We start from the raw sequence: 57,671 nt of genomic DNA, 5'->3' as shown, positions 1-57,671 counted from the left end.
TAAGATCATGCGAAAGCTCGATTAACTGCTTAGTCGTCCGACCAAGGCGATCCAATTTCCAGATGACTAATGTATCCCCGGAACGCAAGTACTCCAAGCAGCGTGCTAACTCAGGTCGATCACTTTTCTTCCCGGAGACCTTTTCCTCGAAAATACGTTTACATCCGGATGCCTTTAAAGAATCGATTTGTAAATCCATGGTCTGATCGGCAGTCGAAACACGTGCATACCCAACTTTAGTCATTTCCCACTCCCCTTTTGTCTATTAAACCTTCGATTAGTGTATTTAATACACCTTGAATAATAGACGATTTAATAGACTAAAACAATGATCATTTTGGGGCATTTTAAGCTAAGGTATAAAAAGTCTAAAAAACGATCGTTATATAGACAGTCGGCGCAGTGCATATCATTACAAAATACGAACAAACCCAACACCATAATTAATTGGTATTGGGCTTGTTCATAGAAGTTCAGGATGACATAATGATGTTATGGCGCTTTTATTCAGTGAAGATAAAGTTTTAGACTGAATCTCAAGTCAAGAAACATCTACAAGATCATTTAGACAAGAGGAAAATCTGTCATATATTTCGCCAATAATTAGGCATGAATTCTCAATTATTGTATTCCATTGAACATCAGTAAGATTAACATGGTTATGTCTGTACTTAAGATGCGCTATTCGACACCTCAATTCATAATATTTTTTTGCAGCATTCTCCTTAACTTGCTCAACTTCCATTTGTTCGTCCAAAACTCCGAGCGTTCCAATAATACTTTCAACAGCTGGAAAATTAGTTTCAATTAATTGAAATAATTTATTAATAATCGTGCTTTCAGCATATCTAAACCCAATTTGATTTAATCCTTGTTCGATTTTCGGAGTATCTACCCCTAGGCCATTCTTAAGGAGATCGATGTAATATACCGTAAATACTTTCTCTAAACATCTATAAAACTCTAAAAAACTATGCTCCCAATGATTTGATGTTAGAGCTCTTAATAAAACTTCAACAATGAATACACTGTTTATGTTTTCAATAAGTTTCTTCACTTCCATTAAACATGAGTCACTAAGTCCCAATACAATATCACTTTTTAAATTATTTATTTTTCCATCGATAACGAGACATGCATATATACGAATGAGATGATCTTTGTTTTCTATATCGTATATATCTGGATCGACTTCCCAAATCTCATATTCTTCGATGAAATATTTGATCTGTTCAAATGAATATCTACCATCATTGAGCCCGAATATTTGATCTATAAGTTGAAAATCCACACCCTCTAATCGCTTTATCTTTAAATATCTCTCCGAGACAACAGCTAATGATAACCCTTCAACTATTTCCTCATCAATAGAAGTAATCTTTCTACCAATTCCTTTTGCAAAACTTGTGTCCGGAACGTTATGTCCTGCAATCAATACAAATGAATTATTATGGTAATTAATACCGACAATTGTAGTGCTTTGCAAATAGATAACATTAGTAATTTTGCACCTTATAAAAGCATCGATATTTTCTCTTGGATACTTTGGATGCGGAGAAAGTCGTCTTTCTCTATTTATTACTCGCACTCTTTCCTCTTCCCCGATTTGCTCATAAAGTAAGTCAAATATATTTCGAATTGATTCAATAGCATTTCTATTCATACTAAAATGCTCTCCAATATGGCTCTAAGCTTACATACTCGTCCTTTTCAGCGAGTATTTCAGTCATACAATTTGTAAATCCCTTCCTCTCAACATCTCCAACTTTTGACTTCGGAAGAGTCATCAAATATTCATCCAAATAATCAAATGCAAAAAATCTTTTGAGGGCCTCGGGGTCTCCAGATAAAGAATCTATTTTTTGTATTAACCTCAGACAATTTTCTTCGAATAATACAATTGCTTTATCCCTCTCAGGTTTTTCCTTATCGCGCATAATTTTACCTATTATTAATTGAGTAGCTGCTACGATAAACCCAACTCTCGCAGGATGACTTGAGAAGAAACCTTTGCCGTCAAAAAACCTGCCTTTCACTTCAGTCAATTCTAAAAATTCACCAAATGTTAAATCTAGTTTGCACAGATTTGCAAATACTCTTATAAAGACATCAAATCCATCTTCTTTTTCTAAACTCTCAACCATATCTATTTTATGAAAATCCTCCGCAAGCTGCGTCTGTACATCTACTTTCTCTGTCCTAAGGTTAAAGGAAAGATAAAGTTCAACTATTTGGTTCTTATGGTACTCGCCAGCTGCAGTTCTCTTTCCATTGCTGTTAACATCAAATAGATTTACATTTCCATTTAACTCAGGGTATTCCTCAAACAGTTTCGCTTCCAACGTGTTTACGAGTGGGCTGTAAACAACTTCAATTTGTCTCCTTACATTCCAAGGTACTTGTCCCGTATTTAGAATCAACATTCTATATAATAATTTAACAACATTTGGCGACACCCATATCTCAACTCTGATCTCTCTGTCCTCATTGCCTTTAATATGATTCAAATATACATTACTTCTCTGCATTCCATCGACAATTGATACATTACTATACTCTTTTTCAGCGATAAACTCTAATAATTTGTCCGCTAACCCTTCTTTCTCTAATCCCCTAAGTTCTTCGTATTTATCCGTTTCAGTCATTAAACCCAGTACAACTGGAGGGAAAATTGCGCCCGCTATAAAATCTTTATTCATCCTATCTCGAATTCTAACAGCAGATGAGGAACGCGAAATAACCCCTCTTTGCCCTTCAATATTACCATTATTTTCAAAGGCCTTCTTAACAATCTGTGCATAGTCTTTTAATTTAATCTTAGTAATTATTGATATGCAGTTAGTTCTTCCATCATATTCTCGATCAAGCACTGTAATAGCCAAAATAAACAATCTCCATTCTCTGTAAATTAAGATAGCAATTCATTAACTTTTCCAAACAACTGCTGAAAACGTTCTATTGTTTTAGAATCAACTTTACTTGAGACTGGTGGTTTTACTGCTAAATGATTTGCAACAAGATAATGGTTAAACCCCCCACTTGGTCTTAACATAATCGATTTGGTTTTCAAGTACCTATTTAACCTGTCGACTATTCTCTCACCCTCTGGTAAATCAGCTTCGATAATCTCAACTCCATTTAATTCTTTACAGTACGCAGAATTAAACAAGGTGAGATACAATTTTGGTGACAACATGTCTTCTACGTCGCTACTTTGCAAAGACGAACTTTTAGACTTCTCATCTCTAAAACTTGCATAATTTAAGATATACTTGCTTCCAATTATTTTTCCCTTTACTAAAGACTCGAGCCGGACATCCGGCTTACTACTATAATCATGTAGAACAGTAATATCTAAATCATTTGCACCCAATAAAGCAATAAAAGTTACTAATTTATCCAATCCACCTGCAGGAATGATAGTTATCTCAGATGACAAGTAAGTTTTGTTCTTTGACTCGAGGAATGTAGAAAAATATTTCAAATATACAAGATCAGCTGGTCCCTCTACTAGTAAATTTTTCTTGGAAATAAATAAGTTCTGAGCAATAGTATAGCCCAAGGCGGCTTGAAGAGGAAATAATGTTTTTGGATCAGAAGACGAAATATTACTTGTTACTTTTGTTCCATCTTTTTGCTTGTCTTCTACCATGCGAACTTGATGTAATCGATCATTAGGAACCATGAATGGTGAATGTGTAGTATATATGATTTGATGATTCTTCGTTAAAGCATCTATATAATAAAGGAAATCAGCCTGAGCAAGTGCATGCAAACTTAACCCTGGTTCATCAAGAAGTAAAATAAGATCCTTCTTTGTTTTCATTTGTTCCTTAATACTATCAAACCAAACTATAAAACTAAAAAACCAAATGAACCCCTTACTTCTTTGATTAAAAGGAACTGTTACACGATGCCTACGATTCTTAATTCTAATGTATAAGTTATTTCCGCTGTTGTAAGGTGCTTGATCATTTGGATCTTGACGAATATCAAATTCAACGTCAAGTTCTTGATTTTGCCTCCAATATTCAAATACCTTATCGGTAATAGAGTTTGATATTGATTCTAGTTTAGCCTTAATATTTTCATACCCTGCAGAGTTATTAAGATCAGATAATTCAACACCCGCCATCTTTAACAAACTAAGAGCCGTCTTATCTTCATCCTTAAGAATATTTAGATCATTCTTACTCGCTTCAACCTTTCTTTGCAATTCAGGAAGATTAATCTTCCCCGATAACACTCTGTAGTCGTCAAAGTAGAGAAATTGAGGAATTTGAGGCTCTAAATGTTTTGTCCAAATGTATTGGTTAAGTAAGCTATTCCATTTATCATTTTCAGTAAACCTTTCCTTTAAAGTGTCAAAAAACTCCTGTTCTTCACTGTTTAGATCAAGATCTTGAAGACTATTTAGTAGGAAACGTACTGTTTCAGATTTACTAACAGATTCCCTTGTCTCTGTTGTTAATTTTGATTTTTTCACTAATTCACTCACGTATAGTTTTTCAGGTATGAACATGGAAACAGTATAGTTTTCATTATACTTATACTTTATTGTAAAAGAGAGGTCATTGATTAACTTGAAACCCAAATCTGAATTAATATCTTGAATTTCGGCGTCATTTAGCGTATAAGTCAATTCAGAGACTACAGCAGGGTTCACCGTATGTTCCTTCTCGTATGCATTCAAGCTTTTACGAGGATAATCCTCAGTAATATTGAACTTTACGGTTGACTCAACAGAAGCAGATTTGTGAAGAGCTTGTAAAAATGCGGTCTTTCCAGACTCGTTTTGTCCTACAAGTATAGTGACTTTGGGATCAATAGTTACTTCTCCACTGTCATCTATAGATTTAAATACATGAACTTGGGCATTGGATAGTAACATTTTACATTCCCCTTTGGGTATAAAATTAGGCGCAGCTAAATAAAACCAATTTTAGCTACGCCTGTTGTCTGTTAGTATTTAAATTCTTCTGTCTCTGCCTGAGCAATCAGTTCAGCTTGCTGGATTATGAGATCAATCGCCATTTTTTCTAGGTCTGGTGGATATCCATACTTTTTCAAAAGCCGTTTGACAGTAATCCGCATTTGGGCTCGAACATTCTCCCGTAGCGTCCAATCCACCTTTATATTGTTCTTAATAGCCTGAGTTAGTTCGTGAGCAATTTGTTTTAGAACCAGATCACCCATCAATTCCTTTGCAGCTTCGTTAGAGGCAAGTGCATCATAGAAGGCTACTTCTTCCTTGATAAGTCCAAGATCTTCGCCGCGCTTAACAGCAGCGTTCATCTCTTTCGCCATCTGGATAAGTTCTTCAATGACCTGCGTCGTTTCTATTGTACGGTTATTGTACTTGCGAACAGCTTCTTCGAGCATCTCAGAGAATTTCTTGGATTGCACAATACTGGTACGTGAAACAGCCTTCACCTTACCCTGAAGCAACCTTTTCAGTAACTCCACCGCAAGATTCTTCTGTTTCAGTCCACGCACATGCTCCAGAAATTCATTTGAAAGGATCGCGATGTTCGGTTTTTGCAACCCGACCGCTTCGAGAATATCAATAACTTCGTCGGACATAATCGATCTGGAGATCAGTTGATTTAACTCAGCGTCCAGTTCATTGGTCGTTTTCTTCTTGTTTTCCGTTGTAATTAATTTGACGATCCCCGATTTAACAGCCTTTAAGAAGCTAATTTCCAAGTTAACTTGTTCTGCAGCTTCTGTAGTTGCGCATAGAGCATACGCTTTCGCCAACTCCGTTGTCCAATTCACAAAATTACGTTTTCCTTGATCTCCGAGTCCAAGTATATAGTCCACAGTTTCAACGATCGCTTTCATCCGCTCAGAAGCTTTCTCTGAAGCAAATCTAGTAAAGTCGTGTCCGTGTAGCAGTTCTCGAATCAGCTGAAGTTTTTCTAGCATAAAGTCGACTGCTAGATCCGTATCGATTCCCGCAGTCTTACGATCATTTTCCGTGTATCGTTGGAGTGCCGCTTTCAACATGTCCGCAATTCCAATATAGTCCACGATTAGTCCGCCTGGCTTGTCACGAAACACCCGATTCACTCGGGCAATCGCCTGCATGAGATTGTGTCCCTTCATGGGTTTATCAATGTACATCGTGTTCATACTCGGCACGTCAAACCCCGTCAACCACATGTCACGAACAATTACGATCTCAAGCGGATCAATCATGTCTTTCATCCGTTTAGCCAAATGCTCCCTGCGGCGCTTCGTCCCAATATAAGGCTGCCATTCCGCTGGATCGCTGGAACTTCCTGTCATGACGATTTTGATTTTACCCTCGTTGTCGTCATCACTGTGCCAATCAGGGCGAAGCTCGATAATTTCTTTATACAAATCAATAGCAATACGACGCGACATAACAACAATCATGGCTTTACCAGACATAGCACCTTGACGTTGCTCGTAGTGATTTACCATATCCTTTGCAACTTGTTTGATCCGTTTCTCCGAACCAGCCAATGCTTCGAGCCGCGCCCATCTTGACTTCAGCTTTTCTTGCTGCGTATACTCTTGATACTCTGTAATTTCTTCGTATTCATTATCGATTATAGGTCGCTCCGTGTCCGACAACTCCAACCGCGCAATGCGGCTTTCATAGTATATCTTTACGGTTGTTCCATCCTCCACAGCTCGAGTCATGTCATAAACATCGATATAATCACCGAAGACAGCAGGCGTATTCTTATCGGTTAATTCAACCGGAGTTCCTGTATATCCGATGTAGGATGCATTCGGTAAAGCATCACGCATATATTTCGCATAACCATACTTAATGTTTGCCTCATCGTCCGATGCAACCATCTCTGCCTGAAAGCCATATTGACTGCGATGTGCTTCGTCCGCGATGACGATTACATTCCGACGATCAGTTAGTACAGGATACTTGGAGTCGCCTTCTTCCGGTGAGAACTTATGAACCGTCGTGAAAATAATCCCGCCCGACTCCACCGCCAACAACTGTTGTAAGTGTGTACGATTCTCGGCATGTTGAGGGGTTTGGCGGAGCAAGTCTTTCGACTTACTGAACGTAGCGTATAGTTGATCATCCAGATCGTTACGGTCTGTCACGACAACAATCGTTGGATTATCAAGCGTCAGCACCAGCTTTCCCGCATAGAAGACCATGGACAGGCTTTTACCGGAGCCTTGTGTATGCCATATGACACCGATCTTCCGATCACCTTCCTCCATCGTCGCTCTTTCCGTACAGGCTATCGCCTTGTTGGTGGCGTGATACTGGTGATAACCGGCTAAAATTTTGAAGAGATTCTCTCCGTCTGTCTGAAACAACACAAAATGCTTGATGATATCTAGTAGCCTGCTTTTCTCGAACATCCCTTTGATCAACACTTCAAGCTGAGGAAGGGAGGAGGAGGCCACATCTTCACCATCGATCGTCCGCCACATCATGAACCGTTCTTCATCTGCCGTCAAGGTTCCAACACGGGCATTAACACCATCACTGATGACCAAAAAGGAATTGTAGTTGAACAGGGAGGAGATCGCCTTTTTGTAAGTCTGGAACTGATTATACGCTTCACTAATTCCCACTTCTTCGTTGGAGGCACTCTTTAACTCCAAGACCGCAATAGGAAGGCCGTTGACAAAGACCACAACATCAGGTCGCTTATCGACTTGATTCTCGATAACAGTGAATTGATTTACGACCAAAAAGTCATTGTTTTCAATTTGGTTGGGGTGGGTATCGAATAGCCAAACCTTTTCAGTTGGATACTCACCGGTAGCCTTTTGATATTGTACATCAATACCATCGGTAATCATTTTCTGAAATGCCTTGTTGTTAATCATGAGACTGGGACTGCGCGGCATTTCGATAATGCGGATTGCTTCCTCGATGGCTTCCCGCGGTGTTTGCTTGTTGATGCGAATCAAAGCCTTCCGAAGGCGATCTTTAAGGATGACATCTTGATAATACTGCCTTTCGGGATATTCACCCTCTGGCGAGATTTCCGGGCCATAAGCTTTATCATAGTTCAGTTCTTCGAACCATTCCAACGTTGCCTGTTCTAGGTCGTTTTCCGTATAAGATCTGGTATTTAGAGCCATGAATTCACCGCCTTTATTTAGGATTGTTCAAGCGGTACTCGGATTCCACTAGACATGAGTTTAGTGATTAGGGAATCACGTATCTGAGCTAATTTAATATTTTCATCCGTATTGACTTCTATCAGATACCTAACGGGTCTTGTCAGATTTTCAAAAAGCTGTAATACCTCCTTTGGGGGTATAATTATTCTTAGCTTCATGATACCTTTTACATTTAAACTATCTAGTATGGTCCCACTATCGACTTTTTGATTAATCTCTTGCTTCATAACATCACTTAATAGATATTCAAGTAAGAAAGTAGGAGGGATTTGTTCCGGACGAACTGCAGTCATATTTCTTCCAATTGCGAACGTTTCACCAGCTGGTATTTGTGCAACGGCACCTACACGTCCTACGTTTGTTATGACGCAGTCACCCTCCTTTACTTCAATTCTACTAGTCCATAATTTATAGTCTTCCTCGCTAATCAAGTATTTCTTAGTTGTATCCAAGCAACCATTATCTTTTATGTTCCATACCTGAAGAAGTGTTCTACCTTTGGTTATGTCTTTTGGTTTTTTAGTATGTAGGCAATCAACAATTTGTGTCACCTCCGACAAAATTTGAACTCTCCAACCACTAGGAATCAATCCCAAATCACTGTCTTCAAACTCACCACCGCTAACCTTATACGGTTCTCCGTATTCATTAGGAAACTCAAAATCCACAAACCACCGTCTAAAGAGGGCTTGGGTCATTTCTTCAAGGTTTTTGTTGATGGCGTTGTTGAGTTCAATTTTTTTATCCAACAATCGAAGCATTTCTCCGACTGCCTGTTGATGCATTGAACTATGAATTAGATATTTAAAAGATTTTATATCATTTTGTGTAATACTCGCTTGGTTTGCACTTCCTTGAGCAGTACCGATAATATATTCTTTAAAAAAAACGGATTTAAGAAGATAGAATAAGTAGTTCTGATCTATGCCATTCTTAGCCCTTACTCTAACAGCGTTTTGATTCAACAATGAGTTATTCAGAACACTCGGTACTCTTACAACCTTTCCCACAACCGATGATGGGTTAGTTGGCCATGAACCTACAGTCGTAATAATAATATCGTTTTCTAATAATTCATATCGCTTATATTGATCAGCCTTTGATTCATCAATACATACACAACTTTCATTTTCAATCGAGTCCAAAGTTAAGTTTGACACTTTAATTATTTTTCTTCCACTCTTTTGAAAATCAGCTGATTTGAATGCATAGCCTTTTTGAAAATCAGCTATATGATCTAAAATAATTTCATTATTTTGATTAAAACTCAAATCCGATTCCCCCAAGCTTCTTACGAATTTCATCTTCTAGATGCCGTGACTTAGCAAATTGTTCAGCCAACTCTGCTGTCAGCCTAACCATTTTATCTTCAAACGGTTCACTGTCTTCTGCGGCATCTTCAAATCCAACATAACGACCTGGTGTCAAGATATATTCATGTTCTTGTACCTCTGTAAGCTTTACCGCTTTACAAAAGCCTTTTACATCCTCATACGTTTGGGCTTCATTTTGACACCGCCATGCATGATACGTATCCGAGATTTTTTTGATATCTTCGGAACTTAACTCGCGATGTGACCTGTCCACCATATGCCCCATTTTGCGGGCATCAATAAATAATATTTCTCCTCGACGATCACGTAGCCCTTTAGGTGTTTTGTTCTTGGCCATAAACCAAAGGCAAACTGGAATTTGCGTTGAATAGAACAACTGCCCCGGCAACGTGACAATGCAATCCACCAAATCGGCATTGACTATCTTGCTGCGAATCTCGAATTCAGCCGTTGTACTCGTGGACATCGACCCATTGGCCAATACGAAGCCTGCCACACCACTCGGAGCAAGCTTGTTCACCATGTGCTGGATCCATGCATAGTTGGCATTCCCGGCAGGAGGAATTCCATACTCCCAACGAGTATCGTCTGTAATTCTAGCGCCGCCCCAATCACTGATATTGAATGGGGGATTAGCCAGAATATAATCCGCCTTTAGGTTCTTGTGAAGATCATTATGAAACGTATCTGCATGGTGCTCACCCAGATTGCTGTCCAGACCACGGATCGCCAAGTTCATTTTGCACAGCTTCCATGTCGTCGGATTAGATTCTTGGCCGTATACCGCGATATCGCCAAGCCTACCTTGATGCTCTTCTACAAACTTCTCACTCTGAACGAACATCCCGCCCGAGCCGCAGCAAGGGTCATAGACCCGGCCTTTGAAAGGTTCGATCATCTCTACTAGCAACCGGACAACACTGTTCGGGGTGTAGAACTCGCCGCCGTTCTTGCCCTCCGCGCTGGCAAACTTACTTAGGAAGTATTCATACACCCGGCCGAGCACGTCTTTGGAACGACTATCTGCATCACCAACTTTAAAAGAGAACAAGTCAATGACTTCGCCGAGTCTCGTTTTATCCAGAGCCGGTCTGGCGTAGTCCTTCGGCAGTACACCTTTGAGCGACGGGTTTTCTTTCTCGATATCGATCATCGCTTGATCAATTATTTGACCGATTTCCGGTTTCTTTGCGTTTTTCTTAATGTTGCTCCAACGTGCATCCTTCGGTACCCAAAAGATATTCGCCGCAACGTATTCGTCCCGATCTTCAGGATCTGCATAAGGTTCATCTTGTAGCGCCTTGTGTTTTTCTTCAAAAGCATCCGATACGTATTTAAGAAAGAGCAACCCCAACGCCACGTGCTTATATTCCGCGGCGTCCATGCTGCCGCGCAGCTTATCTGCCATGCTCCATAATTTTTCTTCAAACCCCAGGTTTGCTGTTGCCATTCTCCTCAATTTCCTCCTCAGTATAGTTCATTGTAAAGTTTGTTCCTCACTTGTTCCCAGCGAGCCGTTGCATCACGTACAGCTGCTTTAAAGCGTTCCTTCTCCTCGACATATCGCTTAATCCGATCCATCTGTTCCTCTATAGAGAGGAGAGGTAATTCGATTTCCGCCACATCCGACGGGTTCAAATTCATAACCGTTGTGCCACGTTGAAAACTTTGTATAAGTGTCATTCCAACCGGGCTTTCCAGAAATATTTTTGCAAATCCGCTTAGGATCGATGACTTAAACCGAATGACGATGATGTTTGCAGAAGCAATGACCGTGCCCTCTGATTCCGGAAAAATGGCGAGCTTATTCACCGTACCGCGGCAGGCCATGACCAGATCACCTGGAAGTATCTCGTAGCGCTTGACTTTCCGTTCTTCCTCATCAATTGTTTCCAACTGTTTCAAGCTTATATCGCCGTCTTCCAAGTTGGAGATATTAAGCACCTTTATGTTCCCTGCTCTTAAATCCTGCTTGAGGATGGATTTCCCTCTGAAAATATCCGCAATATCCTGCAGCTTCACTTTAGGAACATGAGCTTGCTGGAAGGCACACAGCGTTTCCTGATCTTCATTCAGCAGCATATCAATTCGCCAATTATCGAGTTTACCGAAAGCGTCCGAATGGATCGTGATTTCTCCTTCTATTGCCAGTGACATCTTTTGCAGCTGTAACCGACCAAGAAGCACTTCTTCCGTTGGTGAATTTCCGAATTCTATCTGGTATGTCTTGACCGAAGTGTATGGCCGGAACAACCCATCCGGCAGCATATGTACGGATTGGACAGGGTACAACTCGTTCGTCTGTTCACGCCATTTCGCGATCCCCCCCGATTGAAACATCATTCGTGCGGGGAAAGTGACGCTAATTCTTCCTCCCTCTTGCAATAGTGGAAGAAGGTGATTGACCGCCACACCTTCTGAGTCTCTAATGGTTGTATCATCGTCTTCGACCATTTTCAAACCAAAGTTTGGAATGGTTAAGATGGCGTTGAATTTCTCAGTCAGAGGCAAAGGATGATAAATAGACCCTTGAATGACTTGCACGTTAGGATACGGTTCAAAATAGGTCTTCAGCAGTTTGGCGATAATGTAACTCTCTGTCAACAACGTGATCGTAAAAGATTGCTTGTATAATCGCGTTTCCACGAGTCCGCGTAGATATTTCTCCGTTTCCGTAATGAGAAGAGATCGGTAATTGTTGCGACTGCACATAGCTTCGAATCGTTCCATAATACCGGAATGAACGATGAAAACACCTGTAACACGATCTTGCTGAAGTGTCTGCAAGGCGTAATCCAATAAGTCAATGTCCTTGCCCGCTTGATACAACCTATAAAATAATTCCCGATCTCCGGGAAAGTGTCCTAACTCTCGCTTACCGATATGATCCTTCATCCAACGGAACAGCACTTCCGGCTCCAGGACCGTTGCATGCGCTGCTCCTTGCTGCTCCAACATCTTTCTCGTCTGTACAACCCTGACCGCTTCCCGAAGCAATTGATCCCGGGAGCTAATGTCATGGAGCAAGCAAATATTCCAGAACGTTTCAATCAATGTATCACCCTCTAGCCCTAGGAACTTACACCTAAATAATACCACACGAAATTCCAGTATTACAATACTAAAAATAAGAACTGCTTGTTTTCGGTTCTCTACTTTGTTATTTTTCCGACAAGTCGATACAGCCATTCCTTTACTGAACAGGAGTATTCCCTGCTTTGCTCGAGGCTGAACAAAACTGGCTTGGGCAGTTGATGAAAGATATTGAGGATGAGGTCATAACTGAACGGAAGGACGACCATTTAGTCTTGATTGTAAATTACAATCAACCAACCAAAGTCATATGGTTTTACAAAGAAAAGTTCTGCATAGCTTGGTCAATCATGTCATCTGTAATCCCAATATAACGCATGGTCACAGATTGGGATGAATGGCCAAAAATTTGTTGAAGCAGAGCCAAATCCTTATACTTCTGATAAAAGTGATAACCAAACGTCTTTCTCATGCTATGTGTCCCAATCGAATCCTGAATGCCGGCATCCCGCGCAGCAGCATTATAATATTCCAGGCTTGCACGCGGCTAATCGGTTTGTCACCATTCCGTGAAGGAAACAAATAATCCGAATCCCCCAGAGTACGGCAATACTTTTGGATTTCATTTCTAAGCGCATCCGTCATCAAAATGCGCCGGGTGTTACCAATGTCATTAAGTTAAGCCCAGAGACACCACCGGGAATAAAATGGAATCCGAAACGGCATGGGAAAAAGCCCTGTGCCGTTTGTTTTTTTGTGCAAGCAAGGAAAAAGCGTACAGCAAACAAAGCGGATGGAATATCCGCTTAAAAAATGTTCATGGGAACCGAATTATGCTACTCTGTAGACGAAGCTACCGTTATATTCAGAGATGCGTGAGGAAGTTTCCCCCCCATTATTCAGGTAGTGCTTTCTCATTTTATTAAAGACGAATAAGTGGCTTATAAATTGGAGACGATCGGTTCTGTGGCGTGTGTGAAAAGGGTGTTTCGCCCGTCAAAAGGAGGCCTAGATGAACGAAACAGCATTAGAGCTTCAGTTATTTGAGAACTTAAAGCCTGAGTTAACATCGTTCTGTTACAGAATGCTAGGATCCATCGATGACGCAGACGATGCTGTTCAGGAAACCTTTATTCGTGTTTGGCAAAGTTGGCATTCATTCAGGCAGGATTCCTCATTCAAAACATGGGTTTATCGTATTGCATCAAACTTATGCCTGGACAAGCTAAGACAAGCCAAACGCCGCACGCGTCCCGTTGACCTATCCGACCCAGCGGTACTCATCGTCGAACTCCGCGAAAAGTTTCCTGACTCAGCTTGGATTTGGCCTGCCCCTGATTTCTCGGGGAGTCCGGAAGATATTTTCATTCGCAAAGATACCCTTGAACTCTGTTTTATTACACTCTTACAGATCTTACCCCCCCGTCAACGTGCGGTTCTTATTTTGAAGGATGTATTCGAATGGTCCTCCAAACAGATCGCAGAAACTTTAGGAATATCGCCGGCAGCGGTTAACAGCGCCCTGCAAAGAGCCAGAGAAACGATGGACCGAGCGAAACTTCATTCTAACGAGTTTAGCATGATGGATGTCGAACCTGATCGTGAGCTGCTATCACGGTATGTGGAAGCCTTCGAACAATTTGATATCAATGCGCTGGTAGCGTTGTTTCATGAGGAAGGCCGTCTGTCAATGCCGCCTTTCGCAATGTGGGTACGCGGCAAAGACGATTTGTTCAAGTTTTTTGCGCTTACACGCTGGCATTGTGAGGGATCCCGGTTTTTGCCGATTACGGCGAATGGGGGTTATCCTGCTTTCGCACAGTATGTGCCAAGCGGTGAAGACTCCTACTTGGTACCCTGGGGTATTCACATTATTGAAATAAAGGACAAGCAAATATACCACGTCCAAAATTTCATTAATACAAAATTATTTTCCCGATTTGGGCTTCCTGCACAAATACACCGATGAATATCGTAATCTAATTTCGTCTAAATAAATGAGAAACAAAATTACGATTATCAAAGATAGAAAGGACGATAGTTCATGCGTAAAATCATTCTATTCATTCACAGTACTTTTAATGGAGTTGTCACTGGCGACCCAAGCGAGGACAAAACCAACTGGGGGGTCTGGAGAAATAGCGCTGGCATTGAGGAAGGTTCTCAGTATCTATTAAATATTTTCGAGACAGCTGATACCATTTTGCTTGGCCGCGGAACCTACGAAGACCTCTCTAGAAAGTGGCCGACTATTCGAGGGTCCAAACGGGACGATGGAGGTTCAAGCCTGGGTGATAAGATAAACAACGCCCACAAACTAGTTGTAACAAGCGCCCGCCCGCTCGACAAGCTAAAATGGGGAGAATTTGAAGCTCCAAAACAATTGACCGGCAGTAATATAGAAGAGCAAATTAAGGACCTAAAAAATGGTGACGGTGGCGACATTGTTATTTTCGGTAGTCCAACGCTCGTGCGATCACTTGCAAACGCAAATCTTATTGACGAATATCAGATAGTCATGCACCCGGTTGTGGTCAACGTAGGTGAGCATTTGTTTGACAATCTTAAGGAGCAGAAGGAATTCCATCTCGTGGACGTCAAAACACTTAAGGTTGGTTCCCTCTTGGTAACCTACAGACCCGCTAAAGCTTAGCTCAACCGGGCAGATCATTACTGTCAACACAAACAGCTACCCAGTTGATAAAGTGCAATGGACCGTCTGTTAACACAGTACGCCGACAGGCAGCTCACCTTGACTACCTACGAAGGAACCTTTGATCAAAAACACGAACATACGCCCAGTGAGTGATCGCGCATGCTATGAAAAAGATTGATGTTATGTTGTTGCAAGCTTTAGCCTTTAGGCATAGTCGTATCCAAAATGGCCAGGAAGCACATATAGTTAACCCTTCAACGTGTTCAACTAATGATTCGGGGATGGTTTTGGCACTATATAGGTCGAAGACGTCCTGCCAAGTTTTAATGGTTCGCATGTAATCCCTCCTAAAAAAAAATGACCCCCTCGAAAAGCGGGTGTTACCGGTCTTTTTCTCCCTCACCTTGAGATGCGTGGCCGACTTCACATCCCACACCCGCAGCGGCAAAATGTCGCCGATCCTAAGGCCTGAATTAATCCCCATAAAAAATAAAAAATAGTCCCGGTAAGACCGATGTATTAGCAGTTCTTTAATCAAACGGATCTTCTCCAGATCACGGATTGGCTGAACGGTATTTGCTCCTTGTGATGGTCTCAGCGGTAACCCTCCTCTCACCCGAAATGTTAAGCTAAATTAAACAAAAGAATCAAAATGTTAAGTACAAGTTTTTATTGGATTCGAAAATAAATAAAAAATGCTTACTGGAAGCCATCTTTACGGCTACTCGTAAGCATTTCTCCAATTTAACAGATTGGTCATTTTGTTAATTTCATTCTTCAACCGGTGTTTCCGATCTATACTAGCTGTAATTCACCTGAACACAAAAAAAGGTCCCGAAGATATTTTCCCACGGAACTTTTTTACCGATGCTTTGTCGCGCTTCCCTTAACATACGAAATCCGCGTTTTGTTGTTCGGACCCCTTAGTTTCGCCCGCTCATAGATGGTCATCTCCGTCAGAAGATCCGATCCTCTATTGGATTCAGGTGAACGGAATCGCGGTGAAACGTCGTTCCGTATAAATGGCCCTGGGAGATACCCCCAGGGCCGGGTTAAAGAATGGAGATTTAGTCAATGATTATTGCAAACCACGCAGTGCAAGTCAGATTTGTTTTCAAACCGAAGTATGTCTCCACTCCAAGATGACTTCCGACGCTTTGGAGGCTCCTCCTGCCTCGCGAAAGGATGCGCCAATCGCCTCGGCCTGCAGTTTATAGGAATGGTCGGCGAGCAGGATTTCGGCCGTTTCGCGCAGAAGAGCCGGCGAAAGCTCGCCGAGATCGAGTGTAATCCCTGCCCGCAGCTCAGATACCCTCCGGGCTACCATAGGCTGATCAGCTGATACCGGAATGACAGCTAGCGGAGTGCCATAGTAAAGCCCTTCGCTCGTACTGTTCATTCCTCCGTGAGTAAAGAACACGTCGGCATGCTGAAGTACATCCAACTGCGGCACGTAGTTTTTCACGATAAAATTATCCGGAATGGATGAAAACTCGCTCAAATTGGTATTTTTTCCGATGGACATCACGATTGCCGCATCGAGGTCTTTAAGCGCATCAAAACACATTTCATAGAAATGCTTCTGCTGATTGAATACCGTACCCATCGAGATATAAACGACTTTGCGCCCTTTTAAATCCTCTAAGGGAAACTCGGGAGCGCCTTTACGAGGTGCAATGGATGGACCGACGAAGTGATATGAACCGTCGAAGGACTCTGAATTCGGTTGGAAGTGTGTCGAGGTGTAGACGACGGTCATGTCGACAGGGTGGCAGAAGAAACCGCTCGGCTTCTTTAGGAAACTGAGGTCCAAGTTATGCTCTGATTTGATAAGCTGTACCCATTCATCCATCATGCGGGTTACTTCATCGAGCTTATCCGGCGGAACCATTTTTTTCATCGGGCTTTCGAAATCAGCATGAAGGGCGAAAGATGTGCATGAAGCGATCTTCGGCAGTCCTAACTTTTCCGCTACCATCCAACCCGCCAGGCACATATGGTCATTGATCACATAATCGTACTTTTCGTTTTGAACTTGAGGCAGGATCGTCAGATACAGCTCATGAGATTTCCTCAGCATGATGTCCATGAACTTGAAGAGATCCGAACCGGGTCTTTCCGATCCTGCACCGTTCTTGAGAAGCTCCTTCTCAAGAAAATCCTCATACGTTCTGACGTCAGCTCCGACTCCTTCCAATCGCTCCCTGAACTTTTCCACACAATAATAAGTAACTTCTTCTCCTCTGCTCGTCAGCTCCTTCACAAGGCCTACAGTCGGGTTTACATGTCCCTCTGCGGGAAAGTTAATGAACAGTACTTTTCCCATGGTTAATCACTCCTTTCCACTCCATGGTAATATAAGGAAGATGATGGAGTCAAAACAAGGCTACTCACATTGAGGGATATAGTGGCTTGGTTGTGACAAAACTGTTACATAGGTCGGGCATAGTTTGAAGATTGTGATAACACACTCCATCCCGAAGCAATTCCACTAAGATCCCTTCATAAATCATGTTCCACGTTCCCAATCTTGCCAGCACTGACTTTGTTGAAGTTTAACTCCCCTATCTTAACTTAATTTTCTTTTTCTTATTTGTCGGCTGTTATTTCTGGCCTTATACTGCTTGATTGCATCCGTATAACAGTATTTAAAATAGCCTACCGGGTTTTTCATCTCGATTTTCATAACAACTCCAGCAGGGGGCATAATCTCACACGCACGGGAAAAGAACAGATCACAAGCAATACTAACGACTTCCGGATCGAGCTGCTGCGGGAACTGGTTGATTAGCATCGTATAGATTTCTTCAATTTGACTTTGACTTACAGACAGATTGTTGTAGATGTAACAGGTTCCCGGCGCATGTTTTAATAATGCTTCAAAGATGAGATCCAGTTTTTCTTCTTCAGAATGATTCACCGGAAGGGGATTTTCAATAGCAACAGCGATTTCCGCCGAAGCGCTCAAATAATCAAATACTTTTTTAGAACTGATACTGTTAGAACTAATACTGTTAGTACCCTGTTTTTCCGTGCTCGGAATCTCCGTGCTCGAAAATTTAGGGTATGGTTTTTCCGTACCCGAAAATTTAGGGTACGGCTCAGAATCAACTATCTTGCGTTCTGGCACTGCTTCTATGTAATAAATGTTATTGTCGAACTTATTGCCTTCCGCTCTAGTCTTTTCAATGGATATATAGCCGGCCTCAACCAATTCCTTGCGATACTTATAAAAAGTATCCTCTGATTTGATCGCTAGTTCCTCTCTCATAAGAGACACACCGGGGAATGCAGTTCTTTTTCCGTCTTTGCCCGACCCAGCAAAGGAACATAGATAAGCGTATATTGCTTTCGCTGTAGGGTTGATGTTTTTGTCTCTCATGACTCGTTGAGCAAGGAGGCCATAACCCTCCTCATAAATTGTTCCTCTAAATTGAATCACTGTATCATGCATAAAAAACTCCTCCTATAACTAGGAAGAAGTCTGCCCTTGCCCATTCAGCTCTGACCATGATAAAATGAGATACACAAAGTACCTATAGCTGAATAGGGCAGACTGCCCCCATATGTTTTTAACGAAAGAACGCTATGTCCGGCCAAAGACAATGGAGCGTTCTTTTCGTTTTGTTAAGGTTTATTTTTAGCATAGGCCATTAAATATTAATCTACTAGATGAATATTTAATGGCCCTTATTTAACAGTTGGTACACCTCCGTTAAAGAAATACCAATCGTCAATCTTAGAAACACCAAAGATAAAATTGATCTGGCCATCAGCACTTATAACTTGAATAAGTACTTGTCCGCCATCCATTTTTTCTGTGAATGTAAAATCCTTTAGATCGCGATTCTCAAATAGTTGACTGAAAGTGTTAATGTAATGTTGTGGGTCAAGCGCATCAATGTCGTTTGCAACTACGCTCTCAATCAGGGATGCATCTTTTGAGATCAATCCTTGAACTACTCTCTTTGCGACTTCTGTCTTTGAAGTTATTTTCTCCTTCCCTTCGATAAGAGAAGCCGTTAAAACATCAATTGGCGCTTCGGTTTCTTCTGCCGACACGGGTGTGCCCTCTCCTTTGTTCCCGCAGCCGCTCACAACCAAGGCTAGCACAAGGCAACAAGTCACAAGCCACGTTTTCACACTCATCCTCCACCTCTCATCGCTTTTAATTGCACAGTATGATTGGTTTCGTCATACAACAGTTCATATCCTGCATTTTCCAAGACGACACGAATCGGTATCCAGCCTTTCTGCATTTCCTCGGTAACAGCTGGCTCCAACGGCAGGCTCACTCCGTCGATCCGAATGCTCGGCAGCTCTCCACTGGCGTAAACCTGCACCTCTTTACCCTGCTGACTAGCAGCTTGAATGGCGATTTCAACCTTACTGCTGGAGGCATCTGGATTCATACTCAACGATTTCAAGACACCGGGGAAGGCTTGGAAAGCCGATGGCTCCATATAAAACGTACCGCCTTGAATTTTGCCGTGAATCTGCTGCTCCGGATCGGTGTTCCCTCCCTCGATTTCAAAGATGCTGCATGTGGGGCAAACCGGGGTCGTGATGGGCGTCAGATCAAGCACCATTTCCCCAAGCTGCTCCAGCTGCGGAGCAGGAGCAACAGCCGGTATGGGTTGTATAACATGCTGTTCTGCTCCCTTATTGTTTAACAGCATATACGCAATCGGAATGCTCATGATGGCTATGATGCCGCCTGCAATCGCGAGTATCTTCATCCCGGATCGGCGGTCCTTGGCTTGTTTCTCTTCGCGGAATATCGAATCATCGTTCAGATAATGCCACCGTGAAGCATTCCCATAGTTGTAGAAAAGTTTCATTTGCCTTTGAATCGCCTCGGATACTTCAGCCCTTGCCTCTTCTTCTCGATCCACTTCAGGCGTAAGAATGTCCCACACACCCAGATTGACCAGCGTTGATATCACCGGGTCACCCGGTTTCCTGCCAGACGCCAGCACGATGATTCGGGCATTGCTCCGGAGACGGAAGATTCGGACACCGCGAATGAGGGCTTCTTTTGTTGTGCAGGTGACATCAACAATGAAGTAGCGAAGGGAAATTTGACTGGCCCCCTTACAAAACTCCAAGAATTCGTCAGTTCTGAACTCGCCTACTCGCTCAAAAAGAATAGGTTCTTCATCTGTCGCTGCTTGGATGGCCTGTGCATAGGCCGGGCTTGCAATAATGCCTAACATGCGTCTCACCTTCCCCCAATTGAATAATAATTAACGGTATTTACAATTGATGATATAGAAATTGAAGTGTGGCCAGCAGCTGCATAACGCTATCCCCGGAGTTCGTTTAATTTGTCATCTAGGTATACCCATAAGAAACCACCAGCGATAAAAATGGAAAGTCCTAACAATAAGATGAAAAAGGTTTTAACATATCCGGCCAGAAGAGTAGTGATGAGAGCGCCGACAAAGAATAAACAAGATTGGTTTACCTTTTTGGTTATAAAACTGTCAATACCACTCGGCATAGACTTTAACCTCACCCAGAAAAACAGTCGAATGGTTGTAACCAGTAACAACAAGACCAAATAGATGGTTTGGTGGTGGACACTAAAAACCAAACCGCCAATGAGCGTAATAAAAAGAATGCAAAATGGGATAAATTCATAATCGGGCTCAAGCAAGAGTTTATTGTAACGACGTTGAGAAATACCAAGGATTTCTGCCAGTTTTTTTGGTGAAAGATAAACATTTGGATGCTGCTTTATGGTCTCAAATCGCAAACGATCAAAATCCTTCCGTCTTTTTTTCTGTCTTGGGAAAAAGAATTTGGAGCCAAACACTCCTGCAGAATAAAACCATAATAGGAATGCAAAAGCGACCAACAGAATCAACAAGATGTTCACCGCACATCATCCCTCCCCTAATAAAACATCATCGGATTAACGGGTTCACCATTAATCCGGACTTCGAAATGCAAATGCGGCCCTGTACTCCGTCCAGTGCTTCCGACTTCCCCAATCTTTTCACCAGCCGGCACGTACATGCCAGCCGTAACGTCAAAGGCGCTGAGGTGATAGTACCGGGTTTCCTCGCTCCCGTGCTGAATAATGATGGTATTACCAGCAGTGCCCCAGTCCTCTTCCGCCAAGGTCACAACGCCGGATTTAGCAGCAAGCACATCATGCCCTTTTGGAGCGCCGATATCGATCCCGTCATGGAAACTATGTTCGCCAGTCACAGGATGGACACGCAAACCAAAAGTCGACGTCAATCTATAAATGCCAGGAACGGGCCACAAGAACTCTCCGGGCGGGATGGGCCCTATCGGACCGGTTTGCCCGTCATCCATAACAGAAGCCCAATCCAGCACGGTATACCGCAAAACATCCTCCTGCTGCGTTTCGGTTAACAATCCCTTCTCAATCAAAAGACCAATGACCTCATGCAAGGATCGTTCATAATACACCGTTTGCTCATAGGAGCAATCGTACTCCTCTTCTCGGGTGATAGGTTTCCCTTTCTTGTCGGTCTCGGTTACGGTTTTTGTACACGTTTTCTCGACCCATTTTTTCTCTTCCCGTACAAAGTATTTTGCGCTTCGGTAGGCGCCGCTAGCGCTTGATTTGCTGAAATCCTGACCTAACAAAACCGCGTCGATGGCCATCACTTCTTGCCAAGAGACGGAAATCCCAAAGTCCGTCTGTACGCGCCCGGCCGCACTCTTGTAATATGTCATGTGTCCCTGCTCTGCATCTGCCAGCGGAATGTGCAAGAAGATGAGCAAGGGAGCTGTAAACAGCAATAGAAATGCCGCGAGAAGAAAGATAATGGCATAAATCAGCACCTTGGCCAGCTTATCTTTTGGAATAAGAGCAACAATCCATGTCGGCATGACTACCTGCCTCCGGCCTTACCGAACAATTCCAATTCAAAATGTGAAACGTCAATTTTGAGATGCAGCCTGCGGTTCCCGGCCACAAAGAGGGCTTCCCCTCGCTTTCCTTCCGTTAGCGTCTGGATTTCCTTTTCACTGAGGCTCATGAGCTTGGAAAGCGCCTCGATGTCTTTGTCACCCTGTCCCATGATGAGCTTGTAAACCGGATTGTCGATGAGCGCCTGCCCGTACCGCTGGACAGCCGGGTCCATAAAATCGACCATGTTGTGCGTGATAACCATTAGTCCACCCTCGTACTTCCGGATGCGTTTGCTTGTATTCCGGAGGAATTGGAGCGCTTGTGGGGTTTCTGGATCGACGAGTAGATATGCTTCATCAACAGCCAGTAGCACCTTTTGCGTCCGATCCTCTGCGATTTTGCTCCATGCCCAGCTTAGTACGTTAAAGAATTGCGCCCTCCGTACGGTATCGTCTGCCTCAAGCAACTGGTGAATGTCAAGAACCACAAAATCCGAGTCGGCTTCAATAGTGGTATGGCCCGACCAAAGCGCCTGATCCGCTCCGATAGCCGCTGAACGAAGACGTGAGGCAAGTAGCTTCCATTCCGGTGCTGCCTGGTCTTGCTCGGACTGCTGAACCAGATAGAAATACAAATCCGGAATGGTTGGCCATCCATTTTGTGCGACTGCAGCTGGATCGGTTTCCCACGTGATTCCTTTGTCTCTATAGACATCCTCCATCGCCTGTTCTAAATAGCCTTCTTCCAGACGGGTCATGTCTTTAAAGTACAGCCGGAAAAAGGAACGGAGAGTTTGGAAGTGTAAGGCCAGTGGCCCCCGCGTTCGGATATGGCCGTAAAGAGGCTCCTCTTCCTCTTCTTCATCCATCGGCACAACACGAACTTGCAAGGGATTAATGCGGCCCTTTACGCCGCCGCCGCAGTCGATCCAGTCCCCGTTTAAGTTTTGGCATAACTCTTTGTACTCGCTCTCTGGATCGAGGATGATGATTTTGGTCCCTTGAGTAAATTCAGACAGCAAAATCTTTTTGACGGCAGTTGATTTACCTACGCCGGGCCTGCCCATGACCGTCATGTTCGTGTTCGTTCGGCTGGAATCCCGCATCCAAAAATCACATACGACGATCCCGCCGGCTTTATCAGTGCCTAGAAGAGTACCTTTCCCATCGTTAAGCCCAGAGTAAACAAAGGGGTAGGAGGCTGCAATTGTCTCTACCGGCATATTCCGTGCACCAAGCGCCTCAATCTGGCTCTCCAGTATGCCCCATGGTCCAGCGGACCGAAGCCCCTGTTCTTGTTGGAAAATCGGGGTTCGTCCACGCATGCCCGATACAGCAAGGGCGGATTCGATCTGCTTTGTTCGTTGGTTGAGTACGTCGACATCATCCGCGCTGATGAGCAGCACAACCGTCAGAATAAAAACCTTTTGCTGCTCGTTGTCGATCTTTTTGAGTAAATGTTTCGCATCCTCATACTGCTGCTCGGTCCGCTGCATTAGTACGGGGTTCCCTCCGTTATTGAGTTTGCTGTGAAGTTCATTCATGGTTCGTTTTATCTGTTCAATCAGGTCGTACGGATCGGTGGGAGCCGAGTGGATCGAAACGACAACACCAGGCATCGTTGCGATCCGCGATAACCAGGCATCACCCACACGCTGCGGATAATCGGTAATAACCATCACACGTTGCAGCAGCTCTCCATTCTGGATTGTTTTATTGTTAAACTGGAGGACATCCGGACTGATGAGATCAAGCAGACCCGAGAAGGCTGGCGCGACAATGGCGGGCAGCTTCTTCGGCCTTGCATCCGGAATGGCCGGGTTTGCGGCCTGTGGCAAAGCGATGGTTTTCTCCACCTTTACACCTCCTGTGGTCTGTAGGTTGTCGGAAGACTGAAATTGGTGAGCGGTGCCCGTTCATGGGCGGCATGACTTGAATGAAAGAACACAAATTCCAAATCACGCAGTTCCTCATCGGAACAAACATAACTGAGCAGATCGGAGCTGCTGAGATTGGTGGCCAGCTCCTGCGCCCGCCGGTACAGAATTTGTTCGTCCAGCTTGGGCTTCTTTAGGTTGCTTTGTGGCTGCACGAGCAGCATATAAAACTCCCGAATCAGCGCCTCTCCGCTTGTGGCCATCGCGGCGGCATGCTTCATATACCCCGTTAACAATCGTATCTTGATGCGGTTAGTCTCTTCGTTCTTCATCTCCCCAAGGCGATTAATATACGTGTCCAAATCGATGGGCCGGGCGATAGAAACGATCTGATAGCGGTAATCAATGCCGTTAAGTACTTCTTCGAGCAGCTTGATCTTCCGCACCCGTTCGGTTTCCGTGAGTAAAAAAATGTTGACGGGCGCTACCTTCACGGCAGCCACGAGCTGGCCGTCTCTGCGGTGAATAAAACCGTTGCTGATATCTTTAATCGGGAACCAGCCTTGCGTGGAGGGCGAGCCCTTTGCCGCAGCCGATGATCCGCCCCGTGATGTATTTTTACTAAAGGGCCATTTAAGCATCTACTTTCGCCCCTCCCCGTATTGAAAGTGGTATCGTTTGGGTCTTGTCTGAAAATCTTTAAAGTCCTTCATTAATGTTAAGAGGTTCTTTCCCGTTCGCGGATCTGGTTTTCCGACTAAAAAACCGAGAGCTGCACCAATTGGTATGGCCAGAAAAGCAGCTAAGTGATGACTCGCTATAAAGATGATCCCGGATATCAAGAGGCCCGTTACGGTACCAAGCAGCAGGAAGATAAGTTCTTTCCAGCCGAAACTAGGGAAAAATTCAAATCGGCTTTTGACATTTTTCGGTACGATAAAATTGGCCATGGCCTACTTACCTCCCCCGAATAAAAGCTCTACTCATTACCATGCGCGTGACCGATCGCGTAGCTCCTGTTGCAGCCCGCCCGACTCCGGAAGAGTACATATACTGTTTCAAGACGGTTGGTGACGTATAAGCGACCCATATGGCCGCACAAAACATAAGCAAGTTACCCATGACAAACCCATCTGTTTTAAACATCAACGCGTAGAAGCTTACTTTGAGCATAAATAACTGGATACCGTGCGATAAGGATACGCTCACCAGTTCTCTCCACCACGACTGAAACAATTGACTATCCGGATTAGTGAGGCCAAGGGCCATGAAGGAACCACTTACCGCAATCATCGCCAGTTGCGCCGCACGAACAACGGTCTGGAGAACGACCATGATTAAAAAAACAAAAGCAACTATAATTAATAGACAATAGAACAATTCATATTTGCCGATTTCTACAAGTGACTCAAAGATCGTTTGAATTTCTCGTGAACCGTTTTCCACGTTCAAACCGGGCAAATACGCTATGTCTTGTGATAGGGCGGTTCCAAACTCCATAATCCATGTGACGATCCACGGTACAGAGCCAATGACAGCAGCTGCTCGAGCTGTACGAAGCAGCAGACCGCCTGGATCGGCGTTCGGGTCCCCGTCAAGCCGCATGATATACGTCATAAATGCTTCATACGCGACTTTCACAATCAAAATGGTACCTGCTAATAGTTGGGCGTAGACTATTCCTGAATCGACAACATCCAAATCGAAAAAAACATTCGTATATGCTTGAATGGTTGCAAGGAGCGAAATGAACCAATCGATAGCCTCCTCTGTAACTATTCTGATAGCATAGGTGAGCGCATTTAGTAAAAGTTTTCCTATTTTTTCATCTATGTTCACTCTTTATCACCGCCTACAAGTGAAGTTCTGCCGAGGTAGAAAAAGGGCAGTGCCAGAGCACTGCCCTTTTGTTTGATTAGGCAAAGTAGCCCAGAAATACCGTTACAAGTCCACTTGTGCACTCGGCGATAGCTGCACCAATCGCGACGTTCTTCATCTTCTTGTTCCGGTCGCTAATGGCGTTTGGATCGTCAGCCATAGATTTCATCCAGCCGTGGAATCCGATCATCAGCGCTGCTGCTACCGGTACGAGAATCAGCACCCACGTCAGCGCATCTTTCATCAGGTTCGATGCACCAGTTACGATATTAGGGGTAGCGGCGAAGGCCGGAGCAGCTACCATCATCATGGCGAACGACAACACAGAAATCTTGGCTACGACACCTTTATTGATCTTCGATACTATTTTTTTGAACAATTTCATCTATAAACATCTCCTTAACATTTGGATTTGGTTTTGATACACTGAACATGTCGAATGATTTTTTGTTTCTCCCTCTCATCTTTGGGGGAGATTTTTTTTTTTTTTGCATAATCTAAGTATTAACATGTGAAAACTTGGTATTTTATCAAGCCTCCTTTCATCTCGCAGCTTTGGGAGCCGCAACAGCAGGAACATGGATCGGTACGCGCTCAATTAATCGTGGTTCTTCACCTCCAGTTGGAATAAACTCTTGATTAGCTGGCCAGTAGGATAAATCCGGCAAAGGTACTTTAGCTGGAAACTGTCTTGCTCGAAGAACGAGTGAGAAGTCTTCCGGCCAGCGCAGTATCTCATCAATCGTCAGGAGGTCCCTGCCTGTAAGACCCGTTGAAGTGCCGCTGGATGTGTCATGGCTCCGAACCGTTGTAGAGGTATTTTGCGTTTGGATCGTGTATTTGCCACATTTCAGACTAATGTCCTTGGCTGTTTCGGTGTCTTGAGTAAGTAAGTAAATGAGCGTATGACAGTTCCCCCGGATCGTATCCGATGTTGTGGGATAGATGCTTTTAAGCTGCTGGAAAGCCTGCACAATCAAATGCCAGCGGATGCCCCGGCCACCGGAAACGGTAAGCTTTGCATCAAAATCCTTAATGGCTGGCATGTTTCCAAATTCGTCCAAAAGATAATTCACACGAACGGGCAGCCTGCCTTTGTTTTGATTGGCCAGTTCGACGAGGGCACGGTAGGATTGATCCGCATAGAGTGCCGCAAGGGAATGCCTGGTTTTGTCTTCGTCTGGTATGATGAGATACGTTGCTGTCTTTTCAACGCCTGATTGATGAAGATCATGATCTTGTTGTCCGGTTAAATAGGCGATAGATGGATCGGAGAAGAGTCTAAGGAGTGCTGAAACATCTGAGAAAAAGCTTCCCCGCATTTTCTCGGGTGCAAGTCGTGCTGTGGCTAATGCGTCACGGGCTGGATGGTCCCGTGGTAGGGATTTGAAATATTCGTTGATGGGTACATATTCCTCGCCGTCTGGGGTCTTAACTGGCTCACCTAACTCGGCAAGCATCTTGTAAACGCTGGTCATGTGTTTTTGCTTTGGATTGGGAGCTTCCATCGTAACCGCTAGGATCAGTGCCGCGATAACGGACTCCGCGCCATTGCGCCAGATCGGCTCTCCTTTTTCGGCACCGGGTTTCGAATACACGAACATATTCGCAATACTCCATGCCTGCTGGATCGCCTCGGCCATATCCTCTTTTTCAATGGCAGATACCACTTGCGCCATCGGATTCCAGCGGTTACCGCGGCCCGGCTTACGAAAATCCAAGTAAACGATCTTGTAGCCCATTTTCTTTAAGTAATCGCTCGTTAGGTCAAAGAGCTCTGATTTCGGGTCCGTCAGGATCATGCTTTCTCCAGCATAGGCCAGCTGCCAAATGGTAGGCAGTACCGTCCTTCGCGTTTTTCCGGATCGAGTAATCCCGATAATCAGCGTGTGCAGATCTTCGGTGATTGTCCAAGCGAACTTCTTGGCTAAACTTGCGCCCAAGACAATCCCGCCTTTAATGGGAACCATGGTTCCTTTCACCTTCTGTTCCATCGTTCCGAACGGCCAATGAGTAGTTGTCTTGCCCAGCTCCTTCATCGTCTGAAACCGACTAGATCCATAATGGCCGTTACCGGCTGCAGGCGGTCCGCCGACGCCAACAATGCTGTTTTTCTTACCACCTTGCAAGACGATCATGAAGATTAGGAGCAGCAGAAACCCTTGAAGCACCAGAAACAGCTTTTGCGATTGTGGATCAGCTAGCAGTAGCGTCCATGAGTCGGTCAGCGAAAATTGCTCTAGCCAAAGCCTAGGCACCTTGGAGGCGGGCTTTACCGTCAAGAAAAGTTTCGGTAGCCTGACGACTGACGGTACAACAAGAGTGTCAATAAGAAGCAAAAGGATGATTGTAATCCATTTCATCCGCTACCACTCACACGCTCCACGTGAGCATCGTTTTCACCAACGTTAAAGCTGTCCTTTTTTACGCCGTTTTCAATCTCAATCTTTACATGAAGAGATTTTGCTATGTCTTTGTATTCATCTTCGGTGTCTATGATGGTTAATTGTTGACCGGTAGCAATAAGCTGCATTAGTAATCGTTTTTGGGTAAAGTTTATCCCGGTGCCGTTGAATAACGGCTGAAGAATGTTAACATCGTTGTAATTCTGATCCTTATTTATTTCTCCCACCTCCTCAGCATTTGTTTGATTTCCGCCAAGTCCTCAATGACTTTCTTCCCGAAAACAGCGTACTGTTCCAACGCTTCATGGACGAGCCGTGATTTGTTGTCGTACCTCTCCCAAAGCGCAAAGGCTGTTGGAGAAAGCCGTCCCCGGCAAGAAATGTCCACCACTGTAAATTCTCCTTGTGGTTTCACATAACTTTTTGTGGCTTTTGGCATCTCACCCCTCCCTTATAAGGATTACAGCTGACTTTTGTCCCCAACCTCCTGACAACATTGAACGGTTCTAGTGAGCAGTAAACCCTACATTGTTCTTACAATTTGAATTATATTCCTATATGGTAATTTAGTCAATATACAAATTTCATTATAGGACTATTAATGGCTTTGATGGCGTTTTTATGTCATTATTGTTATGTTAGTACCCTTGTAACTGGCAAAGGAGTTTTACCTAATGGATAACCTATTTGATGGAGAAAAACTAAAAAATTTAAGGAAATCAAAGGGACTATCTGCAAAAGAAGTAGCAGAAAAACTGAATATTTCCCAAGGTTATATAAGCAAGTTTGAAAATAACAGAGCCGTTCCTGATATCAACATGCTTCTCGCAATTTTAAGTGTGCTGGATACTAATATTTCGGAATTCTTTATGGATTCTTTACAACAAACTGAAATTCCACCTGATCTTTATCATCTCATTCAAGCATGTCGTCAAATTGCACCTGGAGAACAAAAAGCTTTACTTGCATTGATCCGAGAATTCAAGGGTCTTTCATAAGACCGGGATTTTTGGGTGAATTGCAGGGGGTAAAGGTTTCACTGCTCATCCTCCAAATACTCCATCGTAACACCGAAGGCGACCGCGATCTTTTTCATGCTTTTGTAACACCCTCCCCACTTCCGCTTGTCTGTTTCAAGTTTAGAAATGGTCGATTGCGAAACGCCTGACTTTTGAGACAACATATTCTGGGACCATCCTTTTGAAAGCCTCAGGTCCTTGATTTTATCTGGTATATATCTGCACCCTCCTTCCCGAACATATTCTTTAGGGAATAGTAATTAACTGCTGTAGCAACAGTATACAAGCTTCGACAAATTCAAGGGGAGGGCCTAAAAAACACCCTCCCAAAATATGACTAGATATGATAAAATAAGGGGATAGCCATATACGGCTAACCCCTTATTTTACTTTGTATTCGTTTTATCTGCTTTTTTACGGTATCAACTGAATAACACAGATACTTCGCTATTTCCGCTTTATTCATCCCCTTCTCTTTTAGGTCATACACTTCTCTCTCTGTAGGTGTCAAGATTTTATTTAGTCGCCGCTCCTTCTTCAATTCAGATATAAGTACGTAAGATGCGTCTGGATGGACTCCTGCACTCTCATTATAAGCTTCCCTAATTGCTTGCGGAATGTCTCTAAATGAGGTTTTGGTTATATAGTTCATAGCTCCTTTATCAAAGGCATCCAATATAACTTCTTTCTCATTTAGGCTCGTTAACATAATAATGTTGGATAGTCCCATCTGCTTGAGTTCATACGCTGCATCAAGCCCATCACAGCAATTAGGGCTTAACATGATATCGACTAAAGCAACGTCCACTTTGTTGAGTCGAAAAGACTGAATTGCTTCCTCTTTGCTGGCCGTGCAGCATATAACCGCGATATCATGCTCTCGTTCAATATAGGAAGAGATACAATCTGTCCATACCGGATCATCTTCTAACAGCATTACATTGATCTTATTCATTGGATATCCTCCCTTGCTGCCGAATGCGGATCACTAAATTACTAATCTGATTCAGTCTTTTGTAACCGCGCGGCGTTTGATCGGAAACTGCAGGCTGAAAGTTGTGCCCTCGCCCACTTGGCTTCTAACATCTATCACTCCGTTATGTTTTTGAAGAACGTTGATGCAATAAGATAAACCCAACCCGAAATTTAAGCTTCTATTCTTAGTCGTGAAGTATGGCTGGAATATGTGATTAAGAACCTCTGAATCGATCCCTGATCCGTTATCCTGAAACTCTACATTGATAGCCTTCCGGGTCTCAAACGCTGAAATGCGAAGCTGCCCCCCATTCCCCATTGCCTCTACAGCATTTTTGATGAGGTTTCTAAACACTTCCTGTAAATGAACATTATCGGAATAGATTTTCGATGCCGTCTTTATGTTTCTTATCACTTCTATGTTCTTGCTTAGCAAATAGGGCTTTGTCATCTCAATACTTGATTCGATGAGTCCATATACTAAGTGATAATCAGGTTTTAGAATTATTTCCTGAGATTGTTGCTGAATTCGATCAACCATTGAAAGCATATGGCTGGTTGAATCAAGAATCGTATCCACGTCTCTCAGAATCAAACCTTGATCATTCTGAGCGGCTACATACTTAATCCGGTCAGATAGAATAAAAATCTTACCGATTTCATTTTTTATTGTATGGTTGAGAATTGCCGTTCCTGATGATACTGCTTTCATGGTGTTACCAAAAGCTTGCTTTTCAAGTCTGAGCCTTATTCCTAATATTCCAAACTTTGTGACCATCGCAATTAACGTAATTGTAACTAATACAACGGGAATAGCGTTTAACCTCCACATGGTTGTCAGGCCAATTGCATGGCCAATATAATTCGTTACTATATTTGCTAGAACCGGGGGCACTATTAAAAAATTTATGAACTTGCGTTCTTTCTTCAACGCCCTGTTCTTCTCTTTAACGGAGCAATAAATTAAATACACGCTCCCTAAGCCAAAACAGAAGATACCCCAACAGGCTAACAGGATGTAGTTGTGTTCGATCTTTGGGTAGAATGTCGTATTCGGAATCAATACCAACAAAGGAATCAAAAATAGAAATCCAAACATTTTTAGGCGTTTAGTTGAATAGGACCCGCAATAGGTGAGTACGAACATAATAAAAAAGTAAGGGGATGCAGCCTGATTCAAAAAACTTCCTACGCTATAGGCGACTTGAAATAAGTATTCAAAAGAAGGTTCCACTAAATTGTACGTGACCCAATACGGAAAAAATGATTCGACAAGTGATTTTCCAAATGCGCCACTACCAAACGAAAAACATAATAAGCTAATCCACTTTGCCCAATCCTTTTCTTTATTATTAAGGTAGATAGTTGCGGCTATTGTATAAAGAAGGATAAAGGTCAGTACCATAACAACACCTCATAACTCCCCAGGTAAGCCATACTACTTCACGTCCGCAACAGAATCTAAAAAGGAAAGTACCTTTTCCTGATATTCCGCAGAAAAGGTTTGGTGACTTCTCAAATGCAATACACCGGAAGTCTTCCAGAAATCAAACTTGTCGGGATAATGACTTGATAAAAGTTCGCTGTGTCTGTAAAAAATCGTTCTGTCTGAATCGCTATGAATGAATAAAACTTTTCTAGGATAAACCTTTTTTATTGCCTCGATTGGTCTTACAAGATTCGGATTCACGCCCGATAATAAGGGAAGCGTCATTAGAATAATTGGAGTAAACGGATATTTGGGAAGCTTTGTGAAGTAGGACATGTTTTCAGACAAGTATGCCTTTAGATCACTAAAAGGACTATCAGCAACAATAACCTCAACGCAGCTTTCCTCTGCTGCTACCAACAAAGCAGTTGCAGCTCCCATTGAAAATCCTACTAGGCCCACTCTCGAATTCGGTTTATTTTCTTTCAACCAGTCAATTGCACCCTGCATATCTTTTTTTTCGTGCAATCCTAATGTTGTCATTTTCCCTTCAGACTCACCCCAACCTCTAAAGTCAAACATCAAAATACTATATCCGTTGTGAGCGAGTGCCTTGGCTAATTTTAATGCTTGTGCCCTGTGTTCTTCTCGATTAGCAAGGTATCCATGCCCGAAGACTAGCGACATTTTTTCTTCTTTGACTGACGGTATATACCACCCGTGTAGGGTAATATCGTTTCCTCTGCTTTTAAAGCTGATGCTTTTGTATTGTAAAGAATAATTAGCTGGACTATCTTCTACAGGTCTTGCCGGCGGATGCAAAAGTTTCCACCCAACAAAAATGGAAATTAAAAGTATGCTGATAACAACGACAGATAATATGAGCATTACAGTAATAATAATCAAACTCAATCCTTTCTCTGATTGTATTCACTCTGTCTTTTAAACAATCATTAACCATGTTTAAATAATTAGTCAATTATCCAATTGAACCAAGTTTATGACGAAAACTCAGGAGTTTTAAAGAAATTGGATTTTCCATGTCGAAAAATGACAAATCATATCTCAGTCGGATTGAAGAAGAAACAAGTTTATTAGAGAAACAAAAATTGTAGTCGTCGAACGGTTTTTCCTTTTCTCAAGCAGCATGGCTGCCGGTGCGGTTGTCATATCGTTTTCCTATCTACAGAAAATATAGTGATAGACTGACGATTCATCATTAACGGGCAGTTTAGCGTGACGGAGAGAGAAATGGGGCTTGAAGGATTTTCCACCGTTGTGACGAAAATCCTTACAGGAGGTTTTTGCTATGGAAGTTATAATAGACTTAGATTTCACCCCGAGATCGCCACGTCCAGATGTACCATATACGGAATCAACCTTTGTACGTTCATCATCCCGGTACACATTTCGAAGTGAAGAAATTGGAGTTGCCCTCGTGGATTTGTGGAACTTCGGGTGGGAGGATGGCCCTGTCATTGATTCCTTAGGTTTTGACTTAAGCACGGAAAGAGGTACCTCTCATGCGACCTCCAGAATGAATGGATTAGTAGAGCATGATTCCCGTCATTAAGCTTAAGATTCCGAAAACAGCAATGAACAAGCTGGATATCCCTACGGATTTGGTTGCTAATTTAACAGCGAACCAATTAATCCCGCTGTGAAGCGGAATAAGCAGCAGCACCGCCCATGGCTGCTGCACCACGATTAGCGTACATCCAATATGGATGGCAGAAGCCCAGATTCTCTCCAGCACTCCCCACAAGGGGCTAGCATTTAATGTGCCTTGAGCTTGAAGGAACTCCTTGGCTTGCATCGCTTTCTCATCGGTTCGTTTGATCAATGACCCGATCACGATAACATTGATGATGACGAATACTACCTCCACTGCTGCCCAGCCTTGCCCGAAGGAATGAGCCCAGGTGAAAGCTCCGGAGAAGAGAGCCACTAGAGCCAAACGCACGCTTTCCTCCAATACGCCGGAGCTCGCCACCATCATTCCTTGCGCTTTGTTAACTGGGAGTTTCTTAGCAAGCAAGCTTACAGGACCGCGAAGAAAGAGTGCGATTACCCAGCCTAATGCCCCTAACGCGAATGCTTTCCAGTCCATGCCCTGGCCTGCAGCCCAGAAAACAACTCCGTACAGGACAGGCACCAAAGCATATAAAGGTAGAAATTTGATTGCGCGTTTATAAATCCCTTCGAGTAAATCCTGTTGTTCAGCCTGCATGGCCATTTTCGTCATCTTCTTTCTTTTGAGAATTTGAGTTGGAAATGGCTTCTGGAATCACTATCGTAGATATTATGCGTCTGCGTCTTCCTTCTGCGGGTTCGTTGTTAGCTGCTCTCTGCAAGGGTTCTCTTATCTCTTGGAGGAGATGCGAATACTCATCGTCACTCAGATAGGCGTGGAGTTGTCGGAAGGAGATGCCGTCCTTAAGCATATGATAATGCTCCTGCCTCACGTAAGCGCTAAAATCACCGATCAAGGAAGCGGTGAATTTCAGGAAAAGCTCCATATGATGAGTCGCTGACTTCTCTGTCAGATCCTCGGGAGACACATCTCCACCGCCTTGGGCAAGGAAATATACCTTTTCATAAGTTCCTCGTATTTTGTTCTCCTCAGCGACCTCGAGAATTCCTGCCTTCAGCAGCTTGTTCAGATGCCGGTACATGGTCGCTTGGGGAACGTCCGCCAATTGTTTAACCAGCTGTTGCGTCGTTCGTTTCTGTCCTGCGATAAACGCTTGTATGATTCGCATCCGAATCGGATGCAGGATTAGATCCGCCTTGGATTCTGCCGTAGTACTCACCTCACCGGTGTCATTGTTATCATTATTGATAATGATAATATATAAGGAAGGAAATGTAAACCTTTGATTTGGAGGAACCTGTTTGCTCGATTTAGAACGGTTCGCGGTCATTAGAGCGGGGTGTGTGGGGCACGTAAATAATGGAGCTGTCCCGAAAGTAAGTAAGCTCACTTCAGGGACAGATCGCTTTTAGTAAAAAAGCATGTAAAAGACGAAAATGGTACGGAGCAGAGATCCAGCAATCTTCTCTGACCCGTTCCTTTTTTGGTTAATGGCGGCCAACGCCCAAACCTCTCAATCGTTCCCCTTTTGTCCAAACAAACTCTCTTCACAACCGTGAACTGTAAAACATACGGTTAATTGAGTTATATAATGTTGAACAATATCCTCTGCCTACACAACATACATACACTTCGAGATTTGGGGAGGTACTCCTTTTTTCATGGGTAAAAAATCAGTCACAGCAAGGCTTTTGAATTATGAAACTTACTCATATTTATTGATAAACAGATCTAGGTCTCTAAATTTGGTGAACGGATTGAATGAATAATACTCGAAATCGAAACATTGTAATTCCGATGATCGGCATCTGATACAAAGGAACTCCTAATACTTTGCAGCGATTCTGAATGGATAATCGACTGAGCGTTTCGATTTGGGAATTGTTATCAAGTTCTTGTCATTTCATTTTGACAAGAACTTGATAACATAGTAACCTCTCTAAGTATTCGGATAACCCCAAAGCCCGGCCTTTCTGCACAAAGACAGCCCACCGGGGATTCCCGGCAGGCTGAACAAAACGGAATAAAGCATCAAATTTTGAACATACCCATTAAAGGCATAATCGTCTTCACCATATTAAGTCCGACTTGGAAAGTCGGTAGCATTTGTTTAAAAGATCCGAAAAAACCGCTCTGCTGCCCTCCACCTGCCGGCCCTGAAGGGCCTTCCGAATCTTCTTGTTTTGTTTGAACTCCCGCTCCTGAAAAACCCGACGGGCCGGATAACAGCGGCTTAAATAAGCCTGTTGCCATTGAACCAAAAGAATTGAGCGCGCCGATTCCCCCTATCAAGGAATCCAGCAGTCCCGATACTTGGACTTCCGGTGTCTTGGAACGATCAGAAAGATTCACTCTCCCACAACTTCTGGTTTCGGAAAGGATTAGCTGATGGTCATGAATGGCTTGAACCGTTCCGACATAACAGTTACCGTCATTTAACAACACGCAAACGGGCTGCCCGATACAACGGTTAGCTTTTTTGACCGCAAGAACTCTTCCCTCAGGTTCTCTTTTTTTAGGAGCTTTCCTGGATGCCATCGTGATACCTCTTTTCACAATTTGAAATCGTGTCAACCGCAATCAAATACAGAAGAAAGGCAAAATGAAAAGCGAAGCAATAATTGCAAACGGAAAAAAGAAGCAACCGCCGCCGAAACCGCCACAGCCTCCACCGTAACCGCCATAACCCCCACCATAACCGTCATAACCTCCACCGTAACCGTCATAATAACCGGACAGTCTGGCTTTATGCTTGGAGCGCGTTTGTTTTTTTGAATGCTTTCCGTTCCGAACGGACGACAAAGATAAAGCCTTTTTGTCAAAAGTACAATCCTCCAGCATTAACTTACCGTCTTCTACTCCCTTTATCGTTCCGATAAAATGCCTTCCGTCATGCGTAACCGCACTAACCCTCCGTCCAATGTACGTATAGACCGTATTATGGCAAATCGGATAAACTTCCTGCATAACTTCATTCCTCCTAACCTGCTGCTTGTATATCCTAGACTATGAAAAAATCTGCTATAAGGTCTGTACGATTGTCTTCTATTTTGAAAAAAAACGAGATATGTCCATTCTCTCAAGCAATGACAAAAGGTTGATAGATGAAGGCGCGAGCATCCAAAAAACAGCGAAGAATGGGTGCAGTCATGGCGGAGGTTATGCATAGAATATCGGAAGCGGAAGAGGTGAAAAGGCGATGGATTACCATACATTATTAGCTCGGCTCGGCGAAGGAAGTGCGCATCCAGGTGGTTTCCAAGCGACCAAAGAATTAATCGGACAAATCAGCTTTCCGCGCGGCACAAAAGTGCTGGAGGCAGGATGCGGAACAGGCCGGACTGCGTGTTATTTAGCCAGCTTAGGCTGCAACGTGACAGCAATAGACCGGAACAAGGATATGATTCAAAAAGCGACTCACCGTGCGAAGATAAGCGAACTTCCCGTCCGCATCGTACAGGCGGATGCCGCTTCTATGCCTTTTCCGGATGAGACGTTTGATGCTGTTTTTACGGAGTCGGTTACAGCTTTTACCCAAGGAAGCTCCGCTATACGCGAATACTGGCGAGTGCTGAAACCAAAAGGAGTCCTATACGATCGCGAGCTGGCATTTGCCATAAAATTAACCACGGTGCAAAAGAAAAAACTCCAGTCGTTTTACGGACTTCATCATATGCGAACCGTTCCGGAATGGCTGAAGCTGATGAGCAAATCAAGGTTTCATCAGTACTCCGCGTCTCATTTTTTGCAGATGAAACAACTGGCCAACGATAACGACCCTTTACAGGTAATCGATCACGAACTATTCACGAAACCAGATGTAGTTGCCATGATGATGAAAAATGAACGCCTGATGAGCAACTTCTCTAATGTGATGGGCAGTATTGTAATTACGGCTTGGAAAGCGTGAATGAAGATGCCGTTACTCTGTCGCTTCGTCCGAGCGGACTGAACCCGGGTTCGCCCCCTTTGGGGGCTCTACCTTAATAAGCAGAAAACCACGTCGGATTGACGTGGTTTTCTGCTTATTAGGATGTAGTTAGGGGGAATCGACCCCCTGACCTGATCGCTGCCAGCGAAGTTAAACTGCCCGTTTGCCGCGAGACAGTGTCCGTTTATTTTTAATACTTCGCTTAGTATTGACGCTATCCCTCCCGCTAGTAATTACAAATGGAGCAGTAGCCGCCGGTATACTGCTCCATTACTAGTTGAACTAAAGTTTCCCGTCATATTATGAGGTCAGCAAGTTTTTATCTCTTTCTCAATTTAAGAGAAAAACGTTGACAAGATATTAGCTGGTTTCGTATTATGAGGCGAATGTTTCCCTCTACAAATGTTAAAAGAAACAAAAGAACGACTGCGGATGCAGCCGTTCCACTTAAACATGAAAAAATGTGTCACATCTTAATTAAAGTCACAATACTCAAGAGCTTTGACTGTACAGAATGTTATTTAAAAAAACATTTGAGTGACTCATTTTATCGTAAAACTTTTCGACTGTACCGGCGTCACCTTAACAATGTCCTTAACGGGCAGCAGCCACATCTCAGATCCGTTCCGCACCCGGACATAATCAGATATCTCCGAATCCTCTACTGGTTCCAGAACGCCCTCATGGGTCGCCATTGTGCTGAGCTCCAACACAACAACCTGACCCAAATAATCGCCAATATGCATTGTCCATCCCCCTTTGCGAGAGTGATTCGACGCCGACCATTAATTTCCTTCTAAATCGAGTTCCCCTTTACCGAGATCATCGAGCAGCTGCGTCAGCATGATCCTTTTAGCAAACCACATGAGAACGATCTCGAAATCATATTCACCGGCATGATCATCAATTTTATGCTGCAGCAGTTCAGTGTGGAATTCCAAATGATCTACAAGCTTCCGACGATCAATGCTCAAGACTGGCGCCCTCTTAGCCATTATACTTCACCTTTTTTTATCAAAATAGGTTTGACTGCCATAAAGGGTACGGAGGTCCGCGGCTTGCCCTCGTTACTCGGGGAGCTTAACGCCAAGTTCCTGATCGGAGTAGTATACCCGGGAATACGCGACGTGAAGCAAACTATAGTTTGTTGATCTTCAGTGGAAATCAGTTGACAAAAACTTGATGTCATAAATGACAATAACTTAACCAATTCCTTCCAAAAAACCATCGCCCGGGTTGGGCGATGGTTTTGCTACACTGAATCGAATAAATCAAATCATATTGCCAGTCTCGATACTTATCGTTCTACGTGGTGTTATGAACCTGTTTGCTTTCGGTTGAAGGATTACCAAAAACCTTCCACTTAGTCCTCATTCCGTAGCTGTGTTGTACACGTTAAACTCTGCGACGGACCACCAGTAACCCTCACTGCCGGTGCAGGTGACCTTGATGTAGCGAGCTGTCTGCGCTTCGAAGGCGACCAGTTGGACTGGGCCGTTTCCTGTTACGGAAGAAACCTTGGACCAGTTGGTTCCATCCGCAGATACGTACACGTCTGCGCTTCGCGCATAGTCATTGGTACTGCTGCCAGAATCAATCACAAGCTTGTCGAAAGTCTGCGTTTGCCCCATATCCACTGTAAAAGAAAGGCCATTATACTGCCCTGTTCCGGAGCTATACCGAGTGTCAGGATTGCCATCCAGTATGTTTCCAGGCACATCGCCCCACGGACTTACATCCGAAGCCGTTGCGGTCCAACCCGTCCGATAATCCATATCTGCGTTGTACACGTTAAATTCTGCGACGGACCACCAGTAACCCTCGCTGCCGGTGCAGACGACCTTGATGTAGCGAGCTGCCTGCGTTGGGAAGGTAACCTCTTGGACTGGGCCGCTTCCTGTTATAGAAGAAACTTTAGTCCAGTTGGTTCCATCCGTGGATACGTACACGTCTGCGCTTCGCGCATAGTCATTGCTGCCGCTGCCGGAATCGATCACAATCTTGTTGAAAGTCTCCGCTTGCCCCATATCCACTGAAAAGTAAAGACCATTATACTGCCCTGTTCCGGAGGTATACCGAGTGGAAGCATTGCCATCCAGCATTTTTTCGGGCTTATCGTCCCACGAAACTATATCCGAAGCCGTTGCGGTCCAACTCGCCCGATAGTCCGGATTTGTGTAATACGCGTCAAACTCTGCGACGGACCACCAGTAACCCTCATTGCCGGTGCAGACGACCTTGATGTAGCGAGCGGTCTGCATGGAGAAGGTGACCTCTTGGAGTGGACCGGTTCCTGTTACGGAAGTAACCTTGGTCCAATCGGTTCCATTCGTAGATACGTATATGTCTGCGCTTCGCGCATAGTCATTGCTGCCGCTGCCGGAATCGATCACAAGCGTGTTGAAGGTTTCCGTTTGCGCCATATCCACTGTAAAGTAAAGACCATTATATTGCCCTTTTCCGGAGCTATACCGAGTGTTAATATCACCATCCAGCATATTATTTGCAACGTCCGAAGCATCTGCATCCGAAGCCATTGCGGTCCAACTCGTCCGAGAGTTGTATACGTTAAACTCTGCGATGGACCACCAGTTACCTGCACTGCCGGTATTGACGACCTTGATGTAGCGAGCTGTCTGCGATTCGAAAGCGGCCAGTTGGACTGCTTGGCCGTCTGCTGCAATGGAAGAAACCTTGGTCCATTCGGTATTATCCATAGATACGTATATGTCTGCGCCTCGCGAATAGTCGTCGGTACTGTTGCCGGAATTCAACAAGATCTTGTTGAAAGTCTGCGCTTGCCCCATGTCCACAGTAATCGATTGACCATTATACTGCCCTGTTCCGGAGCTATACCGAGTGTTAGTACTGTCATCCAGCATGTTTTCGGGATTACCATCGCCCCACGGACTTATATCCGTAGCCGTTGCGGTCCAACCCGTCTTCGACAGCGCAGCTGGTAGACCTTTGACGTTGAACGAAGATCCGCCTGCATATGATCCGTCGCTTCCATACACAGAAACCGCAACCGTCCCCGATTGAAGTCCGTCCGGAACGTAAGCGCTGATGCTCGAATCTGACCAGCTGCTTATGTTGGCCGGGATCGATCCGAAATTGACCGTACCCAATCCCTGTAAATTACCGAAGTTAGAACCGTCGATCGTAACCTTATAGCCCACTATGCCTTCGTTCGGCGCCAAACTGCTGAAGGCCGGTGTCGGGAAGCTTGACGAATCCTTAGTTGTGAACATCGCTGAGGTTCCGTCGGGGAGCGTATAGGTAAACGAGCTATCGGTGGTTATCGGGAAGCTCTGGCTGCTGCCGGTTCCATTGTATACGACGGTAACCTGCGCCCCTTCCGTGCTGGTCCAGTTCTGTAGCTGGAGGCCGTTTGATACTGCTGTCGGAGCTGCGATCGAACCCGTTTCATTCGAAGACCCGTACACATTGATTTCACCGATGGACCACCAGAAACCGGATGATCCAGTACTGACGATGCGAATATATTGAGCCGTCTGGGTTGGCAGCGTGATGGTTATCTTTCCTATGCCCCCGTTGCCGTTTACAATCGCGCTATCCCAATTGACGCCGTCATCTGAAACATATACCTGATATTTAGTAATGTAGTCGAAGGAACTGTTTACGCCGTTTTCAAGGACGATTTGATCGATGCTCGTAGGGCTTCCAAAATTGATCTGAAACCAGTCGCCGTTCTTCAACCCATGGCCGGTGGTCCACCTCGAATCGAGATCGCCGTCGATAGCGTTCACAGCCGCATCCCCGGACGCATTCCCGGTCACATCCCCAACCGAATTCGACGAAGCCGTAACGGTCCACTGGCTGCGGTCAAGCAACGTTCCTGCTGTCTGGATAGAAGCTCCGACCGGAAGGGAATACGTGATCAAGCTATTTCCGGTAGGAACGGTATTCTGATAGTCCAGTAATGCCGGATCGTAGGTTATAATAGCCGAATCAGATGCGGATTTTTTCTTCGGCTTAAACCTAAAGTCATGTGTCGGATCAAAGACATTGCTCGCTGCGGGAGTAATGCCGTTCTGCGTAGGTCCCGGCCACGTAAACGTGACGGCATTGCCGGCGTTCAAGGTGTAGTCGAATGATCGCTTTCCGTCTGCAACGCTGAAGGTCTTCGCGTCGCTACCCGAGTTATACGCAATCAGGACCTTCGATCCATCCGGGTTTTGGAACGCAACATCCTCGATGCTTCCTTCCCCAAAAGTATTCGAGTAAATCCGATAGGCTCCGGGCTTTACAAACTTGCTGGCATGAGCGAGTGCGTAATAGTCCACATTGTAGGATACTTCTCCGTTATCCGGATCAATAGTAGTCAATCCGCGAACCCAAGCTTCACCATCCGTGTCGCTGTTGAGCGGACCGCCATCGGTGTCAAGTGCAATGTTCCATAGAACCACTCCGTCCGCCCAATTGCGCATACCATTGATAATCCAAGTATTAAGTGAATCATAAAACGCTTGCTGAGTACTTGCTTGCCAAATACCACCCGTTGCTTCCGTGATAAAAACTTCTTTTCCTGGATAGTCGTTGTGGACTAAAGTTTGTGAAATGGGGTTGCCGCTATAGATGTGCCATCCCGTTCCAGCGGCGTACTGGGAGGCATCAGGATCGCTAAATATCTTCTCGGGATACGAAGGCACATCCCAGTTGTGATCCCAAGCTAAAATCTTCGTCGAAATATTGTTAGCCGCAAACGCCTCGCCCATCTCCTTAATCAACGTGGATTCCTGGTACGCGGACAGGAACATACCGGGATAGTTGGGAGTGCCCATGGGTTCATTTTGCGGCGTAACATAGGATACCGGCACACCGGCATTATCGTAAGCTTGTACGTACTTTACAAAATAGTTGGCGAGCTCATCATAGTACCCATCCTTAAGAGTGCCTCCTATCATCGAATCGGAGCTTTTCATCCAACCCGGCGGGCTCCACGGAGTAGCCATGATTTTCATAGATGGGTTAAGCGAAAGAGCCTCCTTCAATGCCGGAATGATGTAATCCTCATCATGCTCGATAGAGAAGTTGGACAGCGTCGGATCCGTTTGTCCCGTCGGCATGTCGTTATAGGAGTAATTCCCGGATGCATTGAAATCCGTAGCGCCCATCGGAGTGCGGAGCAAGCTAAGGCCCATGCCTGACGATGGATTAAACAGATTATTCATCAGCTCCGTGCGCTGAGCATCCGACATCTTGTTCCTGATCAGCCAAGCGGAAGAGTCGGTCATGCCCGCCCCAAAACCTTCAACTTCTTGATATTTGCGGCTTTCGTCAACCTGGATCGTCAGCGGGTTAGTCGTTTGCTTTGTTTCGAATAACACATCGCTTTGATTGGCAAGCCACGTGCCGGACTGTACGTCTGTGAGCCAAACCTGAACAGAATTGCTTTCTGCAGCCTGGACAGGATAGGATGGTATGAAAATAAGGCTCATACACATGATAGACACTAATAGTAGAAGAAAAGATTTTTTTGTTTTGTTCATTTTTATTCTCCTAACAGTAAGAGATTGTTTGAATCATTGCCTCTCAAAGTGGTTCGAAAACGCTTTCATGGATCAACGGAAATCTGCGAACACCATACATCGGAGAACGGATGTTCAAGACGTATTGATTGTTCGCTAATTTCCCCCGGGAGGTGCTGATCAAAATATCATCCCCCTGAGAACAACTATAATTTATTTATCCTAACTTTATAGGGTATCTCGTTCTTCCCGTTACAAAAAAATGATAATCCTAATGAAGATGAGGACGGGTAAATCAAATCTGTAATCACGATAAGACCATCGTTCGCAAATAGTTCCACTGATGCGCGATCTACAATAAGACGCAGTTGCAGACACTGCAGATCTGGCGGCAAGACAGCTTGATGTTTGCCGGGGAAATGCTCATGAAAATCAACGGTTCCCGAACGAGTGCGGTCTACAAATACGGCCGAATCCTTCACGGAATAACCTGCCACAGTTTCTTCCTGTTCCGAGGTTCTTAGTTTAAACCCAAAGGAGTCAATGCCCTGTGAAGGCTCAAATTCGGCTACAATTTCATACGTTTCCAGTTGTTGGTCCTTCAATAACAAATTCAGCTCGTTTACAGCTTTCCCTTCCGTCTCTACAAGAGGAGTTCTGATCTTTTCCAGTTCCCTCACAGGACGTTGAATCAATACGGCCTTGCCATTCTTTAATTCCAGTGTAAGCTCCCTTGGAATCGTCATGGCGCCCCTCCAGCCTTCGGTAGGAGTCGTATTCGCATATTTCCAATTACTCAACCAGCCGATATAGATTCGGCGTCCGTCTTCTTCCGGTATGTCCGACCAACTTACGCCTGCATAATTATCCCTGCCATAATCAAGCCAACGAATGGTTTGGGAAGCTTCATCCGGTACGAAGGTACGACCGTCAAAATGCCCGGTAAAGTACTGGGTTCTTGAACCTTCCTTGATGTGAGGCTCGTTTCCAATGCTTACAAGCAAGACCCATTTCCGTTTCGTTCTATCCCCATCAACGGGTAACGCGAACAAATCAGGACATTCCCAGACTGCGTCATGGGAACCGATTCCTTTACCGAATTCGCTGCAAAAGATCCATTCTTTTAAATTTGGCGAATGGTATAGGCAAAGCGTTTGGCCGCAAGCGAGAACCATCACCCATCGCTTCGTTTCTTCATGCCAGAAAACCTTCGGATCCCGAAAATCATGATAGGTGTCAGAAGTGACAACCGGATTACCCTCGTATTTGAACCAGGTCCTGCCAGAATCTTTACTATAGGCAATACTTTGGCTTTCCTTTAGTGTCAACCCGGGATTATGGTGAGTAAAAATAGCGACAAGACCAGGCTTTCCGCCGAAAAAACCCGTTGTGTCGTTCCAATCCACCACAGCGCTGCCTGAAAAAATCATACCCTTCTCATCGGGCGCTAGCGCTATGGGGAGGTGTTCCCATGTCATGAGATCCCTGCTTACCGCATGTCCCCAATGTATAGCTCCAAAGTCCGTTCCGTACGGGTGGTGTTGGTAGAAAAGATGATATTCCCCATTAAAATATACCAGCCCATTCGGGTCATTCATCCATTCCGCCGCAGGAGAAAAATGAAACTTGGGACGGTACTTCTCAACTTTTATAGTAGACAAAATCTTCTCTCCCTCTCTATCCTTATCGCTCATTCGCTACAGTCCAAACAGGCAGGCAAACAATGAGTTCCGTCAAAGACAGAACTCATTGATACCGCTATGAATGAATGAATCTTACTGTTCTAATAACGAGCTTTGAATTTCTTGCGTGACTTTGTCGCCGCCTTCTTTGTTCCATTGTTCTACAAATGAATCAAAGGCGCTGATCGGTTCTTGGCCGATAATGATTTTGGAGAACGTTTCATACTCGAGCTTTCTCAGATTGCTCCATCGCTTCTCCATCGTTTTGGTTCTTTCATAAGTCAAGGTATTGACCCACTTGAACTTGCCGTCCACATAAGGCTTCAGGCCGATGGCAAAGGAATAAACCAATCCGAAATCATTCGCCTTGTCCCCGGAGAAATCCCAACCCGAGATGTTCATATTGTCGTACGGCTCGGTTTTGAGAGCGATCATTTTGTCGAATATCGAGATCGCGCCAGGATCGTAGCTGTTAAAGTTAGCGTGTATCTCGTCGACCGTTTTCTTGCCGGCAGTATAGTTGTCCATTTCCTGCAAGATCTTGGCAGGACCGTCCGCGAGCGAGAACGTCTGAGCCCCCCACGGGAATGGATAATCCCCCAAAATGGCTTGTTCCTCCTTGTCGACGTAGTTTGGCAGACCGTCTTTGAAAATGTTCAGCAGTTTAATCACGGCTTCCGGGTTTTTGACGTCCTTGCTGATGACCGCAAAGTTTGCGGCTGCGTTGCCGGCTTTCGCCAGGTAAATACCGTCGGAGCCGGAAGGCAAAAGATAAGGCTGCCAGTTGGCATTATTGTCATTTTTCCAGCTGCCTCCGATCTCGGTGAATGGGTTCCACCAAGTACCGAAGAACAACCCCGCTTTGTTACCTGAAACCAGTTCTTCCGTTTTGGACGTTATCATGCCCTTGGAAATCAGCCCTTGTTTGTACATGTCGGCCAATTTTTGAAGAGCCGCCTTTGTTTCGGGCAGAACCGAACCGTAAACCGCCTTGCCGTCGCTGCCATTTACCCAAATGCCCGGGAAAGCGTTGTAGGCTGAGAATATAGGATCAAAGTGCAAGCTGAAGTTCTGGTTGTCCATATCCTGGTACAGCTGTCCATTTTGCGACGGACCCACAAGGCCCACCGTATCCGCTTTGCCGTTGCCGTCCGGATCTTGCTCGACGAACGCTTTCGCCACGGCTTCAAGCTCCTCCAGGGTCGTAGGCGCCTTGAGTTTCAGTTTATCCAGCCAATCTTGACGAATCCACATGTTAGCCAAGAAATCCGGAAGCGGCTTGGAGGCAGGAATGGCATACATCTTGCCGTCTTCCTTGACCAGGCTGTCGAACAGTTCCTTGTTAGAGTTGTATATTTCCTTCACCTGCGGGCTTGCGTACTGCTCCCAAACCTCGGAGATGTCCATGGCGAGACCTGCTTTGACAATTGCTCTGTACTCGTTATAAGTCAGATTCGTTAAGAAATCCGGGATTTTCCCGCTTGCGATTGCCAAATCCACCTGCCTTGGATAGTCGGCTGCGACGAATTCATAGTCGACCTGAATATTGAACTTTTCCTTAAGCATTCTTGTATACGCATTGTCTTCCAAGGATTGGCCTTCAGGGTATTTCGCATTCGGGTCCACCCATGATCCCCTCGAAATGACGGTCAGCTCAGACTGTTTGCCAAGCGGATCCGCTTTCGTCTCCGCTGGAGCCGTAGACTGGTCGGCAGAAGGCTGGGTGTTGCCGCCATTGTCGTTATTGCTGGCACACCCCGCGAGTAAGGAAGCGCCAAGTGCCAAGGACAAGGCTGCTACGCTCGCTTTTTTGATGATGCTTGATTTCTTCATACGTACATTCCCCTTTTATTGTTATTTATGTCAAAGGATGTTCTCCTCGAACAACGACGCCGCGGACAAGCGGTTAGCCCTTTACGGATCCAAGCGTAATCCCTTTCACGAAATATCTCTGCAAGAACGGATAGATCAGCAGCACCGGAATCATCGCCACAAAAATCTTGGCCGCATTCAAGGAATCGTTATTCAATTTGGACATCCGTTCGAGTTGTTCGAGGGACATAGTCGCCAGATTTTGCTGGTTCGTCGAGACGACCAACTGCTGAATATAGGTTTGCAACGGATAGCTCTCCGCTCGCGTGGACAGGACCATCCCTTGAAAGAAATCGTTCCAATGCCCAACCATCGTGAACAAAAGGACGGTCGCTAATACGGGCTTTAGGAGCGGCAGCAATACCTGAAACAGTACTCTCCACGGACCAGCCCCGTCGATTTTCGCCGCTTCTTCCAGCTCTTCCGGCAGGTTCTTGATGAAGTTCGTAATCAGAACCATGTTGAATATCGGAATTCCGCCGCTTAGTACCAAGCCCCAGACGCTGTCCAGCAGATTGTAGTTCCCCATGGTGATAAACCAAGGAATCAAACCGCCGTTAAACAACAAGCAGAAGACGAATGCCCACATCAGCAAATTGCGTCCCGGAAATTGCTTGCTTGTTCTGGACAACGGGTACGCAGCGAGCGTCAACACCAGCATCGAAAACGCCGCTCCAAGAATAACCCGTTGTACAGATACCCAAAACGCTCTAAAGAAACCGGAATCCGACAAAATCGCGTCAAACGAATATAAATTGAAGCCAATCGGAAAAACAGATACAAGTCCCGCCTGCACGGCTTCTTTTTCACTTAACGCAACCATCAAGGTATACCAGAGCGGCAACAAACACAGCAGCGTCAAGATAATGAGAAAGATTAAATTGATTACGTCAAACGTTTTTGATCCCAATGAACGATTCTCGATCACTTTGTTCCCTCCAAACTCAGAAGATTCGGTAGCCCAAAAGCTTCTTCGCCAGCCAGTACCCTGCGGTAATGAGAATAAAGCTGACGACCGATTTCAATAAACCAACCGCTGTGCCAAAACTGAAATCCAACCCCTGCAACCCTGCGCGATAAACATAAGTATCAATAATATCTCCGGTGCTGTACACGAGCGGGTTGTACAAGTTGTATACTTGGTCGAAGCCTGCATCCAGGATGCCTCCAAGCGACAAAATGGCTAATAGTGCGATGGTGCTGCGAATGCCCGGCAACGTTACATTCCACATTTTTCTCCAGCGACCCGCCCCGTCCATCACTGCCGCCTCATAGAGCGTGTGATCAATGCCGGCCAATGCGGCCAAATAGATGATCGCGTTGAAGCCAAAGTTCTTCCATACATCCGATCCGATAATGAAACTCCTGAATAAATCCGCCTTTTGAAAAAATAGGACAGGGTCCAGGCCCATAAATTCCAACAGATTGTTTACCGGGCCATTAAACGAAAAGATTTGCAGCATAATGCCGGATAAAATAACCCAAGATAAAAAATGAGGCAGGTATACGCTCGTTTGAATCATCTTGACCAAGTACTTTTGTCTTAGCTCATTCAGCAGCAACGCGAATACTAACGGAATGAACAAATTGCTGATGATTTTGCCAAAAGCAATGATCAATGTATTTCTCAAGGCAACTCGCACATCATTCAACTCAAACATGTATTGGAAATGCTCAAGACCGACAAATTCCGAATGCAGAAACCCTGTCCCCGCATTGTAATCCTGGAATGCCATCACAATTCCAAACATCGGAACGATTTGAAACAAAACTAACCAAATGAAAGCCGGAACAAGCATGATCCAGTAATGCTTCACATCGGGATTCTTAAAACCCCTGCGCTTTACCCCCACATTTTCATTCTTCAAGTTAGTACTCACTAGCGGGAATCCCTCCACATTCTATAAATTACAAAGTAAGCGTTAAGCAAGATGAAGTTTAGAAGAATATCTCCGCGATAACCGCTTCGCCGTCGTTAGCGAAAACCTCCACCGAGCAGTTGTCGACAAGTATCCGAAGCCGAATACCCAGCTTTGAAACTCCTTCATCCCCCTCCAGATCAGCGATTGCATCTTCATGATATGTTTTGCTCCGCTCCCGATAAAACTAGTTTGTTTTTCATTTGTCGCCCCCTAAAGTATAATTCTGCTCCTATTCATGAATATTTATGAATACGTATTACCAAGTTGGAAGCACTTACAGCGCAAGCATATCACTTTGATAAAATAGTTGTCAACACTGGGCTTATGGTTTAATTTTAAAATTTCACTGGAAATTGTATGGTTGATTTATCCAGACTTATAGAATACGATTTCTAAAAATGAAAGAAATATTCCTGAATAAAATAAATTCGTATTCAGAATATATTATTGCACTTGGTTTTATGATATAGTAACTCTGAAAGGAGCTCATTCCGATGGCAAAAATGACTATGAAGGACATAGCCAAAAAGGCGAAAGTGTCCCAACCGACCGTATCCCGGGTCCTTAATGGCCATAAAGGAGTCAGCGAAGAAATCGTCAATTCCGTTATGAAAGTGGTTGAAGAGGTTGGTTATGTTCCCAATAAAGCGGCTCAAGCGCTGAAAAGAAGCAGTACGAACATTATTGGCATAAGCATAAGGGAGATCGACAATCCTTATTTTGTGGATATCATTGATTCGCTGGAGCTTGAAGCGAGGAAGAACGGGTACAATATTCTCTTTCACAACTCCAAATACAATCCGGTGACGGAATGGGAGAACATACAAAACTTTGTTTCCCGGCAGGTAGATGGGATCATCATCGTGCCTTCAAGTGATTTTAACCTTGAGAGGATTTCAAAATTGGATATCCCTACCGTTGTGATAACCAACAATAATAAAAAAATGCTCGACAGTGTCGGACTCAATCATCTTCAAGCAGGCAAATTGGCCGGGGAAAGCTTCATTCATTCAGGACACAAGACATTTGGATACATTGGAGCGATACGAGACGACGAAAAATTTTACGGTTTCGAAAGCGTTTTGCAAGAAAACGGCTTTACGTTTGACCCAAAAAACTTCCTGCTAGTTGAATCTTCTAATGACAACATTATGATTCGCAGATATATCGAAAAATATTTGGATAAGTCGGAAAAGCTTGAATTTACATGTCTATTCGCGGAAAATGACATCATGGCCCTTGAGTTCATGAAAGCCGCGGAGAAAAGACAAATTCGGGTTCCCGAAGACGTTAGCATCATTGGTTTTGATGATACGTATCTGGCGAAAATCATGGAGATTTCAAGCATTCATCAACCAATTGGGGAAATGGTAAAGACTAGTTTTGAAATACTCCTGAACCGTATCAATCAAGAGGTGCCCCCCACCAGTCTGGTAAATATTATGATGGAACCCACCTTGATCGAAAGAAAAAGCTCCAAGTTTAGACGAAGATAATTTACCATGAGATCCTTAGAGTCTAAGAAGCGGTTGTACCGGAGATTATACCGGGACAACCGCTTTGTTTTTTTGATTGAATGCCTGCACGGCATAGGATATTTGAACTCTTCACAAACCGAAAATTGAATAGGAAACAATGAAAGCGTACAATACTGCAATTGGAAGCTATAGGCATTCTTAACCGGCACCGGCTACTTTATTTTCTTTCTACAGGTGGTTTGGTACTGAGACTATATTTTTCTGAAAGCTTCGGAACGTAAAGGAGGAAAAGCTGGCCAATGGAACCTACCGGGTCTTAGACGGGACGATCTTGCCCGGCTTAGAGCCGGTCGTTCGCTTGGCCAGCCCGACTGAACGAGCTGTGGGATCCAAACAGCGCCAAAGGATGATATAAAATGAGCCCATTAAATACGCGGGGTGGACGAGTCAACCGCGAGCCTCCGCGTTTCGACGTTTAATCTGCGCTAACACTTCCGTAATCGGGCGACCAAACCCTGCTCCCTTCCGCTCCTTCTCCGCCTTATACCGCATACCAACTATCGGTAATGCATCCGCAACGAATGGCGCTTCATACTCACCTGCAACGTTCAGCCACACGCCGATAAACTGAAACCGCTTCGTAGTTTCGAACGCGTTGCGAGATAAGTACGGCATCAGCCGCTCGTATACGCCGGCATTCGTATTCTTATATACGTGCCAATTCGCGCTCGCTGCCATCATCATATCGACAAATCCGCTGTAACGTTTGAACTGCGTGAAGTGATGGAAGATGATAACGGGCGCCATGCGGTACTTCAGTCCCTCCGATAACATGTGCTCCATAAAATGAACGAGGCCGTCCGATAGAAACTGGTGCGGTTCGTTTAACACAAGATACGTACCGGCACCACGCCCGCCTAGCGCTACCTTAACGAGGAATACGTTAAGCGTCAGCCAGTAGGCAAGGATTTGTACAGCGCGCTCCGATATCTTACCGGTCGGCACGCGGAATAACACGACTTTGCCTTCGCTAATCCAGCGGAATAAATCTACGCGCGTATCCGGCGACTGGCAGAATAGCGGACGTAAAAATTCGCTGTTCATAATCTGCCCGATCCGCCGTGCTACCGGTGCGTATTTCTGCGCCTGCATACCATCGGACATTTTATCGTAGTCGCGCCAGATATCGACGTCGAATGTCGGAATGTGTATGCTATACACCGTCCCCCTATCCGTAGCCGTGCCCACGAGTATTCCGCTATCATCTAAGAACACGCGCGGCAGCTCGATCTCGACGCGGCGGTTCGTGGCCATCACTCCGCATAATCCGCCTGCAGTTCGGCCGTCGGTAACTGCGTTAATTTGCCGAGTTCATCGACGCTCATGCTCCGTATATGGACGCGGATCGCTTGTTATCGCCCGCCAGCCCACCGTACGCGCCCGCCACTGACCGCGCCAACATGCCGCGCTTAACCTCATCCGCTGCCGTGACCGCGTATCGTATCGACGTTTTGAAAACGGGCAGATTGCGTTTGTTCTTCGTCATAGCGGAGAGATCGCCGTTAACGAGTAATTCCGCACGCTCTGGATTAAGGAACGTCGGGCGTTCCGTTTTGGCACGCGGTCCGTTACCATGAAAGAACGTTTTCTCTACGCCAGCGATTACGTCGTCGATTAACATGCGGACTTCGTAAAATACATACGCGCCTACATTAACCGCATCGCGTAAAATCGCAATGGATCGAAGGCGGCGCGATAAGGTACACCACCCTTTCCACGGAAACCATTTTAGTCCGCCCGGAGAAAACCCCCTTTCATCTTGGCCGTACGGAACTCGCGTTTTGTTGGCGGTCCCCCTTCCTGATCAGAAACATGGGCTTTTGATTATATGTCTGGATATGATCGATCAAACCGCTCAAATAATAGTCCGTCACACGCACCGGAAACGTCGCCATCCGATCCCTCAAAATATTTTCAATCACCCAAGCTTTGCGTGTCCACCATTCATACGTTTTCCCCGATTCTTGTGCGGCTTCCAGATACTCATTTGAACCGGTATCCATCACCTTATTAAAAAGTCGCAGATAGTTATATTGGTTCTTCCTCTCCTTCCGGACCAGCCGCAGCAAGTAAATCAAAAAAGTCGTAGACTTCTCCATCAATTCCGGTGTGGAGAGCTCCACATAGTCGGCGCAAACAAACGGATCGGCCGTAATAGGCTTCCGGCCCCCATCCTGCTGGACGTCAGCCGAAGCAATCGTCATCTGACAAAACGTGCAGTAATAGTGGTCTGCATCAAAAACAAGCGCTAAGCCGCAATATGGGCATGTTTGCATTGGCGTATCCTCCCTGTTTGTTTTAAGACACCCGCCGAAATAATTTCCCCGGCGGGCGAGTTGATTCATTGTTCCACTTCAACCATACATGCTGGCAGAACGCCTGCTATTCCACGTATTGCATCATTCGCATCCATACCAGATCTCGTCTATGCCGTTGCCGACATCTCTGCTTTTTTGCCTGACTTACGACTTCTTAGTTTTTCTTCTGCAAATGCTTGAATGAATGATTGGACTTCATCTGTTGGGTGACAATTCTTCATGCCACAAACTTGAATAATCTTCTGGTCAATGACTTCCATCGTGTAAAAGGGCATATCTGGCTGATCAATCTTCCGGATAAAGAAGATATTTGATTTTCCCTCTGCATACTTCTCCGCGTATCCGCTGACGCAATGCTGCAGTGCTTTCCCTTCTTCAAACAGCTCTATACTGTCTCTGGCCGGACGCAAGAAAAATTTGCTGTCCGTGAAATGAAACGCTTGAAGTTCAGGGAGCCTTGCCGCTATTTTGATATTCAGCGATAAGTCCGCTTTAATCTTGACCTTCATGATCGTTTTTTGATGGGCGGCATACAAATCGTTCGGAAACAAAATAGAATCTTTGGATAAATCCATTTCAAGCGTTTGGCAGTCCTTTAAATAATCGCGCCATGCGGTTAAAACGGTCGTTGCCGACCGATAATGTTTCCCTTCTCTTCGCAGTTGTTTGAGGATGTAACGATTGATTTGATCCATAGAAGTAAGTGAGAGCAGTTTCTCGATTTCCGTTGCATAGTACTCTTCTCCAAGTGCGCCAAGAAGACTGGCATCGGTCATCGTGATCTGAGAACCACGTTTTTTTGAAACATGGAAATAGTGTAAGTCCATTGCCTTTAAGGTAAGCCCGTGATCTTTAATGTCACGAAGCTCCTTTTTAGAAAGTCGCATGACTTTCGGCAGCGTCTTGCCCCTCCAGTTGATAACGCCGTATGTTTTATCGCCTGTCAGTTTCGCTTGGACGATATGCTGAAACCCTGCCTTGGTAATGTACTCGATGCTCGGATACTGCACGTAACGTTGAAAAAAACGGATCATATCCCCATTTCGATCAAAATACCTTTCCCAAGTGCTGTACTGAAAAGGCGTACCCTTTACGGCTTCCTCTATACTTGCCCGGCAAACCGTTGTACGCCTGTTTACCATGGATGGAGGGTAATCGGAAAAGACCTGTATCCGCTTAAACCATTTCCCCCATCTATTTTCAAGCAGCACATAGTTCCCCGGTTCAAAAAGATACATATATTCAACGCGATACTCCGTTTTCGTTTCCCGGTAATCTCCGCTGTAATCGCGGGCAACTAAAATTCCTCGCGCCGTGATCGCTTCCGGATGGAGAACGGATTTCTCGTAAAACGTGAAGTACGCTTGATCAACCATGGCTTTCCTTCCCATTCCACTCGCTTTCACCTTGCATGTCGAACCGCATTTTTTGCAAACCGTTTCGTCTCCATGTTTCAGTTTTTCGGTCAGATACTCTTTCTGGCAATGGGTGCAGAACCCGAATTGAAAGCCCCCGTGACGCCGCGTGAAGAGATATCGGCTCGAAATCAGCGCGACATCGGTAGCATAAGCCACGATTGCTTTGCTGATTTTTTGCGGAAAATGAGCAAAAATACGATGCTTTTCAGTAGAGGTTAGTTCCGTCATCGTTACATCCCTCCCAAAAATAGATCTAGCGTGAGCTGCCCGGAGTCCGCTTTCTTGTTTGACTTCTTGATCGGTTCAGCAGCTACACGTTTTGGGGGTACGGCTGGTGAGGGTTGCGAAGTTCGAACAGGAGCAGCCTGGACGATAGGAAGCGGATTTTTAAAATAGGCAAGAACCGCTTCAAACCCTTCTTCATCCGTCAGCACCGCAACATCGCCGACCCTCTTTTTTACTGCCACCTTCCGCATGGCATCCAAGCTACTGGCAATACTCTTCTTTTCCTCCATGATCTTTTCCGCAAGGTCGATATGATCGGGCAAATTTTGAAGTAGGAATTTCCCAATCACCTGTACATATGGATGATTCGTATGGGCATCCATTTCCGCTTGAATTTTTTGAATGGCTTTTGCGGTCATTATCATATTCCTCCACCCGTTTTTTGTTTTGAATCCGAATATGGGGAACCACCGCCCCCGATTGGGGCGGCCGAAATTCCTGTTTAGATGCGGTTGCAAAGACCTTTAATAGCCGTTATCCATATCGTGATGCAAGAAAAGTTGTTTGAAATGTTGTTCCCGTTTTTTGGTGTAGGCCTCGTTTAAGTTTCGGCGCAGTTCCAACTCGCGGATGTACGCCTTCATGCAATCTATTTCGTAAATTTCCGGCGTTACGTCCGCGACATCGAGTATTTCGGTTATCGTCATCATGTCGTAAGTCTTTACCGATTTCACAGCTTTAAAGAATCCAATTTGAAGCGAATGTTCGATAACAGCCCATACAAGATTTTTGTAAGTTTCATACGAGGATGCGAAACATTTTCCCATTTGAATCATCTCTCCTATTTCTTTGATTTTCTCGTGCACGGTCTTGAACCCATGGCGCAACTTTTTATCGGGAACCCTCCCCGGCCTCGATCGGGGAGGGGCCCCCGATTGGGGCCGGCGCGTTAGTAGCGCAAATACGGTATTTTCGACCTTTCGCCGCTTTCTTCATCCTCTTTCTCTAGCCACGTCCAGAACACGACGATTTGCCCCTTCTCACCCTTCTTTACCTTGCCCCCGGCTTCGGTCACCTGCTTAAAGCTCGCGTACTCTCCGGGCTCCAGCAAGAGCGTATTAATGCCCCTGTACGGCTTTTGGGTTTTCCAATTCACCGCCGCACCGACTCGCCAAGGTCTGCGCCAAGGCACAACGCCTTTTTCTAACTGCTTTATAATCCGCTCGGTTACCATCTCATAAATTTTTACGCTCATATGTTCCCTCTCCCTTATCGCGTGGTATAATGGAGGGGTGAAGCCTCGAAAATCTTCACCCCGGCCGAATTGCTCCTTTAAAGCAACTCGGCTTTTAATATTCTTCTGGTAAAAGAAAAGTCGAAACGCTGCGGTCGGCTTCTGTGATAATCCAAAACTTCACGCCGCCCACGCTTGTGAAAGCCGACAGGAGCCGAAAACCCTTCTCTAAGGCTTCGTTGTTGTGTGCCCAATCCTCGGCGCAAACATCGCCCCAATCGCCGTTTTGATGCCGTGTAAGGGCTGAAATGCGGTCTTTCTCGCTTGTCGCTCTCATGACTCCGGTTGTCGCAACCACTTGTCCCAATGGAAATTTACCGAAAAATAAATGCGTCATGCGCTTTTCCTCGCTTTCATTTGATAGTAGGTGTTTAGCAATTTGTCCAACTTTTGCGACTGTTCCACCACTTGGGGAGCAGTTAAGCCGTACCGCTCGGCTAATTCATGCATGTTGTGCCGCGCTTCCTCTATCCGCTTCAGAAGCTCGTCCATCCGTTTTCACCTCCTTTCCCTGCAGGTCGTTCTCCATTTCGAAAACGTCCCCCTCATAAAACGGAAAATCAAGATCAACGAAATCATATGAAGATTCAAACCCCGTTTCCCGGCGCGGATAAAGCGCGTCAAACTCTCGATTGCCCATAGCTGTTTTTCACCCCCTTTCATGCTTGACTTTTTCCCTTGAACCCCTAAAATTCGGAACCTGTTTGCCGGTCCCCGCGGAGCGAAATGTTTAAGGTTTGTGAGCAGTTTTCTTGCTTGCTGCCTTGCCTTGCCGTATGTAGTTTTCAAAGAACAGAACATTCGTGTACCGTAGCCGTCGCAGATTTAAGAGCATATAGGTTCTCGCAGGGCAAGGCTGCCCGAAGGGACGACAAAAAGGTTTTTGAGCGTTTTACTCAAAAACCTTTTTTCGCCTTGCGCTGTGAGGTTCTCTATGCTCCCATGCGACGAGATGGCTACGGTACAGGATTGTGTCTTTGAAAAGCGGAATAGGGTAAGGCTGCACGCGAGAGAACGTCTGCGAAACGGGCCTTTTCTTCTTCGAGCTGCTTATAAAGGTCTTGCTTTCAGGGTCTACCCTCGAATGCTTTTGGAACGATGATGGAATGGAGAGATAGCGGATTGGAATCATGGTTCCGATCTGCTTCGTAGAACATGATGGTTTGCGAAGATGGAGCGCCAGTGGAAGCGGAGAACGCCATGATGTTAGAGCGTTACCCCAGAGGTTTTAAGCTTCCTTGCGAGTCCCGTTAAAAATCCGAAGTGGAAACCGAATGCTATTTCCGGGGTCGCTTGGGATTTAGGGATGGTGAACCGGGGGATTAGAATATTTGATCATTCGTCTTTGACTTCATTTGAAATTGAAGCCGAAGCTATCCGTTGCGTTATCATTCGGAACCCCTCTCCGAATGGGCGGCCCGATGCCGGCTGACCGATCACTTATCGGCATACGCTAATTCGGAATCCCCTCCGAACCTTTCGAAATGGAAACCAGATTAAGACTCTGGCTCAAGCCAGAACCATGCTTAAGGCATAAAAAAGCAGCCCTTAAAAGAGGTAGCACCAATGTCGGAACCCTTAACAGCAATATTATGTAGCAGCTGCGCTGATCTAGATCAAAGGCTTTTATACTCTCCCCTCCCGTGGAAAAAACTGCATAGTTACTGTCAATAAGAACCATACTATTACCAAAGAGAAAAGCGAAAACAGGGTGATATTCCATGAGTGACAGTCTTTCAGGCGTTTCCTCGCAGCCAAGCGGGAACGCGCAGTCAAGCGGACAGACAGGGATGAACGGAAATCCGTCGACCGAGCAGCCAAAAGAGCCGATCAGTGTTCAATTGGACGATAATCTCCGTCAGCTGGAAGACATATTCGCCAAAAATTCTGACATCGTATTCCGGCATTGGTCTTACGGCCCCGAAATGCAGCATAGGGCTTGCTCTATCTATTTCGAAACACTCATGCAAGGTGAAATTTATAACTATATGAAGGCTTCCCTACAAGATCTCGTTACGCATGAGGTCGGTCCCGCTGAGGACATCATACCGCAGGATATCTTCTCCTTTTTTACAATTCAGGCATGTATGCCTCGACTCGAATGCTTTAGGTGCTGGCGAAGGAGGGGAAAGCGCCGCGTTTCCTGGCTCGGCTGAATGAGCGCGGCATTCCGGTGGCATCGCTGCTGCTGACCGGCGCGCTCGGCATGTTTGCTTTTCTCGCTTCGTTTTTTGGCGACGGAGTTGTATATGTGTGGCTGCTCAACGCATCGGGGATGTCAGGGTTTATCGTGTGGCTAGGCATTGCGATCAGTCATTACCGCTTCCGCAAGGCGTATGTGGCATAGGGGCGGAGGCTGGAGGACTTGGCCTATCGGGCAAAATGGTACCCTTTCGGTCCGATTCTCGCGATGCTGCTCTGTCTCGTCGTAATCGGCGGATAGTTTGTCGGCGCTTTAGAGGACGGCCGAATCGACTGGGGCTACATCATCGCTTCTTATATCGGAATACCGCTATTTCTTGCTATCTTCATCGGTCACAAATGGAAGCATCGCACGAGGATGCTGACGCTGGAGGAATGCAAGCTGGATCCGGAGGAGAGCGTGGAAGGGTAATATACGCAAAGAAGGGGCTGTCCCACAATGAACTGCGCCCCGTCAAGTAGACAGTACAAATAATAAAAACCAGTTATGCGGCCTTAGTCCTAAATTCCATCGGACTGAGGCCGTTTAATTTCGCCTGTAATC

Annotated in this window: 54 protein-coding genes and 1 pseudogene (1 of these 55 running past the window's edge); 7 read left to right on the top strand and 48 right to left on the bottom strand. The window is 45.0% G+C overall.

The window, feature by feature from the left end:
- The 9 genes from ASG81_RS12945 to ASG81_RS32760 all read right to left on the bottom strand — a co-directional run.
- Positions 1-244, bottom strand: partial view of a recombinase family protein gene (locus ASG81_RS12945; protein ID WP_056634496.1) — the 5' portion only. The gene continues 212 nt to the left of window position 1, outside the view; 244 of the gene's 456 nt are visible here — the first part of the coding sequence; the start codon lies at positions 242-244; its stop codon lies beyond the left edge, outside the window.
- A 297-nt stretch (positions 245-541) separates the two neighbouring features.
- The gene (locus ASG81_RS12940; RefSeq protein WP_056634493.1) at positions 542-1,663 is read right to left on the bottom strand and encodes a hypothetical protein; all 1,122 of its coding nucleotides are present in this window, start codon (positions 1,661-1,663) and stop codon (positions 542-544) included.
- A 1-nt stretch (position 1,664) separates the two neighbouring features.
- Entirely contained in the window at positions 1,665-2,882 is a 1,218-nt protein-coding gene (locus ASG81_RS12935; RefSeq protein ID WP_056634490.1) for a hypothetical protein, read from the bottom strand.
- 26 nt (positions 2,883-2,908) lie between these two features.
- On the bottom strand, positions 2,909-4,891 hold the full coding sequence (locus tag ASG81_RS12930) for an AAA family ATPase (RefSeq protein ID WP_056634488.1): 1,983 nt from the start codon (positions 4,889-4,891) through the stop codon (positions 2,909-2,911).
- Between the two features lie 71 nt (positions 4,892-4,962).
- Positions 4,963-8,100: a type I restriction endonuclease subunit R gene (locus ASG81_RS12925; RefSeq protein ID WP_056634485.1), complete on the bottom strand. Its 3,138-nt coding sequence runs from the start codon at positions 8,098-8,100 to the stop codon at positions 4,963-4,965.
- Between the two features lie 17 nt (positions 8,101-8,117).
- Positions 8,118-9,413: a restriction endonuclease subunit S gene (locus ASG81_RS12920; RefSeq protein ID WP_056634482.1), complete on the bottom strand. Its 1,296-nt coding sequence runs from the start codon at positions 9,411-9,413 to the stop codon at positions 8,118-8,120.
- Complete coding sequence (locus tag ASG81_RS12915) at positions 9,403-10,926, bottom strand: class I SAM-dependent DNA methyltransferase (RefSeq protein WP_056634479.1); 1,524 nt, start codon at positions 10,924-10,926, stop codon at positions 9,403-9,405. The genes ASG81_RS12920 and ASG81_RS12915 overlap by 11 nt, the downstream gene beginning before the upstream one ends.
- A gap of 17 nt (positions 10,927-10,943) precedes the next feature.
- On the bottom strand, positions 10,944-12,530 hold the full coding sequence (locus tag ASG81_RS32055; RefSeq protein WP_056634476.1) for a restriction endonuclease subunit S: 1,587 nt from the start codon (positions 12,528-12,530) through the stop codon (positions 10,944-10,946).
- Between the two features lie 295 nt (positions 12,531-12,825).
- Entirely contained in the window at positions 12,826-12,996 is a 171-nt protein-coding gene (locus tag ASG81_RS32760; RefSeq protein ID WP_327205167.1) for a tyrosine-type recombinase/integrase, read from the bottom strand.
- 525 nt (positions 12,997-13,521) lie between these two features.
- Here ASG81_RS32760 and ASG81_RS12900 point away from each other — a divergent pair.
- Together ASG81_RS12900 and ASG81_RS12895 are read left to right on the top strand one after the other, a co-directional pair.
- Positions 13,522-14,478, top strand: coding sequence for a sigma-70 family RNA polymerase sigma factor (locus tag ASG81_RS12900; RefSeq protein WP_056634469.1), 957 nt, complete (start codon positions 13,522-13,524; stop codon positions 14,476-14,478).
- 75 nt (positions 14,479-14,553) lie between these two features.
- Positions 14,554-15,162: a dihydrofolate reductase family protein gene (locus ASG81_RS12895; RefSeq protein ID WP_056634466.1), complete on the top strand. Its 609-nt coding sequence runs from the start codon at positions 14,554-14,556 to the stop codon at positions 15,160-15,162.
- Between the two features lie 1,117 nt (positions 15,163-16,279).
- On the opposite strand, the gene ASG81_RS12885 is transcribed toward ASG81_RS12895, so the two are convergent.
- From ASG81_RS12885 to ASG81_RS12820, 14 genes are all read right to left on the bottom strand, one after another.
- Positions 16,280-17,491: a macrolide family glycosyltransferase gene (locus ASG81_RS12885; protein WP_056634463.1), complete on the bottom strand. Its 1,212-nt coding sequence runs from the start codon at positions 17,489-17,491 to the stop codon at positions 16,280-16,282.
- Positions 17,492-17,734: 243 nt separating this feature from the next.
- Positions 17,735-18,619: a helix-turn-helix domain-containing protein gene (locus ASG81_RS12880; RefSeq protein ID WP_056634460.1), complete on the bottom strand. Its 885-nt coding sequence runs from the start codon at positions 18,617-18,619 to the stop codon at positions 17,735-17,737.
- 236 nt (positions 18,620-18,855) lie between these two features.
- A complete protein-coding gene (locus tag ASG81_RS12875) occupies positions 18,856-19,227 on the bottom strand; it encodes a hypothetical protein (protein ID WP_155971484.1) in 372 nt (123 codons plus the stop codon).
- 83 nt (positions 19,228-19,310) lie between these two features.
- Positions 19,311-20,381, bottom strand: a complete 1,071-nt coding sequence (locus ASG81_RS12870; protein ID WP_056634454.1) for a hypothetical protein — start codon at positions 20,379-20,381, stop codon at positions 19,311-19,313.
- Between the two features lie 89 nt (positions 20,382-20,470).
- Complete coding sequence (locus ASG81_RS12865) at positions 20,471-21,046, bottom strand: hypothetical protein (RefSeq protein ID WP_056634451.1); 576 nt, start codon at positions 21,044-21,046, stop codon at positions 20,471-20,473.
- 17 nt (positions 21,047-21,063) lie between these two features.
- Complete coding sequence (locus tag ASG81_RS33685) at positions 21,064-22,035, bottom strand: M23 family metallopeptidase (RefSeq protein WP_056634448.1); 972 nt, start codon at positions 22,033-22,035, stop codon at positions 21,064-21,066.
- A 2-nt stretch (positions 22,036-22,037) separates the two neighbouring features.
- Positions 22,038-23,912 (bottom strand): VirB4 family type IV secretion system protein, encoded by a 1,875-nt coding sequence (locus tag ASG81_RS12855; protein WP_235548853.1) that lies wholly within the window; start codon positions 23,910-23,912, stop codon positions 22,038-22,040.
- A gap of 2 nt (positions 23,913-23,914) precedes the next feature.
- Complete coding sequence (locus tag ASG81_RS12850; protein WP_056634445.1) at positions 23,915-24,574, bottom strand: hypothetical protein; 660 nt, start codon at positions 24,572-24,574, stop codon at positions 23,915-23,917.
- Positions 24,575-24,883, bottom strand: a complete 309-nt coding sequence (locus ASG81_RS12845) for a PrgI family protein (protein ID WP_056634442.1) — start codon at positions 24,881-24,883, stop codon at positions 24,575-24,577.
- A gap of 7 nt (positions 24,884-24,890) precedes the next feature.
- Positions 24,891-25,772, bottom strand: coding sequence for a conjugal transfer protein TrbL family protein (locus tag ASG81_RS12840; protein ID WP_056634439.1), 882 nt, complete (start codon positions 25,770-25,772; stop codon positions 24,891-24,893).
- A 76-nt stretch (positions 25,773-25,848) separates the two neighbouring features.
- Complete coding sequence (locus ASG81_RS12835; protein WP_200961496.1) at positions 25,849-26,196, bottom strand: hypothetical protein; 348 nt, start codon at positions 26,194-26,196, stop codon at positions 25,849-25,851.
- 157 nt (positions 26,197-26,353) lie between these two features.
- Positions 26,354-28,174 (bottom strand): VirD4-like conjugal transfer protein, CD1115 family, encoded by a 1,821-nt coding sequence (locus ASG81_RS12830; RefSeq protein ID WP_056634436.1) that lies wholly within the window; start codon positions 28,172-28,174, stop codon positions 26,354-26,356.
- Positions 28,171-28,443 carry a hypothetical protein gene (locus ASG81_RS12825; protein WP_056634434.1) on the bottom strand — a complete coding sequence of 91 codons (273 nt, stop codon included), beginning with the start codon at positions 28,441-28,443 and terminating at the stop codon, positions 28,171-28,173. The genes ASG81_RS12830 and ASG81_RS12825 overlap by 4 nt, the downstream gene beginning before the upstream one ends.
- On the bottom strand, positions 28,431-28,655 hold the full coding sequence (locus tag ASG81_RS12820) for a hypothetical protein (protein ID WP_056634431.1): 225 nt from the start codon (positions 28,653-28,655) through the stop codon (positions 28,431-28,433). Before ASG81_RS12820 ends, ASG81_RS12825 begins: the two co-directional genes overlap by 13 nt.
- Before the next feature lie 235 nt (positions 28,656-28,890).
- Here ASG81_RS12820 and ASG81_RS12815 point away from each other — a divergent pair, with 235 nt between their 5' ends.
- The gene (locus ASG81_RS12815) at positions 28,891-29,214 is read left to right on the top strand and encodes a helix-turn-helix domain-containing protein (RefSeq protein WP_056634428.1); all 324 of its coding nucleotides are present in this window, start codon (positions 28,891-28,893) and stop codon (positions 29,212-29,214) included.
- A 38-nt stretch (positions 29,215-29,252) separates the two neighbouring features.
- On the opposite strand, the gene ASG81_RS29865 is transcribed toward ASG81_RS12815, so the two are convergent.
- From ASG81_RS29865 to ASG81_RS32050, 8 genes are all read right to left on the bottom strand, one after another.
- The gene (locus ASG81_RS29865) at positions 29,253-29,429 is read right to left on the bottom strand and encodes a helix-turn-helix domain-containing protein (RefSeq protein ID WP_268795777.1); all 177 of its coding nucleotides are present in this window, start codon (positions 29,427-29,429) and stop codon (positions 29,253-29,255) included.
- A gap of 179 nt (positions 29,430-29,608) precedes the next feature.
- A complete protein-coding gene (locus ASG81_RS12810) occupies positions 29,609-30,190 on the bottom strand; it encodes a response regulator transcription factor (protein WP_056634425.1) in 582 nt (193 codons plus the stop codon).
- A gap of 51 nt (positions 30,191-30,241) precedes the next feature.
- The gene (locus ASG81_RS12805) at positions 30,242-31,615 is read right to left on the bottom strand and encodes a sensor histidine kinase (RefSeq protein WP_056634422.1); all 1,374 of its coding nucleotides are present in this window, start codon (positions 31,613-31,615) and stop codon (positions 30,242-30,244) included.
- Between the two features lie 33 nt (positions 31,616-31,648).
- Complete coding sequence (locus tag ASG81_RS12800) at positions 31,649-32,545, bottom strand: alpha/beta hydrolase (RefSeq protein WP_056634419.1); 897 nt, start codon at positions 32,543-32,545, stop codon at positions 31,649-31,651.
- Positions 32,546-33,185: 640 nt separating this feature from the next.
- Positions 33,186-33,875 carry a YhfC family intramembrane metalloprotease gene (locus ASG81_RS12795; protein WP_056634416.1) on the bottom strand — a complete coding sequence of 230 codons (690 nt, stop codon included), beginning with the start codon at positions 33,873-33,875 and terminating at the stop codon, positions 33,186-33,188.
- A complete protein-coding gene (locus ASG81_RS12790; RefSeq protein ID WP_235548852.1) occupies positions 33,859-34,452 on the bottom strand; it encodes a helix-turn-helix domain-containing protein in 594 nt (197 codons plus the stop codon). Before ASG81_RS12790 ends, ASG81_RS12795 begins: the two co-directional genes overlap by 17 nt.
- Positions 34,453-35,264: 812 nt before the next feature.
- Positions 35,265-35,771, bottom strand: coding sequence for a hypothetical protein (locus ASG81_RS12785; protein WP_056634410.1), 507 nt, complete (start codon positions 35,769-35,771; stop codon positions 35,265-35,267).
- A 42-nt stretch (positions 35,772-35,813) separates the two neighbouring features.
- The gene (locus ASG81_RS32050) at positions 35,814-36,200 is read right to left on the bottom strand and encodes a hypothetical protein (RefSeq protein ID WP_056634408.1); all 387 of its coding nucleotides are present in this window, start codon (positions 36,198-36,200) and stop codon (positions 35,814-35,816) included.
- Positions 36,201-36,432: 232 nt separating this feature from the next.
- Here ASG81_RS32050 and ASG81_RS12775 point away from each other — a divergent pair, with 232 nt between their 5' ends.
- Positions 36,433-37,143 (top strand): class I SAM-dependent methyltransferase, encoded by a 711-nt coding sequence (locus ASG81_RS12775; RefSeq protein WP_056634405.1) that lies wholly within the window; start codon positions 36,433-36,435, stop codon positions 37,141-37,143.
- A 563-nt stretch (positions 37,144-37,706) separates the two neighbouring features.
- On the opposite strand, the gene ASG81_RS12770 is transcribed toward ASG81_RS12775, so the two are convergent.
- From ASG81_RS12770 to ASG81_RS33955, 8 genes are all read right to left on the bottom strand, one after another.
- Positions 37,707-37,910, bottom strand: a complete 204-nt coding sequence (locus tag ASG81_RS12770) for a hypothetical protein (RefSeq protein ID WP_056634403.1) — start codon at positions 37,908-37,910, stop codon at positions 37,707-37,709.
- Positions 37,911-37,949: 39 nt separating this feature from the next.
- Positions 37,950-38,138: a hypothetical protein gene (locus ASG81_RS12765; protein WP_056634400.1), complete on the bottom strand. Its 189-nt coding sequence runs from the start codon at positions 38,136-38,138 to the stop codon at positions 37,950-37,952.
- Between the two features lie 396 nt (positions 38,139-38,534).
- Entirely contained in the window at positions 38,535-42,677 is a 4,143-nt protein-coding gene (locus ASG81_RS12760) for a discoidin domain-containing protein (protein ID WP_056634397.1), read from the bottom strand.
- A gap of 185 nt (positions 42,678-42,862) precedes the next feature.
- Positions 42,863-44,317, bottom strand: a complete 1,455-nt coding sequence (locus ASG81_RS12755; protein WP_056634395.1) for a glycoside hydrolase family 32 protein — start codon at positions 44,315-44,317, stop codon at positions 42,863-42,865.
- Between the two features lie 114 nt (positions 44,318-44,431).
- Complete coding sequence (locus tag ASG81_RS12750) at positions 44,432-46,171, bottom strand: extracellular solute-binding protein (protein WP_056634392.1); 1,740 nt, start codon at positions 46,169-46,171, stop codon at positions 44,432-44,434.
- Positions 46,172-46,244: 73 nt separating this feature from the next.
- Entirely contained in the window at positions 46,245-47,138 is an 894-nt protein-coding gene (locus ASG81_RS12745) for a carbohydrate ABC transporter permease (protein ID WP_056634390.1), read from the bottom strand.
- A 16-nt stretch (positions 47,139-47,154) separates the two neighbouring features.
- Positions 47,155-48,009, bottom strand: coding sequence for an ABC transporter permease (locus tag ASG81_RS12740; RefSeq protein ID WP_056634533.1), 855 nt, complete (start codon positions 48,007-48,009; stop codon positions 47,155-47,157).
- Between the two features lie 139 nt (positions 48,010-48,148).
- A complete protein-coding gene (locus tag ASG81_RS33955) occupies positions 48,149-48,268 on the bottom strand; it encodes a GH32 C-terminal domain-containing protein (RefSeq protein ID WP_442952870.1) in 120 nt (39 codons plus the stop codon).
- Positions 48,269-48,626: 358 nt separating this feature from the next.
- Between ASG81_RS33955 and ASG81_RS12735 the strand changes: the two genes are divergently transcribed.
- Positions 48,627-49,628, top strand: a complete 1,002-nt coding sequence (locus tag ASG81_RS12735) for a LacI family DNA-binding transcriptional regulator (RefSeq protein WP_056634387.1) — start codon at positions 48,627-48,629, stop codon at positions 49,626-49,628.
- Between the two features lie 429 nt (positions 49,629-50,057).
- Here ASG81_RS12735 and ASG81_RS12730 read toward each other — a convergent pair whose 3' ends face one another.
- The 9 genes from ASG81_RS12730 to ASG81_RS29855 form a co-directional block, all read right to left on the bottom strand.
- Positions 50,058-50,927: a hypothetical protein gene (locus tag ASG81_RS12730; RefSeq protein ID WP_155971477.1), complete on the bottom strand. Its 870-nt coding sequence runs from the start codon at positions 50,925-50,927 to the stop codon at positions 50,058-50,060.
- 64 nt (positions 50,928-50,991) lie between these two features.
- Positions 50,992-51,291: a hypothetical protein gene (locus ASG81_RS12725; protein WP_056634382.1), complete on the bottom strand. Its 300-nt coding sequence runs from the start codon at positions 51,289-51,291 to the stop codon at positions 50,992-50,994.
- A 133-nt stretch (positions 51,292-51,424) separates the two neighbouring features.
- On the bottom strand, positions 51,425-51,946 hold the full coding sequence (locus tag ASG81_RS12720) for a hypothetical protein (protein ID WP_056634379.1): 522 nt from the start codon (positions 51,944-51,946) through the stop codon (positions 51,425-51,427).
- Between the two features lie 149 nt (positions 51,947-52,095).
- Positions 52,096-53,634 carry a PcfJ domain-containing protein gene (locus ASG81_RS12715; RefSeq protein WP_056634376.1) on the bottom strand — a complete coding sequence of 513 codons (1,539 nt, stop codon included), beginning with the start codon at positions 53,632-53,634 and terminating at the stop codon, positions 52,096-52,098.
- A gap of 2 nt (positions 53,635-53,636) precedes the next feature.
- Complete coding sequence (locus ASG81_RS12710) at positions 53,637-54,050, bottom strand: hypothetical protein (RefSeq protein WP_056634373.1); 414 nt, start codon at positions 54,048-54,050, stop codon at positions 53,637-53,639.
- A 105-nt stretch (positions 54,051-54,155) separates the two neighbouring features.
- Positions 54,156-54,458 carry a hypothetical protein gene (locus ASG81_RS12705; RefSeq protein ID WP_056634370.1) on the bottom strand — a complete coding sequence of 101 codons (303 nt, stop codon included), beginning with the start codon at positions 54,456-54,458 and terminating at the stop codon, positions 54,156-54,158.
- A 122-nt stretch (positions 54,459-54,580) separates the two neighbouring features.
- Complete coding sequence (locus ASG81_RS12700) at positions 54,581-54,886, bottom strand: ArdC family protein (RefSeq protein ID WP_327205165.1); 306 nt, start codon at positions 54,884-54,886, stop codon at positions 54,581-54,583.
- Between the two features lie 94 nt (positions 54,887-54,980).
- A complete protein-coding gene (locus ASG81_RS12695; RefSeq protein WP_056634367.1) occupies positions 54,981-55,262 on the bottom strand; it encodes a hypothetical protein in 282 nt (93 codons plus the stop codon).
- Positions 55,259-55,417, bottom strand: coding sequence for an aspartyl-phosphate phosphatase Spo0E family protein (locus ASG81_RS29855; RefSeq protein WP_081417307.1), 159 nt, complete (start codon positions 55,415-55,417; stop codon positions 55,259-55,261). The genes ASG81_RS12695 and ASG81_RS29855 overlap by 4 nt, the downstream gene beginning before the upstream one ends.
- 1,229 nt (positions 55,418-56,646) lie before the next feature.
- On the opposite strand from ASG81_RS29855, the gene ASG81_RS31625 reads away from it, so the two are divergent.
- Positions 56,647-57,081: a hypothetical protein gene (locus tag ASG81_RS31625; RefSeq protein ID WP_056634359.1), complete on the top strand. Its 435-nt coding sequence runs from the start codon at positions 56,647-56,649 to the stop codon at positions 57,079-57,081.
- Positions 57,000-57,539 (top strand): annotated as a pseudogene (locus ASG81_RS29850) (amino acid permease); the annotation flags it as partial. The gene ASG81_RS31625 and the pseudogene ASG81_RS29850, both read left to right, overlap by 82 nt.
- Positions 57,540-57,671 lie beyond the last annotated feature (132 nt).

This window comes from Paenibacillus sp. Soil522, from assembly GCF_001428245.1.
GTDB lineage: Bacteria > Bacillota > Bacilli > Paenibacillales > Paenibacillaceae > Pristimantibacillus.
The sequence above is the reverse complement of the archived record's forward strand: the minus strand, read 5'-3'. Positions and strand labels throughout refer to the sequence as shown.

What these genes read in the sequence shown, in the direction of transcription:
- ASG81_RS12940 (WP_056634493.1), bottom strand. Translation starts at nt 1,663, where the DNA reads ATGAATAGAAATGCTATTGAATCAATTCGAAATATATTTGACTTACTT.
- ASG81_RS12930 (WP_056634488.1), bottom strand. Translation starts at nt 4,891, where the DNA reads ATGTTACTATCCAATGCCCAAGTTCATGTATTTAAATCTATAGATGAC.
- ASG81_RS12925 (WP_056634485.1), bottom strand. Translation starts at nt 8,100, where the DNA reads ATGGCTCTAAATACCAGATCTTATACGGAAAACGACCTAGAACAGGCA.
- ASG81_RS12915 (WP_056634479.1), bottom strand. Translation starts at nt 10,926, where the DNA reads ATGGCAACAGCAAACCTGGGGTTTGAAGAAAAATTATGGAGCATGGCA.
- ASG81_RS12900 (WP_056634469.1), top strand. Translation starts at nt 13,522, where the DNA reads ATGAACGAAACAGCATTAGAGCTTCAGTTATTTGAGAACTTAAAGCCT.
- ASG81_RS12895 (WP_056634466.1), top strand. Translation starts at nt 14,554, where the DNA reads ATGCGTAAAATCATTCTATTCATTCACAGTACTTTTAATGGAGTTGTC.
- ASG81_RS12885 (WP_056634463.1), bottom strand. Translation starts at nt 17,491, where the DNA reads ATGGGAAAAGTACTGTTCATTAACTTTCCCGCAGAGGGACATGTAAAC.
- ASG81_RS12880 (WP_056634460.1), bottom strand. Translation starts at nt 18,619, where the DNA reads ATGCATGATACAGTGATTCAATTTAGAGGAACAATTTATGAGGAGGGT.
- ASG81_RS12870 (WP_056634454.1), bottom strand. Translation starts at nt 20,381, where the DNA reads ATGTTAGGCATTATTGCAAGCCCGGCCTATGCACAGGCCATCCAAGCA.
- ASG81_RS33685 (WP_056634448.1), bottom strand. Translation starts at nt 22,035, where the DNA reads ATGCCGACATGGATTGTTGCTCTTATTCCAAAAGATAAGCTGGCCAAG.
- ASG81_RS12850 (WP_056634445.1), bottom strand. Translation starts at nt 24,574, where the DNA reads ATGCTTAAATGGCCCTTTAGTAAAAATACATCACGGGGCGGATCATCG.
- ASG81_RS12845 (WP_056634442.1), bottom strand. Translation starts at nt 24,883, where the DNA reads ATGGCCAATTTTATCGTACCGAAAAATGTCAAAAGCCGATTTGAATTT.
- ASG81_RS12835 (WP_200961496.1), bottom strand. Translation starts at nt 26,196, where the DNA reads ATGAAATTGTTCAAAAAAATAGTATCGAAGATCAATAAAGGTGTCGTA.
- ASG81_RS12830 (WP_056634436.1), bottom strand. Translation starts at nt 28,174, where the DNA reads ATGAAATGGATTACAATCATCCTTTTGCTTCTTATTGACACTCTTGTT.
- ASG81_RS12820 (WP_056634431.1), bottom strand. Translation starts at nt 28,655, where the DNA reads ATGCCAAAAGCCACAAAAAGTTATGTGAAACCACAAGGAGAATTTACA.
- ASG81_RS12815 (WP_056634428.1), top strand. Translation starts at nt 28,891, where the DNA reads ATGGATAACCTATTTGATGGAGAAAAACTAAAAAATTTAAGGAAATCA.
- ASG81_RS12810 (WP_056634425.1), bottom strand. Translation starts at nt 30,190, where the DNA reads ATGAATAAGATCAATGTAATGCTGTTAGAAGATGATCCGGTATGGACA.
- ASG81_RS12805 (WP_056634422.1), bottom strand. Translation starts at nt 31,615, where the DNA reads ATGGTACTGACCTTTATCCTTCTTTATACAATAGCCGCAACTATCTAC.
- ASG81_RS12795 (WP_056634416.1), bottom strand. Translation starts at nt 33,875, where the DNA reads ATGGCCATGCAGGCTGAACAACAGGATTTACTCGAAGGGATTTATAAA.
- ASG81_RS12785 (WP_056634410.1), bottom strand. Translation starts at nt 35,771, where the DNA reads ATGGCATCCAGGAAAGCTCCTAAAAAAAGAGAACCTGAGGGAAGAGTT.
- ASG81_RS32050 (WP_056634408.1), bottom strand. Translation starts at nt 36,200, where the DNA reads ATGCAGGAAGTTTATCCGATTTGCCATAATACGGTCTATACGTACATT.
- ASG81_RS12775 (WP_056634405.1), top strand. Translation starts at nt 36,433, where the DNA reads ATGGATTACCATACATTATTAGCTCGGCTCGGCGAAGGAAGTGCGCAT.
- ASG81_RS12770 (WP_056634403.1), bottom strand. Translation starts at nt 37,910, where the DNA reads ATGCATATTGGCGATTATTTGGGTCAGGTTGTTGTGTTGGAGCTCAGC.
- ASG81_RS12760 (WP_056634397.1), bottom strand. Translation starts at nt 42,677, where the DNA reads ATGAACAAAACAAAAAAATCTTTTCTTCTACTATTAGTGTCTATCATG.
- ASG81_RS12750 (WP_056634392.1), bottom strand. Translation starts at nt 46,171, where the DNA reads ATGAAGAAATCAAGCATCATCAAAAAAGCGAGCGTAGCAGCCTTGTCC.
- ASG81_RS12740 (WP_056634533.1), bottom strand. Translation starts at nt 48,009, where the DNA reads ATGCTTGTTCCGGCTTTCATTTGGTTAGTTTTGTTTCAAATCGTTCCG.
- ASG81_RS12735 (WP_056634387.1), top strand. Translation starts at nt 48,627, where the DNA reads ATGGCAAAAATGACTATGAAGGACATAGCCAAAAAGGCGAAAGTGTCC.
- ASG81_RS12725 (WP_056634382.1), bottom strand. Translation starts at nt 51,291, where the DNA reads ATGTTAATCGACGACGTAATCGCTGGCGTAGAGAAAACGTTCTTTCAT.
- ASG81_RS12720 (WP_056634379.1), bottom strand. Translation starts at nt 51,946, where the DNA reads ATGCAAACATGCCCATATTGCGGCTTAGCGCTTGTTTTTGATGCAGAC.
- ASG81_RS12715 (WP_056634376.1), bottom strand. Translation starts at nt 53,634, where the DNA reads ATGACGGAACTAACCTCTACTGAAAAGCATCGTATTTTTGCTCATTTT.
- ASG81_RS12710 (WP_056634373.1), bottom strand. Translation starts at nt 54,050, where the DNA reads ATGACCGCAAAAGCCATTCAAAAAATTCAAGCGGAAATGGATGCCCAT.
- ASG81_RS12705 (WP_056634370.1), bottom strand. Translation starts at nt 54,458, where the DNA reads ATGGGAAAATGTTTCGCATCCTCGTATGAAACTTACAAAAATCTTGTA.
- ASG81_RS12700 (WP_327205165.1), bottom strand. Translation starts at nt 54,886, where the DNA reads ATGAGCGTAAAAATTTATGAGATGGTAACCGAGCGGATTATAAAGCAG.
- ASG81_RS12695 (WP_056634367.1), bottom strand. Translation starts at nt 55,262, where the DNA reads ATGACGCATTTATTTTTCGGTAAATTTCCATTGGGACAAGTGGTTGCG.
- ASG81_RS29855 (WP_081417307.1), bottom strand. Translation starts at nt 55,417, where the DNA reads ATGGACGAGCTTCTGAAGCGGATAGAGGAAGCGCGGCACAACATGCAT.
- ASG81_RS31625 (WP_056634359.1), top strand. Translation starts at nt 56,647, where the DNA reads ATGAGTGACAGTCTTTCAGGCGTTTCCTCGCAGCCAAGCGGGAACGCG.